At 48.7% G+C, this 46,900-nt stretch carries 45 protein-coding genes and 1 tRNA gene (1 of these 46 only partly in view); 23 read left to right on the forward strand and 23 right to left on the reverse strand.

What is annotated here, in order from left to right; genetic code table 11:
• Nucleotides 1-683 carry the 3' portion of a LysR family transcriptional regulator gene (locus D9T21_RS10560; protein WP_206427260.1) on the forward strand. It extends 226 nt beyond the left edge of the window, so only the last 683 of its 909 coding nucleotides appear in the window; its start codon lies beyond the left edge, outside the window; the stop codon is at nt 681-683.
• 204 nt (nt 684-887) lie between these two features.
• Nucleotides 888-1,193, forward strand: a complete 306-nt coding sequence (locus D9T21_RS10565; RefSeq protein WP_276309501.1) for a helix-turn-helix domain-containing protein — start codon at nt 888-890, stop codon at nt 1,191-1,193.
• Between the two features lie 112 nt (nt 1,194-1,305).
• Here the strand turns inward: D9T21_RS10565 and D9T21_RS10570 are convergent, their stop codons facing one another.
• Together D9T21_RS10570 and D9T21_RS10575 are read right to left on the reverse strand one after the other, a co-directional pair.
• Nucleotides 1,306-1,734, reverse strand: a complete 429-nt coding sequence (locus D9T21_RS10570; RefSeq protein ID WP_105932952.1) for a DUF3010 family protein — start codon at nt 1,732-1,734, stop codon at nt 1,306-1,308.
• A 160-nt stretch (nt 1,735-1,894) separates the two neighbouring features.
• Nucleotides 1,895-3,589 (reverse strand): class I SAM-dependent methyltransferase, encoded by a 1,695-nt coding sequence (locus D9T21_RS10575; RefSeq protein ID WP_123324901.1) that lies wholly within the window; start codon nt 3,587-3,589, stop codon nt 1,895-1,897.
• A 290-nt stretch (nt 3,590-3,879) separates the two neighbouring features.
• On the opposite strand from D9T21_RS10575, the gene dcm reads away from it, so the two are divergent.
• From dcm to D9T21_RS10590, 3 genes are read left to right on the forward strand one after another with little or no spacing between them, the layout of a single operon-like run.
• The gene (gene dcm / locus D9T21_RS10580) at nt 3,880-5,238 is read left to right on the forward strand and encodes a DNA (cytosine-5-)-methyltransferase (RefSeq protein ID WP_123324902.1); all 1,359 of its coding nucleotides are present in this window, start codon (nt 3,880-3,882) and stop codon (nt 5,236-5,238) included.
• A gap of 3 nt (nt 5,239-5,241) precedes the next feature.
• A complete protein-coding gene (locus D9T21_RS10585; protein ID WP_123324903.1) occupies nt 5,242-5,760 on the forward strand; it encodes a very short patch repair endonuclease in 519 nt (172 codons plus the stop codon).
• On the forward strand, nt 5,699-6,955 hold the full coding sequence (locus D9T21_RS10590; protein ID WP_123324904.1) for a type II restriction endonuclease: 1,257 nt from the start codon (nt 5,699-5,701) through the stop codon (nt 6,953-6,955). Before D9T21_RS10585 ends, D9T21_RS10590 begins: the two co-directional genes overlap by 62 nt.
• 163 nt (nt 6,956-7,118) lie before the next feature.
• Here D9T21_RS10590 and D9T21_RS10595 read toward each other — a convergent pair whose 3' ends face one another.
• Together D9T21_RS10595 and D9T21_RS10600 are read right to left on the reverse strand one after the other, a co-directional pair.
• The gene (locus D9T21_RS10595) at nt 7,119-8,432 is read right to left on the reverse strand and encodes an STAS-like domain-containing protein (protein WP_123324905.1); all 1,314 of its coding nucleotides are present in this window, start codon (nt 8,430-8,432) and stop codon (nt 7,119-7,121) included.
• A 296-nt stretch (nt 8,433-8,728) separates the two neighbouring features.
• A tRNA-Arg gene (locus tag D9T21_RS10600) sits at nt 8,729-8,805 on the reverse strand.
• Nucleotides 8,806-8,982: 177 nt separating this feature from the next.
• Between D9T21_RS10600 and D9T21_RS10605 the strand changes: the two genes are divergently transcribed.
• The 3 genes from D9T21_RS10605 to D9T21_RS10615 all read left to right on the forward strand — a co-directional run bounded on the left by D9T21_RS10605 (nt 8,983) and on the right by D9T21_RS10615 (nt 13,649).
• Nucleotides 8,983-10,314, forward strand: a complete 1,332-nt coding sequence (locus tag D9T21_RS10605; RefSeq protein ID WP_123324906.1) for a hypothetical protein — start codon at nt 8,983-8,985, stop codon at nt 10,312-10,314.
• A gap of 165 nt (nt 10,315-10,479) precedes the next feature.
• On the forward strand, nt 10,480-10,872 hold the full coding sequence (locus D9T21_RS10610) for a c-type cytochrome (RefSeq protein ID WP_105934857.1): 393 nt from the start codon (nt 10,480-10,482) through the stop codon (nt 10,870-10,872).
• Nucleotides 10,873-11,039: 167 nt separating this feature from the next.
• Nucleotides 11,040-13,649: a sensor domain-containing diguanylate cyclase gene (locus D9T21_RS10615; protein WP_123324907.1), complete on the forward strand. Its 2,610-nt coding sequence runs from the start codon at nt 11,040-11,042 to the stop codon at nt 13,647-13,649.
• Here D9T21_RS10615 and rep read toward each other — a convergent pair.
• Complete coding sequence (gene rep / locus D9T21_RS10620) at nt 13,646-15,661, reverse strand: DNA helicase Rep (protein WP_123324908.1); 2,016 nt, start codon at nt 15,659-15,661, stop codon at nt 13,646-13,648. The genes D9T21_RS10615 and rep overlap by 4 nt on opposite strands.
• 153 nt (nt 15,662-15,814) lie before the next feature.
• Between rep and ubiK the strand changes: the two genes are divergently transcribed.
• The gene (gene ubiK, locus D9T21_RS10625) at nt 15,815-16,069 is read left to right on the forward strand and encodes a ubiquinone biosynthesis accessory factor UbiK (RefSeq protein WP_123324909.1); all 255 of its coding nucleotides are present in this window, start codon (nt 15,815-15,817) and stop codon (nt 16,067-16,069) included.
• Here ubiK and ubiA read toward each other — a convergent pair.
• Nucleotides 16,066-16,941, reverse strand: a complete 876-nt coding sequence (gene ubiA, locus D9T21_RS10630; RefSeq protein WP_123324910.1) for a 4-hydroxybenzoate octaprenyltransferase — start codon at nt 16,939-16,941, stop codon at nt 16,066-16,068. The two genes, ubiK and ubiA, sit on opposite strands and share 4 nt — an antisense overlap.
• Before the next feature lie 154 nt (nt 16,942-17,095).
• Here ubiA and D9T21_RS10635 point away from each other — a divergent pair, with 154 nt between their 5' ends.
• Complete coding sequence (locus D9T21_RS10635; protein ID WP_123324911.1) at nt 17,096-17,500, forward strand: flagellar basal body-associated protein FliL; 405 nt, start codon at nt 17,096-17,098, stop codon at nt 17,498-17,500.
• Between the two features lie 8 nt (nt 17,501-17,508).
• On the opposite strand, the gene glpG is transcribed toward D9T21_RS10635, so the two are convergent.
• The 8 genes from glpG to D9T21_RS10675 all read right to left on the reverse strand — a co-directional run bounded on the left by glpG (nt 17,509) and on the right by D9T21_RS10675 (nt 26,346).
• A complete protein-coding gene (gene glpG, locus D9T21_RS10640; protein WP_123324912.1) occupies nt 17,509-18,372 on the reverse strand; it encodes a rhomboid family intramembrane serine protease GlpG in 864 nt (287 codons plus the stop codon).
• Nucleotides 18,373-18,374: 2 nt separating this feature from the next.
• Complete coding sequence (gene glpE / locus D9T21_RS10645; RefSeq protein ID WP_123324913.1) at nt 18,375-18,686, reverse strand: thiosulfate sulfurtransferase GlpE; 312 nt, start codon at nt 18,684-18,686, stop codon at nt 18,375-18,377.
• A gap of 7 nt (nt 18,687-18,693) precedes the next feature.
• The gene (gene tdh / locus D9T21_RS10650) at nt 18,694-19,719 is read right to left on the reverse strand and encodes an L-threonine 3-dehydrogenase (protein ID WP_123324914.1); all 1,026 of its coding nucleotides are present in this window, start codon (nt 19,717-19,719) and stop codon (nt 18,694-18,696) included.
• Nucleotides 19,716-20,912 carry a glycine C-acetyltransferase gene (locus D9T21_RS10655; protein ID WP_123324915.1) on the reverse strand — a complete coding sequence of 399 codons (1,197 nt, stop codon included), beginning with the start codon at nt 20,910-20,912 and terminating at the stop codon, nt 19,716-19,718. The genes tdh and D9T21_RS10655 overlap by 4 nt, the downstream gene beginning before the upstream one ends.
• 157 nt (nt 20,913-21,069) lie before the next feature.
• Nucleotides 21,070-23,520, reverse strand: coding sequence for a putative bifunctional diguanylate cyclase/phosphodiesterase (locus D9T21_RS10660; RefSeq protein WP_123324916.1), 2,451 nt, complete (start codon nt 23,518-23,520; stop codon nt 21,070-21,072).
• Between the two features lie 4 nt (nt 23,521-23,524).
• A complete protein-coding gene (locus D9T21_RS10665; RefSeq protein ID WP_123324917.1) occupies nt 23,525-24,712 on the reverse strand; it encodes a hypothetical protein in 1,188 nt (395 codons plus the stop codon).
• Nucleotides 24,709-25,176, reverse strand: coding sequence for a substrate-binding domain-containing protein (locus tag D9T21_RS10670; RefSeq protein WP_123324918.1), 468 nt, complete (start codon nt 25,174-25,176; stop codon nt 24,709-24,711). Before D9T21_RS10670 ends, D9T21_RS10665 begins: the two co-directional genes overlap by 4 nt.
• A gap of 156 nt (nt 25,177-25,332) precedes the next feature.
• Nucleotides 25,333-26,346: a glycosyltransferase family 9 protein gene (locus D9T21_RS10675; RefSeq protein WP_241155687.1), complete on the reverse strand. Its 1,014-nt coding sequence runs from the start codon at nt 26,344-26,346 to the stop codon at nt 25,333-25,335.
• A 136-nt stretch (nt 26,347-26,482) separates the two neighbouring features.
• On the opposite strand from D9T21_RS10675, the gene D9T21_RS10680 reads away from it, so the two are divergent.
• Nucleotides 26,483-27,205: a 3-deoxy-D-manno-octulosonic acid kinase gene (locus D9T21_RS10680; RefSeq protein WP_123324919.1), complete on the forward strand. Its 723-nt coding sequence runs from the start codon at nt 26,483-26,485 to the stop codon at nt 27,203-27,205.
• Nucleotides 27,206-27,274: 69 nt separating this feature from the next.
• A complete protein-coding gene (gene coaD / locus D9T21_RS10685; protein WP_123324920.1) occupies nt 27,275-27,757 on the forward strand; it encodes a pantetheine-phosphate adenylyltransferase in 483 nt (160 codons plus the stop codon).
• A 10-nt stretch (nt 27,758-27,767) separates the two neighbouring features.
• Here the strand turns inward: coaD and mutM are convergent, their stop codons facing one another.
• From mutM to radC, 9 genes are all read right to left on the reverse strand, one after another.
• Nucleotides 27,768-28,583: a bifunctional DNA-formamidopyrimidine glycosylase/DNA-(apurinic or apyrimidinic site) lyase gene (gene mutM / locus D9T21_RS10690; RefSeq protein WP_123324921.1), complete on the reverse strand. Its 816-nt coding sequence runs from the start codon at nt 28,581-28,583 to the stop codon at nt 27,768-27,770.
• Entirely contained in the window at nt 28,583-29,059 is a 477-nt protein-coding gene (locus tag D9T21_RS10695) for a hypothetical protein (RefSeq protein WP_123324922.1), read from the reverse strand. The genes mutM and D9T21_RS10695 overlap by 1 nt, the downstream gene beginning before the upstream one ends.
• A gap of 89 nt (nt 29,060-29,148) precedes the next feature.
• Entirely contained in the window at nt 29,149-29,304 is a 156-nt protein-coding gene (rpmG, locus tag D9T21_RS10700; protein WP_012516577.1) for a 50S ribosomal protein L33, read from the reverse strand.
• Between the two features lie 12 nt (nt 29,305-29,316).
• Complete coding sequence (gene rpmB / locus D9T21_RS10705) at nt 29,317-29,553, reverse strand: 50S ribosomal protein L28 (protein ID WP_105933571.1); 237 nt, start codon at nt 29,551-29,553, stop codon at nt 29,317-29,319.
• Between the two features lie 215 nt (nt 29,554-29,768).
• The gene (locus D9T21_RS10710; protein WP_377908156.1) at nt 29,769-31,886 is read right to left on the reverse strand and encodes a YjbH domain-containing protein; all 2,118 of its coding nucleotides are present in this window, start codon (nt 31,884-31,886) and stop codon (nt 29,769-29,771) included.
• Between the two features lie 2 nt (nt 31,887-31,888).
• Nucleotides 31,889-32,617 (reverse strand): capsule biosynthesis GfcC family protein, encoded by a 729-nt coding sequence (locus D9T21_RS10715; RefSeq protein WP_123324923.1) that lies wholly within the window; start codon nt 32,615-32,617, stop codon nt 31,889-31,891.
• Complete coding sequence (locus D9T21_RS10720) at nt 32,617-33,312, reverse strand: YjbF family lipoprotein (protein ID WP_123324924.1); 696 nt, start codon at nt 33,310-33,312, stop codon at nt 32,617-32,619. Before D9T21_RS10720 ends, D9T21_RS10715 begins: the two co-directional genes overlap by 1 nt.
• A gap of 81 nt (nt 33,313-33,393) precedes the next feature.
• On the reverse strand, nt 33,394-33,771 hold the full coding sequence (locus D9T21_RS10725; protein ID WP_123324925.1) for a hypothetical protein: 378 nt from the start codon (nt 33,769-33,771) through the stop codon (nt 33,394-33,396).
• 172 nt (nt 33,772-33,943) lie between these two features.
• The gene (gene radC, locus D9T21_RS10730) at nt 33,944-34,618 is read right to left on the reverse strand and encodes a RadC family protein (protein WP_123324959.1); all 675 of its coding nucleotides are present in this window, start codon (nt 34,616-34,618) and stop codon (nt 33,944-33,946) included.
• A gap of 153 nt (nt 34,619-34,771) precedes the next feature.
• On the opposite strand from radC, the gene coaBC reads away from it, so the two are divergent.
• The 11 genes from coaBC to D9T21_RS10785 all read left to right on the forward strand — a co-directional run bounded on the left by coaBC (nt 34,772) and on the right by D9T21_RS10785 (nt 46,074).
• Complete coding sequence (coaBC, locus tag D9T21_RS10735) at nt 34,772-35,989, forward strand: bifunctional phosphopantothenoylcysteine decarboxylase/phosphopantothenate--cysteine ligase CoaBC (protein ID WP_123324926.1); 1,218 nt, start codon at nt 34,772-34,774, stop codon at nt 35,987-35,989.
• Between the two features lie 59 nt (nt 35,990-36,048).
• A complete protein-coding gene (gene slmA / locus D9T21_RS10740; protein ID WP_123324927.1) occupies nt 36,049-36,639 on the forward strand; it encodes a nucleoid occlusion factor SlmA in 591 nt (196 codons plus the stop codon).
• Nucleotides 36,640-36,733: 94 nt separating this feature from the next.
• Entirely contained in the window at nt 36,734-37,303 is a 570-nt protein-coding gene (locus tag D9T21_RS10745) for a TetR/AcrR family transcriptional regulator (protein WP_123324928.1), read from the forward strand.
• A gap of 94 nt (nt 37,304-37,397) precedes the next feature.
• A complete protein-coding gene (locus D9T21_RS10750) occupies nt 37,398-37,724 on the forward strand; it encodes a DUF1820 family protein (protein ID WP_123324929.1) in 327 nt (108 codons plus the stop codon).
• 37 nt (nt 37,725-37,761) lie between these two features.
• On the forward strand, nt 37,762-38,253 hold the full coding sequence (locus D9T21_RS10755; RefSeq protein ID WP_164464648.1) for a hypothetical protein: 492 nt from the start codon (nt 37,762-37,764) through the stop codon (nt 38,251-38,253).
• Nucleotides 38,254-38,330: 77 nt separating this feature from the next.
• On the forward strand, nt 38,331-39,029 hold the full coding sequence (locus tag D9T21_RS10760) for a hypothetical protein (RefSeq protein WP_123324931.1): 699 nt from the start codon (nt 38,331-38,333) through the stop codon (nt 39,027-39,029).
• A gap of 4 nt (nt 39,030-39,033) precedes the next feature.
• Entirely contained in the window at nt 39,034-40,437 is a 1,404-nt protein-coding gene (locus tag D9T21_RS10765) for a Y-family DNA polymerase (RefSeq protein ID WP_123324932.1), read from the forward strand.
• A 2-nt stretch (nt 40,438-40,439) separates the two neighbouring features.
• The gene (locus D9T21_RS10770; protein WP_206427261.1) at nt 40,440-43,499 is read left to right on the forward strand and encodes an error-prone DNA polymerase; all 3,060 of its coding nucleotides are present in this window, start codon (nt 40,440-40,442) and stop codon (nt 43,497-43,499) included.
• Between the two features lie 113 nt (nt 43,500-43,612).
• Nucleotides 43,613-44,407 (forward strand): type 2 periplasmic-binding domain-containing protein, encoded by a 795-nt coding sequence (locus D9T21_RS10775; RefSeq protein WP_123324934.1) that lies wholly within the window; start codon nt 43,613-43,615, stop codon nt 44,405-44,407.
• A gap of 136 nt (nt 44,408-44,543) precedes the next feature.
• The gene (locus D9T21_RS10780; protein ID WP_123324935.1) at nt 44,544-45,089 is read left to right on the forward strand and encodes an acyloxyacyl hydrolase; all 546 of its coding nucleotides are present in this window, start codon (nt 44,544-44,546) and stop codon (nt 45,087-45,089) included.
• Between the two features lie 187 nt (nt 45,090-45,276).
• Complete coding sequence (locus tag D9T21_RS10785; RefSeq protein WP_123324936.1) at nt 45,277-46,074, forward strand: type 2 periplasmic-binding domain-containing protein; 798 nt, start codon at nt 45,277-45,279, stop codon at nt 46,072-46,074.
• Nucleotides 46,075-46,900 lie beyond the last annotated feature (826 nt).

The raw sequence follows: 46,900 nt of genomic DNA on the forward strand, positions 1-46,900 counted from the left end.
ACCAGGCGCTGATGCAATGGAGCCACACCAAAGCCACGGTAGTCAGCGGCGAGCTGAGAGTGCTGTGTCAGAGCAATGAGGTAGTAACGGAAACCCTGGTGCCCTGGATGGCCGAATTTACTGCCCAATACCCAGAGCTCACCCTGTCGCTGGATGTGAAAGAATCACTCATCAATATTCGCGATGACGACTATGACGTGTTCTGGTCGGTAGGTGATTACCTGGGCGACAGATACCCGGGATTAAAACGCCGCTCCATCTGGAAAACCCGATACGGGGTATTTGCCTCGCCAGCCTATCTGAAAGCTAATGGTACGCCCAACCACCCGGACCAATTGGCAGAGCATAAGGTAATCGGTTATCTGTATAACCAACCAAGCAACGTATTGGTGCTGCAAGACAGTAACGGCGAGCACATTTACGCCACACCGCACTGCCAGATAAAAACCGTTGCAGGCATGGTTGAACTGGCCGAAGCAGGCCTTGGGCTCATAAACGCACCGGTGGAATCCGGCCACATTCAGCGCTTGTTACAACAAGACAAACTCGCCCCGGTGCTGCAGGATTATTGGTGGCAGGATGCCGAGGTTTACGCCTACTACCACCCATCAACTCCTACACAGGCAAAAGTACGGGTATTCCTGGGTTTCTTTTTGGCTAAGCGGGAAGAGTGGCAGTTTTAAGTAGGCCATACTCAAACGGCATTAGGGAATATTTAACGCATTTGCCTTAAGCGTCGGTGATCTATTGAGTATTAGGGTTAAATGACTTTATCTTCTAGTTGATTCTCGTATACAAGAGCCTGCATAAGTGAACTTTATTCAATATTTTGTATATTTTAAATTTATACATGTTTTTGAATAAAATTAATTTATACGTATTTCCGTATAAATCAATTTGTACAACAGAGCGCGAAAAAGATGATTGTGAAGGTTAACACCGCGAAAGATTTAAGTGCCGTTATCAGAGACAGCAGAAAGTCCAGAGGCTGGACGCAAGCTAACTTAGCTAAACGTATCGGCGTCTATCAAAGGGATATTTCTAACTATGAAACAAAACCTGAAAAAGTCTCTGTCGATATGCTCATCAAACTCTGTGCAGCACTAGACTTAAAATTGACTGTCGACGACCAGCCTAACAATGAAGTGTCTGCAACGACTGCGCCTATCGATAAGAAATCACTGAGGTTCTAATGGTACCAGAATCATATACACGAACAGTTTTTAAACTCATGAAAGAATATGCGGTAGGTCAGCCCCATTAAAAGTGGACGCATAAGCTTTATTGCTCCCCGGATTGATAGAGTTACAGATGCTGACTCATATAAGCCAGTGCGGTTTCAAACGCGGATTTCTGAAAACCTTTTAAACCGGTCTCGCTGAATTCTATAAACACGCGACTTTCTTTTAACGCCGTTTTAATCTCGGTGGGCGGCATTACGATAACCTGCACCCCGTTTAGCAACTCCAGCGCCGCCTCTAATTTAAAGCCAATAGCGCCACCAGCAAACTTGCCCTTCATCGGGCGCTGGCGGATAACGATGGTCTCAATCTTATAGTCCTGCACCAGTTGCGCGAAGGATTTCTGAAAATACTTAAGCTCATGAGCAGTAGCGGCTTTTTGTAAACTCAATTTACGGGTACGGCAGTCAGGAAGCTGAATCAGGCCATTTTCCAGATTCATCAGGGCAATGTTGGCATCATTTCCGGCCAGTTCTACACCACATACACGCATTACAAAACTCCACTTTAAATATCAGCCTGGAGTATATCGGATTTAGCGGTGCTGCGGGCTGGTATTTCTGATCATACGCACTTTGCTGTTGGGGATATTATAGAAAATTTCGAGGAAATTAATGGCGATGATTAAATTATATATACAGGCGTTAGTAACGCTACCACTCTTCGAGTTGCTGGAAGTCTTTGATTCGGTCCCGCTGTAGCGTGAGCGCTTCAAAGACGTCCTCAAAACTACGGTTGCTATCAGGCAGATTTGGCAACGCGAGATTAGCCTGGATAAAAAACTCGTCCGCAAAATCAGACCAGCCTTGTTGCCACCACTCTGTAATGATTCGTCTGTTTTGCTGCAAACGGGCGGAGCTGGGCAATTTGTCTGATTTTCTGGCGTTGATGTGCATCTTAGCAGGAAGCAGATTCCATAAATCGTTATTCGGCCATCGGGAAAATGGCATAGCGTGATCGATTGCATAACCCTCCGCCACGAGTTTTTTCCCCGACCAGCAACAGTTTACTTTTTCACTCTCAAGCAAAGCGTTTACCCGGCTTCTTACCCGCGCGGTGGTTCTGCGTGGATCTTCCCAGGTTAACGCTTTAAGCAAATCAGATTGAGAGAACGCCATCGCCTGTTTTGCCGTGTAGGTTTGCATTAATGCCGCCCACTCATTTACCAGCGAGGGCTCAATCCACACACTGAATCTGGCCAGCGAATCCCAGATACTTACCGGAATATAAAAACGCCCGAAGGATTTCATAAAGTCAGCATCAAGAACAACGCCACCAGAAGGTTTACTGGTGCGTTTACTCTCGACATGAAATATACCCTGCTCTGTGCCAGGCAGAGTAATGTATCGCACAGGCATATCCCGTATGGTGAACGTTACATCTTTCAGCGTTTGATATACCGCACGAGCAATATCGACATTCAGATAAGTGGCGCCGATATAAAAATCGTTAGCCGTAAAAGAGCGCAGTTCCTGCCATCCGCCCTTTTTAACAAACCCCAGTCCTTTATTCCGGTTGCTACTTTGGGGAATCTCAAAGTGATCGATCAGCGGTTTAAATAGCTTTATCCAGTAAAGAGCAACCAGTCCTACAGGTAATACCACATGCTCTTTGGTGCGTTCAAGAACCGCACCGGGATGACCCTCGGCAATTCTCAGCAAGGTACGCAACAAAGCAACTTTGTACGTCGAAGACTTATTATCGTTAACAATAATGTTGCGCAGCAGGGGGAATGCCCCCGAACCGTCATCAGGTAAGGTAAGTATTACCGTTTGCCAGTGAACATCATCCCGCCCCAACTCATCGGCATTGACCTGTTCGCTAAGCAACCGAAATGACAGACCAAACTTGCGGGCAAACCCCGAAAGCTCATCTGCTGACACCGGGTACATAGTGCGTTCGTCATGGTTCGCGCCATGACGCAACGAAATAATGATTTTTCCGTTAGCTTTTAGCAGGGAGCTAAGCTTACGAATACATCGCTCACGCTCAGAAGGCGCAATATGCATCCAGACAGCACTGATTAAAATCAGATCAAACTTTGTTTGCAGGCTGAACACCTGATTAAGCTCAGGCAGTTTGTCATTCAACCAGTGAATCGGCTGATTAACCACATATTGCTGGGCGCGTTCACGAATGCCATCAGCAGGTTCAACAGCAACAACACTCAATCCTTTATCAGCAAGAAAACGGGCATCGCGCCCTGACCCTGCGCCAATATCCAGCACAAAGCCTTTTTCAGGTATTTCAGAAAGCCAGTCGCCATGTACTTTTTCAAACGCTACGCTGTTATATTGATTAGCGAGTCTTTCAGCGTGAGTTGAATAGTATTTAATGTTTTCGGACAAAGGCTTGCTTCCTTGCTAGTTTGTTCAAAACAATCCAGTTAAATTTATATATTCAGCACAATACGAACAATGCAGTAAAAATGCAAAGTAAGTTCGATGTAGCCGCTACTCATCTAAACGCACCAAGCATAGAATCGAAATTTTTAATTATTTATGCATAAAACCTCCTGAAGTCCAGTTCCATCTTTATACAACATGTTAAACACTAAACTTGTATATTTGATCAGTAGTATGGATAATTGGACTAACAGTGTGATCGTTGATCACTCATTTGACCCAGAGTAAAGAAAATGACGAATAAATCAGATTTAGAGCTTATACAGCAGCTTCTGGAAATTTATGACCAAAAGGCGGTTGCAGAGTTTTTAAATGAAGTATCTCCTGACCGCTGGTGCAGAGAAACCCTGAACCGTTGGGTAAAAGGAAAAGCTTCACCAAAACTAACTCACAGCGAGTACCTTACATTAAAGGAACTTATACCCAGCCCTAAAGTTACAAAAGAAAACTGTGAGTTTAGATTCATCGATTTATTTGCCGGTATTGGCGGGATTAGGAAAGGTTTTGAGGATGCTGGCGGCTTATGCGTTCTGACCAGCGAGTGGAACAAATACGCAGTCAAAACTTATAAAGCCAACCACGGTAGTGACGAGAGTATTCATAAATTTAACGAAGATATTCGTCAGATCACCCTGTCTGAAGATGAAAGTATTTCAGAGGCAGAAGCATATGAGCATATAGAAAAAGAAATTCCGGAATATGACGTGCTTCTGGCAGGCTTTCCATGCCAGCCTTTCTCAATTGCCGGAGTATCCAAGAAAAACGCTATGGGTCGCGAGCATGGTTTTGAATGTAAGACTCAGGGAACACTGTTTTTTGATGTTGCGCGAATTATTGCCGCTACTAAACCTAAAGCCTTCGTGCTGGAAAATGTGAAGAACCTGAAAAGCCATGATAAAGGTAAAACTTTTCGAGTCATTATGGAGACTTTGAAAGAACTTGGTTACGAAGTGGCTGACGAACGGTATGAAGGAACGCAGGACCCTAAAATTATTGATGGCAAGCACTTTCTTCCTCAACACAGAGAACGTATTGTACTTGTTGGGTTCCGCAAGGATCTTAATGTCCATGACGACTTTTCATTGAAAGGTGTACTACAACAGAAACCCGAACAACCTGTGTCTCTCGGGCAAATACTCGACAAAGAAGTAGATGAGAAGTACATACTTACACCGAAGCTCTGGAAATACCTTTACGATTATGCCGCCAAGCATAAAGAAAAGGGGAATGGCTTTGGTTTCGGGTTGGTAAAAGAGAATTCTGTTGCAAGGACATTGTCGGCGAGATATTACAAGGATGGTTCCGAGATCCTTGTAGACAGAGGATGGGACTTTGAGAAAGGATTCGATGACGCGGAGAACCTTGAAAACAGACCCAGACGTCTTACTCCTTTGGAGTGTTCACGTTTAATGGGATTTAGCGCGCCCGGCTCAAGTGACTTTAAAATCCCGGTTTCAGACACCCAGGCTTACAAGCAATTCGGTAACTCGGTTGTAGTACCTGTCTTTGCAGCTGTAGCAAAGTTAATGAAACCCCGGATACTCCAGGCAATCATTAATGATAACCAGAAGAAAGTGGATGATGCTGCCTAGCAGATGACTGACGTTCACTCACCTAAAGTCCGTTCTAAAAATATGCGCGCTATTAAGGCGCGCAACACCAAACCTGAAATAAAAGTAAGAAAAGGCCTTCACAGGCTGGGCTTCAGATACACTTGCAATAAAACAAACCTTCCTGGTAAACCCGACCTGTATTTTAAAAAGTACAAATCGGTGATTCTCATAAACGGCTGCTTCTGGCATGGCCATAACTGCGACTTGTTTCACTGGCCTTCTGCAAAAAGAGAATTCTGGGTAAAAAAAATAACTGATACTCAAGAAAGAGATATGAGGAAGATCAATGAACTACTGGATCGAAACATCAAAGTCCTGTTAATTTGGGAGTGTTCATTGAAGCGCAAGGAACAGTTGGCTAATGCTATAGAAATGTCTGCTAACTGGCTTAAAAATCAGAACAATATATTTTCAGTGATTGATAAGGAAGGACTCCACAATGTACGAGAAATTGACAGATATTTTCGACGCAGTCGCAGTAAAGTACCTGACGGCAGTTGATGTAAAGCGTAATAACAGTAAATCTTCAGGTTCAAATCAGCATGAATTGGGGGGGCTTGTAAGCGCAGGTATAGGAAAGTATCTGGATCTGACACAAAACCACAACCACCTGAAATATAAAGCTACGATGGTCTATATAGGGTCACAAGATGAAGAGCCTATTGTTTGCAGAGACACGGTTACTTGGTATGACACCAGATATATGGCTCACGGCAGGGGTCCTGAATTCAGGCTTTACTATAAAACCAATGAAGTTTCTGAGTTATTTGAAGAGTCTGACTTTCTTCTTATAGCTGTCACCAAAGACAAGGAAATACTGCTGGTATTCACCCCCAAAGAATCAACCGTTGAAACTCAGTTAAGAACAATCTTCGGAGCCGGAAATATATCCGCTAATAATTCATTCAAAGAAGTGAAGATCCATCAGTCAGAATTAGCATTGCCGATTCAGACAATGCTGAGCCAGCTCGGCATTGAATTATATACCGAAGCAGATGAATCAAAAGAACTGCTGAAATCAATATTAGAAACTTTCGGGGAAAGATTTCCGAAAACCAGAGAGTTTTCAGATTTCACTCGCACTCATTTTTCTGAGTCGAATCCTATTGATGCCCCGGATGAAAGCCTTTTACAGTGGATGACCGGTGAAGAAACGCTGTTTCGAATTCTTGAACGTCATATCGTTGCCGAGCGATTAAAAAAGGGCTTTGGAGAGCATGGTGATGACGTCGATGAGTTCATTGGCTTCTCACTAAGCGTGCAAAATCGCAGAAAGTCCCGCGTGGGACATGCTTTTGAAAATCACATTGAAGAGATCTTATTGCAAAATTCCGTTTCCTTTGACCGTGGCAAGAAAACAGAGGGGAAGCAAACCCCGGATTTTTTATTTCCGGGCCAAAAACAATACCTCTCACCAGGTTTTGACTCTTCCCTGTTAAGAATGTTAGGGGCAAAAACCACTTGTAAAGAGCGTTGGAGACAAGTCTTAGCTGAAGCTAAAAGAATAGAACTAAAACACCTCATCACTCTGGAACCAGCAATTTCAGAAGATCAAACAAATCAAATGAGTGAAATGAATCTACAACTTGTTGTACCAGAAAATATTCAGCAAACGTATTCAAATCTTCAAAGACAAGACCTTATGTCTTTTAAAGAATTTATTGAAGAAGTGAAGCACACCCAATCCGCCTTATAATCTGTACTTGTAATAGCTCAGGTCTGAGCTAGTACAGCTCAGGCCCTCCTTTATAGTATTGAAATACCATTTTATTCAACAATAATCACAAATTCGGCGCACTTGGCGGTGACTACACATTGAAAAAGTCAACTCACTGTACAGAATTAAAGAGGGGCATGACTCAATCTGTATTTTCGTCCATGATAAAATCCACTGTTTCGCGAATATCCGGGGTAGCGTTTATAATTTTAATTGCTTTATAAGCCTTCATCCCTAATGATTTTATTGGTGAGGCTAACAAGGCACTTAAAAAACTGTGTGGGGAACTTTCAATTCCGGCAAAATCTAGCCTTATCTTCTTTTTTTGCTCAAGGGCAGGAAAGATTCTTTCATTTCTAAACCGTATCGCAGCTTCTTTGTCTTCAGCATAAAACCCAAAGTAGTTTGCTATATGAACATTGTAGTATTCATTTTTTTCGCTACCATCAGCTGCTTTTTGTTCTCGGAGCGCCTCTTCACGGAAGTTTTGTAGCATTTCATCTAATTTTTCCCCATGCTCCTCTCTACCAACCTTTATTGTTACAAGAACCAACGTGCCGGGCCAATAACTTTTAAGTTTCCGGTTGGTGATATCCCTTGGGGATATATGAACAATTCCATTTCCAGAAACTATATGCATTTCAGCATTCAGCCTTCGAACAATATTAGTTGACAAAAACAATCCTATTCCTGCGTTATTCTTATCTTTATATGGATCATTCCTACCAAAAGTGCCTGAAACTTTGGGCCTCATGGCATTCATTATTGCATCTTCATGACTCTCTTGCCCAGGAAATGCTTGCTCTAGATGCTCTTTGATTCCTATTCCGGAATCAGCAATTATGAATGATACCTCTCTCTTGTTTTTAAACCACGAAAATTGGCAGAGCGAAGGAATTCTGTAAGATTTTTTAGCATATTCATAATGGCTCTGGCCATGTTCTAATGTGTTATATAACAACTCAGAGAGCACATACCGAAGAGTTTTGGTAAACTCAACGTTAAAATCTTCGGTATATGACTCTGCGGCCTCAATCACCTTCTTGAAGTCAGCAGAGTTTCTAATTGCAAATAGTGGCTTATATTGATTGCCAATGAAGTTCTGATGCTCATGAGTCAATACAGTAAACGTCCCTCTAGCACCAAGTCGCCTAAACATCTCACTAGCACCGTTGATAGAGTCTGACTCCTCAAACTTCACCCTACAACCTTGTGATTTTAGTTTCCAAGCGTACAAGACGAGCAAAGATAGCGCTTGGTAATTTGCATTATTACATCTTGTAAGATCTATCGTGACATGTTTATTTTTATGACTCCAATCAAAGAAGCTTATTAAACTGTCGAAGTCATATGCACCTTGTTCCTTAAAACTGAAGCCATTGGGTACAGCTATTACTTCACTATTAGCAACGTACATCTGCTTCTTCAATCCTTTGAGAACGTCATTTGAATCCATTTTAAAGCACCCTTTTACTACTTTTATAAAATAGTACCCCGAAAAAGAACGTGACTACAAATGAGTGAATTGAAACTAAATCTGTCGAAAGGGAATCTTAAGAAGAAGAGAATCGGGCTGCAGCCGTTTAAAAATGGCGCACCCGATAGGATTACTCGGCGCGTCCTGCGCCTCGCCCTGCGGGCCGCGCTAAAGCGCGTTCAAAATTGCTCCCGGCAATTTTGTCGAACGAAGTTTCTCATCCACGGAATACTGCAGATACAAAAAAACCAGCACGAGGCTGGTTCTTTTGTATCTGGCGCACCCGATAGGATTCGAACCTATGACCTTTGCCTCCGGAGGGCAACGCTCTATCCAGCTGAGCTACGGGTGCATTCTGTTTAAACGGCTAGGAACCGTCTAGAGTGGCGCATTATAGGAGTTCATCTGGTTAATTTACAGTAAAAAATGAAAATGCCGGTGCTGATGTTTAAAAATCAGGCAAATTTGGCTTTTGCTTCGCGTTCTGAATTGGCTTAGTCTGGTTTTAACAATAAAGGATGTTAAGTGTATGTCTCGAATCTGGCAGGTTATTTTGTGTGTTTTTTTGGGTGCGCTGGTTTCACTCTCTGCCCTGGCTGATGAGCAAAGCGGTTTGGATTTTTACAACAATGTGTTCAGTGCCCCTCCATTGTTACCCAAGCAATACGCGTCTGATTGCCGCGCGCCGGACTGCATTGCGAACATCATGCCAGGCGCGACTATGCGCAGCCGCAAGCCAAACCCGGATTATATTACTGTTGAACAGTCTGGCACTGCTACCGGTTGGGAAGAACGGGTAGCCAGTGACTGGAACTACTTTAATATACCTGCCTCACTGGGCAAAATTACCGCTATCGATTTTGGCCCTACGCCCGATGGTACAGGCTATCGTTATCTGGCGAACGCCAATACCCAGGATGTACTTTATGAGCCATGGAGCTCCTCTAAAATTATGGCCTTTGCCGGGGCGCTGGCGACGATTGGCCGGGAAGTGAGTGCTTCTACTCTGGTGGGTGATGTAAAGCTGGGCGATCTTATCACCAGTGTTAACAGTTATGCGCCGTCGGGTAAGGCAGATGGCAACTCCAATGCCATTGCCACCTACTTTGCCAACATTGCCGGGCGGGAATTTTTAACCGGCTTATTTCATGATAAATGGCTTAACATGAACAATCCGGCTATTCGCTTTCGGGGGGCTTATGGGCCTACTGCGTTTGATCCTGGCGCTGCGGAGTGGCAGTTCGATTTACATAATAAGCTTGCGGTGAAGCCGTTTGCAGAGGCCAGCGACGATCCTTTCTATCAGTCTTACCGCTGCGATGGGTGTGGTTTAACCGGCAATAAGCCCATGACAACGCTAGCCCAGGCTGAGTTTTTAAAGCGCATGGTTACCCATAATTCAGAGCCACAAACCCGCTTACCGGGCTTTAGGACTTCTCACCTTGATATGCTCTTATATGGTAATGGCCATAGTAATTCGGTGGTCGATGCCGGCGGCATGCAGGCGGGTATCGGCGTACTGTTGGCCCGGGCGATTGCTGATGCGCTGGCGCCTGGTTCTGATACTCCGGCAAAAGAGGTATTGGATGAATTAACTGGCGGCAGATGGCGTATTTTTCAGAAAATTGGTGCCGGGCCCAGTGAAACCCGCAACCAAAGCGAAACGGTTTTACTGGCGCATGTGATCTTGCAGCTAAATGGAAAGCTCATACGGGAGTTTACGCTGGCCGTGCAAACCGAGGTGCCTGGAGCCAGTGAAGCCGGTGTTGGCCGGGCTGGCAAAAAAATGCAACAGTTGCTGAATATTGCCATGGCCCAATTGCTTGGCGAAAAGTCATCTAAAATGGCTGCCCGACAGTAAAAAATAGTTGCCCGTAAGCGACACTGCGGCAAAAAAACCGATTTTTATTGGCTTTTTGTCGGATAAGGACTAATCAATTAGTCTCAAACAGTTGTCGCGGCTGGATTAACCTTTATAATCATGCGGATTATTTATTTTTCAGACCAAAATTGCCTGGAGACGATTGTGAAATTAAAAACGTGGTTAGGTATGGGCGCTGTAGTACTGGCAGCTTTTGCGGTAAACGCTCAGGAAATGTCAGACGAGGCGATCAAAGAGCGTATTAAGCCAGTTGGCTCTGTGCACGTTGCAGGCGCTGCGGCTGCTGCACCAGCTGGTGCAATGTCGGGTGAAGACGTATTTAACAAAGCTTGTGTTGCTTGTCACGCTGCCGGTGTACTGGGTGCACCTCGTGTAAACAACGCGGCTGACTGGGCACCTCGCCTGGAAAAAGGTTTCGACGCAGTATTAGCCAATGCGATTAACGGCTTTAATGCAATGCCTCCTCGTGGTACCTGTGCCAGCTGTAGCGATGACGACATCAAAGCAGCCATTGAGTACATGACCGAAGAGCTATAACGCTCGGTAACACTGACAACCTGCATGTTTTGCGCATATTCGGCGCATTTCGATACCAAAACTGCAGGTTGTTGGTGAGTACATTCCCTCCAAAGCTCTGGCAAAATTATCCACAATAGAGTAAGTTATTCGTTTTACTCTAGCGGATTGCCGGCTGCTGTTTTTTTATGTCATCTGAGCCAACAAAATACGAGTTGTCAGAAGCGGAATTAAGAGAGCTTATCCCGCAGCTGCAGCAGTTAACTGATAAATACAAACGTGCTGAACGAGTTCAGACAGCACTGTTTAACATATCAGAGCTGGCCAGTTCCGTTAGCAATCTGTCTCGCCTCTATCCTGCTATTCATGAAATCATCGCTGACTTTATGGATGCGGAGAACTTTTTTGTTGCCTTTTACTCGCCTGATACCACCATGGTGGACATGGCCTACTTTGTTGATGAATTCGATGAACAGGTGGTTAAGCAACTGCCCGCCGAAGAACTAAAGAAAGGCCTTACCGGCTATATTCTTGAGTCGGGTAATCACGTTTTCTACCGCAATGAAAACCAGGACGAGTTTGATAAAGACCATAAAGTTGAGCTGATTGGCAGTCAGCCCCACCAGCTTTTAGGCGTACCGTTAAAACGTGGCAGCCAGGTCATTGGTGCCATGGTGGTACAAACCTACGACGATAACGTGAGCTACACCCAGGAAGATCTGGAAGTATTACTGTTTGTTTCCCAGCACATTGTCACCACCGTCGACCGGGTAAAAAACCGCGAGCTCACCGAGCGAACTATTCGTGAGCGTACCCGTCAGTTACGCCAGATCAACGACGACCTGCAGGAAGAAATCCTCGAGCGCCAGAAAGTTGAGGCGCTGCAGCAGGCCCTGTTTGAGATCTCTGAGCTGTCGGCCAACGCCAGCCGCAACATGGACTCTTTCTACTCTAGCTTGCATGAAATTATTGCCCGGCTGATAAGCGCGCCTAACTGCTATATTGCTATCCTCGATGAATCTAAGCAGTTCCTGAACTTCCCCTATTTCAGCGATACTCAGGATGATACGCCGGGAACCCGGCCCTTGGGCTTTGGCTTAACCGAGTTTGTTATTCGCCGTGGTCAGGCGGAGCTGATTGATCCGTCGCGTATTTTATCGCTCACCGAAGACGGCGAGATCGACGTTACCGTGGCTCAGCGTATTTTAAAGCAGGCCAACTCCTGGCTGGGCTCCCCGCTAATTATTGATGGCGAGGTGTATGGGGTGATTGCCGTACAAACCTATGGTAAATCAGCCAAGTACACCCCGCGCGATTTAGAGTTAATGCGCTTTGTGTCGCACCATATTGCCGTTGCGTTGGAGCGTAAATTCCGCGCAGAGGCTATGCATGCTTACAGCGAACAGCTGGAAGAGCGGGTTAAAGAGCGCACTACCGAGCTTAACCGGGCCAATGATGTGCTGCGCCAGCAAATTGAAGAGCGTAAGGAAATAGAGCGCAAGCTTATCCACGACGCCCATCACGATACCCTTACCGACCTGCCTAACCGCTCGATGTTTGCCAGCCGACTGGAGCTGGCCATTGCCTATAAACAGCGCTATCCGGAAAACCTGTTTGCGGTACTGTTTATCGATTTAGACCGGTTTAAAATTATTAACGATACCCTTGGCCACCATGCCGGCGATGAATTCTTAATTGAGGTATCCAAGCGGATTACCAAGTGTATCCGGGGCCACGATTTACTGGCCCGACACGGCGGCGACGAATTTGTGCTGCTGCTGGATAACTTTGAATATACCTCCGACGTGGAAGAAATCTCCGCGCGCATTATCGACTCGATTTCGGAGCCGTTTATTCTGGACGACAAAGAGATGTATTCCGGCGCCAGTATTGGTATTGCCCATGTAGAAACCTATTACCGCAGCGCCGATGAAGTGATCCGCGACGCCGACGCCGCCATGTATCAGGCCAAATCGCTGGGCCGTGGCCGTTTGGTGATATTCGATAAGAGTATGCGCGAGCGTCTGCTGGAAGAGCTGGAGCTGGAAAACGAATTTCGCCGTTCACTGCGCGACCGGGAGTTTGAATGCTACCTGCAGCCGGTTATTAATCTCAACACCAGGCAGCCGCTGTATCACGAGATTTATGTGCGCTGGGTGCATCCGTCGCTGGGTAAAATCTCCCGCGAGCAGTTCCGTCAGGTAGCTGAGCAAAGTGGCTTAATTCTGGAGCTGGATCTGTATCAGTTGCGGGCTGCCTGCGAATTACTGAAAACCTGGCCGGACGCCGAACGGGCAGGTTACGAGCCAAAGATTGCGGTGAATGTATCCATTAACCACTTATTGCAGAGCTCACTGGTACAAAAAATTCTTAACGTCATCAGCGAAGCCGGAGTATCGCCCGCGGCATTGGTATTTGAGTTCGACGAAAACGATCTGAACCGCCGGTCACAATACATTTTACCGGCGATTAAGAAGCTCAAACGCGCCGGTGTTACGCTGGTGCTGGATAACTTTGGTAGCGGCCTGGCCTCGCTGAGCTATTTATTCTCTTACCCGTTTGATTACATCAAGATTGATCACCGCTTTATTAAATCACTGCCGCGTTCGCTGCGTAATTTAAAGCTGATCCAGTCGGTTATGCTGATTTCCGGGCACCTCAAGTTCGACGTAATTGCCGAAGGTATCAACAGCTACTCCCAGCTTGAGGCGTTAACCGAAATTGAATGTATTTATGGCCAGGGCAAGTACCTGGAAAGCTCGCAGTTACTGCCGGCGCTGAACCAGTCGAGCGCCTAAGACTTACCCAGCATCTCGCGGATATTGGCAATGCTGGCCTGGCCTTTTTGCTGGCGCTCCTCGGCGGTGACCTTGCGTTTTTTCTCTTCCCATTCCAGATCGTCGGTTGGCAGCTCGTATAAGAAACGGCTGGGCTCCGGCTGAATAACTTCGCCAAACTGACGGCGCTCTTTCGACAAGGTAAAAATCAGCTCGCGCTGGGCACGGGTGATCCCCACGTAAGCCAGGCGGCGCTCTTCTTCTACGTTATCCTCATCAATACTGCTCTGATGTGGCAGCAGGCCTTCTTCCATGCCTACCAGAAACACAATGGGAAACTCCAGACCTTTGGAGGCATGTAAGGTCATAAGCTGCACCTGGTCAGCCTCGGCTTCTTCTTCGCCGCGCTCCATCATGTCCCTTAAGATTAAGCGGTTAACCACTTCCGGTAAGGTCATGGGTGCGTTAAGCTCATCACCCTCGAGCATATCGGTTACCCAGCCAAACAACGTACTCACATTGGCCATGGCCATTTCGGCGGCCTTGGGGCTGGTGCTGTGCTCATAGAGCCACTCTTCGTAGCTCATGGCGCGGATCATGTTGCGAAGTACCGCTGCGGTATCGCCGCGCATCGCTTCGTCGGAAAGCGACACAATCCAGCGCGCAAAGTTATGCACGGCCAGATAGCCTTTGCCGCTCAGTACTGAATTAAGGTTGTCGTGGCAGGCAGCCTCAAACATCGACACACCCAGTTCATTCGCAAAGTTACCCAGCTTTTCCAGCGTGGCGCGGCCAATCCCCCGGCTGGGCGTATTAATCACGCGCAGCAGCGCGTTGTCGTCATCCTGATTCACCAGCAAGCGCAGGTAAGCCATGATGTCTTTTACTTCGGTACGGCCAAAGAACGACATCCCGCCGCTGATTTTGTAAGGAATACGGTTACTCATCAGCAGCTTTTCAAACAGCCGGCTCTGGTGGTTACCGCGATACAAAATCGCGTAATCCTTAAATTTGGTGCGATTAGTAAATTTATGCGCCAGCAGTTCGGCTACCACCCGCTCGGCTTCATGTTCTTCGTTTTTGGCCATTAGCACCCGTAGCGGCACACCGTAGTCCAGAGCCGAGAACAGGGTTTTGTCGAACATGTGCGGGTTGTTCTGAATAAGAATGTTAGCGCAGTGCAGAATACGCCCTGAAGAACGGTAGTTTTGCTCCAGCTTGATCACTCTTAAGCGGGGAAAGTCTTGCTGCAACAAATTCAGGTTTTGCGGCCGCGCACCACGCCAGGAGTAAATCGACTGGTCATCGTCGCCCACCACGGTAAACCGGGCCCGTTCGCCCACCAGCAGTTTTACCAGTTCGTACTGACTGGTGTTGGTATCCTGATACTCATCCACCAGCAGATAGCGGATTTTGCTTTGCCATTTGGTGCGGGCTTTTTCATCCACTTTGAGCAGCAGCGTGGGCAGCATGATCAAATCATCAAAATCCAGCGCATTGTAGGCGCGCAGATGGTTCTGATACTGCTGATAATACTCAGCAAACTCTTTTTCGCCCTGACTCACCGCCTGCTTTAGCAGTATTTCCGGGGTTAACAGATCGTTTTTCCAGTTGGAGATGCAGCTTTGCAGTAATTTGAGCTGATCTTTATCGCCGTCGAGTGAGTGGGCGGTGAGGTCGTCCAGCAGCGCCATGCTGTCTTTATCGTCAAACAGTGAGAAACCGGCCTTTAGGCCGAGCGCTTTCACTTCTGACTTAATAATATTTAAGCCCAGGGTGTGAAACGTAGAGACTTTCAGGCCTCTGGCTTCTACTTTACCCAGGGTCTGCCCTACCCGCTCTTTCATCTCCCGCGCCGCTTTGTTGGTAAAGGTAACCGCGGCGATATAGCGGGCCGGCATGTCGCACTGGCGCACCAGATGAGCAATTTTGTTGGTGATCACCCGGGTTTTACCACTGCCGGCACCGGCGAGTACCAGGCATGGGCCGGATACAAAGGTAACAGCGGATTCTTGGGCGGGATTAAGCTTCATTAACGGGTATTCTCAACAACAAAGGGAAATGGCAACGGTAAAAGCGGTATTGTAATCGACCCATGCCCAGAATCCGAGTACTGATTGTATTGCATCGCTGTGGAAGTGTTTTAGAATAACCCGGCCAATTTATGTATTTGCCAAGGAAACGCCATGTTAGATCCTAAAAAACTTGAAGATATTGCACGCCAGATTGCCGACTCGGTACCGCCAGGCGTTAAAAACATGGCCGAAGAAGCCGAAGGTAAAATTAAACAGGTGCTGCAGTCACAATTATCCAAACTGGATCTGGTGACCCGCGAAGAGTTTGATATTCAAACCCAGGTGTTAATTAAAACCCGGGAAAAGCTGGAAGCGATGGAAGTGCGCCTGGCCGCTTTGGAAGCCGAGCAAGCTGCCGACGACTAAGCCTGCCCCAGCACAATTAAATCCATAATCAGCCCCAGCGCAATCACCAGCCCCACGTAGTGATTATCTAAAAAGGCCTTAAAACAGGCCTCGCGCTGGCGGTGACGAATATTGTAGTGCTGATGAATAAACAGCGCAGCGGCTCCCACCAGGCCAGCATAAGCGAACACGCCAAGGTTATTGAGCATAAAAACCGCCGCCAGTAACAACAGGGTGATAACTTCCAGCAGCGCCACAATCAGTTTGTCCATGCGGCCAAACAAAATGGCACTCGACTTGATACCGATAATCACATCATCGTCGCGGTCGACCATGGCGTACATGGTGTCGTAAGCGATTGTCCACAGTAAATTCGCCACAAACAGTAGCCAGCCCCAGGCCGGAATGTCGCCTCTTACCGCCATCACCGCCATGGGAATAGCCCAGCCATAGGCAGCACCTAATACTGCCTGTGGCAAGTAGGTATAGCGCTTCATAAACGGATAGGCCGAGGCCAGCAGCAGTGCTACGCAGGAGAGCAAAATGGTTGCCCAGCTCAGTTGCAGCACAATCAGAAAGGCAATCAGGATGAGGGCACCAAACAGTTGTAAGGCTTCACGCTCGGTGACGTGCCCGGCCACCAGCGGGCGCTCATTGGTGCGTTTTACCGCGCCATCTACGTGGCGGTCGGCGTAATCGTTAATTACGCAGCCTGCCGAACGCATTACTACCACACCGAGGGTAAATAGGATCAGCTCTTTCAGCGGCGGCATACCGCCAGCAGCCAGCATTAATGCCCACAGGGTTGGCCACAGCAACAAATAGATACCAATCGGCTTATCGAGCCGCATGAGTTTGGCGTAGTGAGGAAAGTTTTGCAGGGTCAGCGTCATGTTTTGGCATACCAGCGCGCAGTGAAGACGCCGGAAGTTTAACATTGCCAGCAACGCCGAGACAATCCACCATCCGCCTTTAGTCTAAAGTTAGGTTGTGCGCTGTGGTTGTCTCAACTAGAATTTAGCTAATTGAATTTTATGGATAACCTTAATGAAGCAGTTTCTTCGGCTGATTGTGTTACTTGGCATGCTCGCGCCTTTTTCTAATGCCTCAGCACAGGATCAACCGTCTTATGCCTACATTGGTATTGAACCTGAGATTGTCACCAATTATCTGGGTCCTAGTGCCACTAAGCTGGGCTATGTACGGGTAATGATCGAAATTATGGTTTCGGATGTCGACCAGCTCGAACTGGTAGAACACCATATGCCGCTGCTGCGTGCTACCGCCATTGAGATTTTTGGTCGTCAGCCGGAAGAGAAGGTTAAATCACTTACCGGCCGTGAAGACATTCGCCGTGCCGTGCTGGCCGCACTGCAGGATCACATGCTGCAGGAAACTGGCGCCAAGGTAATTAAAGACATTATCTTTACCAAGTACCTGCATCAAAAATAGCGTTACAGCTACCGGGCAGTTGGTTTACCGCTGCCCAGCGTTAGCAGCCAGGCCATCACACACCCTGAGATCAAGCCGGCCGTATGCGCCGCGTTAGCCATATTGACCCACAGTACATCAGCAAAACCCAATAACAGCCATACCAGCATAAAGCCAACAATGGCTTTGGGCAGATAAAGCCCCCATTGTGGCCGCAACCAGCCGGTGATCCACACAAAGCCCACCAGGCCGTACACCACACCAGAGAGCCCACCAAAATTCGGCCCTGATACAATCAGCTGGGCCAGGTTACTCACCAGCGCAGTCACCACAAACAAAATGATAATAAAACTGCTGCCAAACTTGCGCTCTACCTGGGAGCCAAGCATGCTCCACCACAGCAGGTTAAAAATAAAATGCAGTACACTGAAATGAATAAAGGCCGGCCCTAACAGGCGCCACCATTCATGGTTTTGCAGCAGATTACCGAGCGGCATTATCATCAGCGCGGCGGCAATAGGCTGGAACAGGCCCACCAGTGACGCGCCGAATATCAGGGTACAAAGGATAAGAATAACACCGGTGACCGGCGCGCGGCGCAGGGAAACGAGCCAACGGCGCATGCTGCTGCCCTGGGCCTGCTCTACCGGCACATCGGTTCGCTCAGAGTGCTGCCAGGCCGCCTGCTGATACTTTGGATCATTAGGGGCCTGAATAAACGCCTGGCAAATTTCCATGGCACGTGCGTGGTCGTTATCGTTGCCGAGCACCAGCACGTACTGGTCTTCTTCCGGCACATGATGAACCTGCACCGGGATCTGTTGGGATTTCAGGTAACTGGCCAGTGAGTCAGCATAACGCAGCTGACTGATTGCAATCAGTGGTTTTGCCACAATTAGTCGCTAACCACCGGTTGACCTAAACGCCAGCCTTCAAAGCCGCCATCCATACTGTACACCTTTTCGTAGCCCTGACCGGCCAGAAACTGCGCGGCCTGCTGGCTGCTTACGCCGTGGTAGCACACCACCACTACCGGTGCAGTTTTTGGGGTGGCTTCCATAAACGCGGCCAGATTATCGTTCGACAGGTTAATGGCGCCTTCCATATGCGCAGACTGAAACGAACCGGCATCGCGGATATCGGCTATAACCAGATCGTCCTTTTGTTCAGCGACGTCGGCGATAGAGATGTGTTGGAATGGTTGCATAATACTTTTATTGCCAGTTAAGAATGACTTTTCCTGACTCTCCGGAACCCATTACATCAAAGCCTTGCTGAAAGTCGTCAATGGCAAACTGATGCGTAATAATGGGGGAAATGTCCAGGCCACTTTGCAGTAAGCTCGCCATCTTGTACCAGGTTTCAAACATTTCCCGGCCGTAGATACCTTTAATCACCAGGCCTTTAAAAATCACCTGATTCCAGTCGATGGCGACGTCCTGCGGCGGAATACCAAGCATGGCAACTTTACCGCCGTTGTTCATGTTATTGAGCATATCGCGAAAGGCCGCCGGGACTCCAGACATTTCTAGGCCGATATCAAAGCCCTCGGTCATGCCCAGCGACTGCATAACGTCTTGCAGCGATTCTTCGGCTACGTTTACAGCGCGGCTTACGCCCATTTTTTCGGCCAGTTTCAGACGATACGGGTTTACATCGGTGATCACCACATGGCGGGCACCCACGTGGCGGGCTACCGCAGCAGCCATAATGCCGATTGGGCCCGCGCCGGTAATCAATACATCCTCGCCCACCAGGTCAAACGACAGCGCGGTGTGCACAGCGTTGCCAAAGGGGTCGAAAATAGAGGCCAGGTCGTCGCTGATGTTATCCGGAATTTTAAACGCGTTAAACGCAGGGATTACCAGGTATTCTGCAAAAGCACCGGCACGGTTCACGCCCACCCCTTCGGTATTGCGGCACAGGTGACGGCGGCCAGCACGGCAGTTACGGCAGTGGCCACAGGTGATATGGCCTTCGCCAGACACCCGATCGCCCACTTTGAAGCCCTGCACTTCCTGACCCATGTCAACCACTTCGCCCACATATTCGTGGCCCACTACCATGGGCACCGGAATGGTTTTCTGCGCCCAGTCGTCCCACTGGTAAATATGCATGTCGGTACCGCAAATGGCGGTTTTACGAATTTTGATCAGCAGGTCGTTATGACCCATTACCGGCTTATCGGTATCAAGCATCCAGATACCGCGGGTTGGCTGCTGTTTTACCAACGATTTCATACAATTACTCCCAGCTCACGACCCACTTCAATAAATGCATCTACTGCTTTGTCTACGTGCTCCAGAGTATGGGCGGCAGACATCTGAGTACGAATACGGGCCTGCCCTTTAGGCACCACAGGATAAGAGAAGCCAATCACATAAATGCCTTTCTCCAGCAGTTTTTCGGCCATCTGGTTAGCCAGCTTGGCATCACCAAGCATCACCGGAATAATCGCGTGATCTTCGCCTGCCAGCGTAAAGCCGGCCTCTGTCATGCGGTTGCGGAAGTGTTCGGCATTGCGCCACAGCTGGGCACGCAGATCGTGGCCGTCGGCCATCATGTCGAACACTTTTAATGAGGCTGCCACAATTGGCGGCGCTACAGAGTTTGAAAACAGGTATGGGCGCGAACGCTGGCGAAGCCATTCAATGGCAGCCTTGCTGCCTGAGGTGTAGCCGCCGGAAGCGCCGCCTAAGGCCTTACCTAAGGTGCCGGTGATCAAATCCACCCGCCCCAGCACGTCACAGTATTCGTGGCTGCCGCGGCCGTTTTCGCCTAAAAAGCCGGTAGCATGGCAATCGTCTACCATCACCATGGCGTCGTACTTATCGGCCAGATCGCATACGCCTTTCAGGTTGGCAATGATTCCGTCCATCGAAAACACACCGTCGGTTGCAATAAGGATAAACCGGGCGCCATCTTCGCGCGCCTGCTTTAACTGTTCCTCCAGCGCCTGCATGTCGTTGTTAGCATAGCGGTAGCGCTTAGCTTTACTAAGGCGCACGCCGTCGATGATGCTCGCGTGATTAAGCGCGTCAGACACGATGGCATCTTCCGGCCCAAGCAGGGTTTCAAACAAACCGCCATTGGCGTCGAAACAGGACGGGTACAAAATAGTGTCTTCGGTACCCAGGAAGTCGCTGATTTTGGCTTCCAGCGCTTTGTGAATGTCCTGGGTACCGCAAATAAAGCGTACAGAGGCCATGCCGAAGCCATGAGTGTCCAGACCACTCTTAGCCGCTTCTATCAGTGCCGGATGATTTGCCAGGCCAAGATAGTTGTTGGCACAAAAGTTAATAACGTGATCACCGCTCTGAGTGGCTATGTCGGCTTGTTGCTGGGTGGTGATCACCCGCTCTACTTTGTACAACCCATCCTCACGGGTGGCGTTAAGCTGTTGTTCGAGATGAGAAATAAAAGAAGCTGACATGCAAGCACTCCTGGCCGACAGGGTTGGATAAAAGAGGCGTATTGTACCGAAGAGCCGGTGATGCTGCCTATGCCACCAAGCATGGCAGCAGGTTTCTGCACGCACAAAGTGTAAACTTTTAAAGACGCTCGGTAACTGCTAACAGAGCAATGACAGGTTAGAGCTGCCAGCGCCCCATATAAACCTTGGTTTGCAGCACTTCCCACAGGACATCTTCCTTGATGGGTTTACTAATGTAGTAGCCCTGCCCGTACTGGCAGCTCATGTTGGCCAGCTGATATAGCTGCTCGGGTTGTTCAATTCCTTCGGCGATAATTTCCTGCCCCATGCTGCGCACCATACTGATGGTGGAGCTAACGATATTGCGATCGCTTTCGGTCTCGAGCATGCCAGCTATAAAAGAACGGTCAATCTTAATAATATCGCTGGGGATGGTTTTCAGATAACTCAATGACGAATAGCCGGTACCAAAGTCGTCTACGGCAATTTTACAGCCCAGCGCGCGGATCTGCTGGATCACTTCCACTGCGCGCTCAATATCGGCCACCAGCACGGTTTCGGTGAGTTCCAATTCGATGTTGCGCGCGTCCACCTTATGCAGCTCAATAAGCTCCATCAGGTAGGGTAGCAACGCGCTGTTAGCAAACTGCGCCGCCGACAAATTAATGGCCATTTTTACGTTACGGTAGCCATTACTTGCCAGTCGCGAGAGTAGCTCGATAGCCTTTTCCATCACCCAAAAATCAAGCTCAGACATCATTGCCGTATTTTCGAGCATGGGCAGAAAATCGCCCGGCGGCACCAGGCCTCGCTGCGGGTGATTCCAGCGCAACAACGCTTCAAACCCGGTTAATCGCTTACTGGCCAGTTCAATTTGCGGTTGCAGGGCAAGGAAGAATTGTTGTTCTTTTAAAGCAATACGGGCTTCATTCTCAAGCTCCACCTGCTTAACGATTTTCTGGTTCATCGACGAATTAAAGAAGCGGAAGCTGGAGCCTCGCTCCAGCTTGGCTTCGTACATGGCGGTGTCGGCCTGACGCATCAGCTCCAGCGCCCGTGTTTTTGAGTTGGAAGTGTAAGCCACGCCAATACTGATGCTGATATAGAAAGTTTGTTCGCTGATGCGCATAGGCTCAACAAACTCTTCGATCAGCTTGTCGGCAACAATATTTACCTGCTCGACCTTATCGAGCCCGGTTACCAGGATCACGAATTCATCGCCACCAAACCGGGCGATCAGATCATTTTCCCGGATCACTCTGGAAAGTCTTTCACCGGCAAGTTTTACCACCTCGTCGCCAAAGTGATGGCCGTGACTGTCGTTAACTTTTTTAAAGTTGTCCAGGTCAATGAACAATAAGGCCATACCCGCTTGCTGGCGGTGCAGTGCGGCCAGTTGTTTGTTGATCTGAAAGGTCATCATATTGCGATTAGGCAGGCCGGTCAGGCTGTCGAACATGGCCATTTTTTCCAACTTGGCGGTGTTCACTGTCATTTGCTGATCCAAAGATTCCAGCTTATCCGACAGTTCAACAGCGGCCTCGCCCAGAGTGTCGAGCTCATCGAGCAGCCATTTTTTACGAGTGAAGCTGCGTTTTTGCTGTAACTTAAACTCCTCAAAACGCTTTTGCGCCAGTAACGGCAACATATTCGCCAGTACAGAAAGTTTTTGTGCATAGCGCCGCAATAGCACAAACATACACAGCACAAAGGTTAGCACCAGGCCTACACCACCAAAAAAGATAATGCGGTTCTGGCTCTTATAGGCTTGCTTGCGCTCATGGATGTCATGGGTAAACATCAGGTAGTGCCCGTTAGGCTTGTGCTGATAAAGCGGCAGTAACGTGATCAGATAGGCACGCCCATTTACGTTTACTTCGTGGCCGTTGGTAATTAACCTGGTTTTACTGGCCGACGGCGGGATCGCGCCCAGGATATCGCGCATAAAGCGCTCCTGCTTTTCACTGACCATACTGTTAATAAAGTATCTGTCAGATTGAGTACTACTGCCTTTTGCGTGCTTCACCAGTACCAGATCGGACTGACTCGCTCCCTGGGTGGCCTCACTGAGTAAGGCCAGCAACTCCTGCAGTGAGGTACTCATTACCACCACATTGGTGGTTTGCCGGTTGATCATCACCGGAATACTGACAATCTGTTCGCATATCACATGGCAATGCACACTGGCAATCGGCCGGGCCTCTACTAATGTCTGTTCTACCATAGCCAGTATATCATCCGGCAAATACTCACCTTGCTGATAAACCAGTTGTTGCTGGTTGTTGATGACCCACAAATTACTCACATCCCATTGCAGCAGCAGAAAATCCTCAGCTCGCCGGAAGGTATCTACCAGCTCGGTAGTGTTTCGCGGAGGGGTGTCGCTGATGTACTTAAGACCTTCAACCCAGACTGATAAACGGTCATTGAGCAGAGTAGACAGCTGGTGATAGCGGGTAACGTCCCGCGATAAAATCGCCTGGTTGAGTTGTTGTTCCTGATTGGCCGCCTGGTACAACAGTAAGCTCACCACTAGCGAACAAACAAGCATGATTACCAGCAACATAATAGCCAGCACTTTATAACTGAGTGAGACAGTTTTCTGCATTGGCTCAGAACCAGTACATCAGTTGTAAAGACCACGCATTCCAGTAGGGCCTGGCGTAAACCAGCGCATCAGGAAATACCACGGCCGTCAGGCGGCCGGCACCGTGGGTACGGGAGAACTCACCGCTAAGCCTTAGATTTGCCTGAATATTCCAGCTCAGGCCCAGGGTCAGTGTATCCATATACCCATAATGTTCAGGAATGGCACCAAAGGGGTTGAATGCCAGCTGATCGCCGTGGCGGTCTTTACGATCCACATCGTAGGTATCAAATCGCACCAGCCCGGTGAGGTTGTTTTGCAAAAAATAGCGCCATTGGAGGTAGCCGCCTTCGCCGGTTTTATCCACATCCAGCCTGATCCCCTGAGTAAAATCTCCCTCGTACATCAGGCGGTCACGCAGCAACTCCATGGTGAGTTCCCAGTTTTCGCTGTCGTAACGAGCGGCCAGAGTGAGCCGGTCGATACCGGACTTACCATTAAGCAGGATATCCATTGCGGCAGGGTCATAAGTAAACTCAGACTGCAACAAACTAAAGCCAAGCTGCCAGTGCATTGAGTCTGGTTGCCAGTAGGTGCTGAACTGATGGGTAAAATCCTGTTTTACCCGCCCCTGTGCCTGCGGGCTCAGCAGCTTTTCGGTATCTTCTCTGGCCAATGGTGAGCGCCCGTAGCTCCAGCGCACTTCCCAGGTACCACTGCTGCTTGTTTTAGTACTTTGCAGAGCGATACCGTCGCTACTGAGGGCGAGATCGCGGTTACCGTCATAGTAGATAGACTGAGGCAATGAAATGGAGGGGCGGGTTTGCGGTACATCCTGGGTGGCCGAATACCACCAGTGACGATTTTTATAACGTCCCAGGTGCAGGTTTACCTGCCAGTCAAACAAACGTGTTAAGCGCCAGTCTAAGAATAGATAGTCAAGCCGTGCGCCCCGGCGAAAACGATTGCCGCCGTCGAGGTAAACTAACTGGCCGGACACGCTCAGAGAAGGATTAATCACATAGGAGCCGTTAATCCCTATTTCGGTTAGTTCGGTGGTTATTTCATTGCCCGTGGTGATGTAGTCGCTGTCGGTAGAGCTGGTAAGCCCCTGGGCAACAAAGCCGTGCCATGAGAAATTGTCGTGATTAGCCTCGCTAAAAGGAGTAAAAAGCAGTAACAGACCCCCTACACTCAACGTAAAACGCTTCATAACGGCTCTCCTACTGTGATCATCCTGATATCTTTCTTTATCTGCCCGGGCGCTTGCAGGTAGCCAATGGCACCGGGCGTTTGTCCGATTATGTCTTGCATAGCCTGGGCGGTGTCGATGGATTTAGGGGCCTCGCCCTGGCCGGAATACACCACCCGCTGCCAGATCCGTTCGAGCTGGTAGGGATAAATATTGAGTAACTGACGGCAAAAATACTGATGTGTATCACTTTCGGGCGGCAGTACAAATACCCTGATCCGACTTCCGTCAGGCCAGAACTGGGTACGCCCGGCAAAGATCATCCGAAGTTGTGCGGGTGTTAGCGTAGTAATATCAACGGATTGATTAACCACCACAGCAATAGACTGTGTTGGTGTCTCGGCCCGAGCAGTTGCTGTCCAGAGTGCTCCTATCCATAACAATAGGGCGCCGAAGCAGAACGCTTTTAAAATCCAAATTTTCAAATGTACGCCTTAACTAATATGGTAGTCATTTGCGTAGGTCCCTTCCTGCCGCCAAGTGCCTTCCCTGAGTTGGAAAAGCCCAACTACAAGTTTAGAAAAGAATTGGATTTTTTAAAGTGTTTATTACTATAACTTTAGTGCAATAAGCGCAGGACGTTAAACGCTTTCAAACCGGTTAAGCAGAGTATCGATAGCGGTATTAACCTGCTCAGTGGTGATCATGCTCATCAGGTCTTCACCTTTGGCCCGACGTCCCCAGGGCAATGCTTGCCAGGGTTTACCAGCCTGCTGTTCAATGCACTGGTCGTAAACCGAAACCACATCGGCCAGGTTGTTATAGGGGCCAGTGCGGCGGGGGTTAGAGTGTGCGTACAGGCCAATGACCGGCGTATTCACTGCCGTTGCCATATGGGCAGGGCCTGTGTCGGGGGCGATAACCAAACTCGCCTCAGCGAGCACACCAGCCAGCTCTTTGAGAGTGGTTTTACCAATCAGATCGTCTTTAATGGGGGCGCCGGCTGCCAGGATAGCATCACCGATGGTTCTGTCGAGCGGCCCAGGACCGCCGCAAAGGAGTACCGGTATGTTTTTATCCGCAAGATGCTTAGCTGCCGCGGCATAGCCCTCTGCAGTCCAGTTACGTTCTGCCTTAGACGCAGCCGGGCAGATAACGCCATAGCGGCCATATTGCTGCTTTAAGGTAATGCCCTTAGCCAAGTCAGACTCGCTCAAAGGCAACTGCCAGGCAGGCTTTTCCACCGGCTCAATGCCCATGGCATCCGCAAACGCCATAAAACCTTCCAGCACGTGAGGATGCTGCTGCCGGGCAATGCGTTTATTAATAAACAGGCTATGGCCTTCTTTGCTGCGAGACTTATCAAAGCCTAAACGCACTTTAGCCCTGATAGCGCGGGAAAGCAGATTAGCGCGCAGTGCTATCTGCATTACACAAAGCACATCGAAACGCTGTGCTTTAAATTGCTGGCGTATAGCCTGCATCCCTTTACGGCCGGTTTTCTTGTCATAGATAACAAACTCCACGCCGTCTATGCCGTTGAGCAACTGGTACTCTATCTTACCGATAATCCAGGTTATACGGATGTCAGGTCTGGCACGCCTGATACGATTAACCATGGCCGCGGCGTGACACACATCGCCAATGGCTGACAATCTAAGAATACATATTCTTGCGTTTTGAGGGAGTTTTATTACGCCTGACAAAGAATCTTCCAACTAGCACTGATAAACCCCGCTAATTTGATTACAATCAGCATGATTTAACAAGTCTTAATACTGAGAATTATCGTTGCAAGCCATAGAAACCTACACATCAGGCCGTGATACCCTGTTACTTTGCGCCGACCAGTGCGAAGCCTTTGGTATTCCTGTTCCTCCTCCTGAATGGTTACAGCAGTCGCACTGGCAGCAGTCTGCCACGGCTAACAGCGGGCGCGGTCAGGCGGTGCTGATTGATGAGCCGGCGCAAATGGTGCTGAGGGATTATTGCCGGGGCGGTCTGGTAAGGCACGTGTCTGAAAGACGGTTTATTTTCGGCGGGTTAACCTCTACCCGCCCTTATCGTGAACTCAACCTGCTCAATAAGATGCACCAGGCAGGATTGCCAGTGCCCAGAGGGCTGGCCGGACGGGTTAGCCGCTATGGTATCAGCTACGAAGCCAGTATCTTGATGGAACGAATTCCACACAGTTGTGAAGTGCATGAACACCTGCTGACAAAGCCACTTTCTGCCCAACAATGGCAACAAATAGGGCGCTTGATCAGGCAGTTACACGACAACCAGATCTACCATCACGACCTCAATATTCACAATATCATGATCGATCGGGACGATAAGTTCTGGCTGATTGATTTTGATAAATGCGCCGAAAAAGCCGGTGACCAGTGGAAAGCCGGTAATCTGAGTCGATTAAACCGTTCCTTACTCAAAGAACAAGGCAAGTATACCGGATATCATTTTACGCCAGATGACTGGCAACACCTGCAAACCGGTTACAACCGCAGCGAGTGACCTGCTGGCAATTGCATCCGCCGCCAATTCTGGTTACTGTTTTGATAACACCAACGACATTTAAACATTATGCACACACGAGCTATCTACCCCGGGACCTTTGATCCTATCACCAACGGCCACGCCGACCTCATCGAACGGGCTTCACGCATGTTTGATGAAGTGATTGTGGGGATTGCCGCCAATCCCAGTAAAAAGCCGTTATTCAGCCTGGAAGAGCGCGTGTCGCTGATTTCTACGGTGACCAGTGAACTGGACAATGTCACCGTGATCGGTTTTTCCGGTTTGCTGGCGGAGTTTGCCCGTACCGAGAACGCCACTATTCTGATCAGAGGCCTGCGTGCGGTGGCCGATTTTGAATATGAGTTTCAGCTGGCCAATATGAACCGGCGGTTAAATCCGGACCTGGAAAGTGTTTTCCTTACCCCTTCGGAAGAGAACTCGTTTATTTCCTCAACGCTGGTGAAAGAAGTGGCCCTGCATCATGGCGATGTGGGTCAGTTTTGTCATCCGGCAGTTAAAGCGGCGCTGGAAAAGCGCTTACACGGTTAATCAGCTGCGCTTAGCGCTGGCACTGCGGACAGTAAAAGGTATTACGCTGACCAATAGTCAGGCTTTTAATGGGCGTTTCACAGATTAAGCATGGCTCACCAGAGCGCCCGTAAACGTTGAGAGACTGTTTAAAGTAGCCCGGGTTACCGTCGGTCTGGGTAAAGTCTTTAAGTGTGGTACCGCCCTGCTGAATGGCTTTTGCCAGTACTTCTTTTATTGCGATGGTCAGCAATGCGTAGCGTTTTGCGCTGACCTTGCCCGCTTTTCGGCGGGGATCGATACCGGCCATAAACAACGCTTCGTTGGCGTAGATATTACCTACTCCCACCACAACCGCGTTATCCATAATAAAGTTCTTAATGGCCACCTGTTTATTGCGAGACAACGTCACCAGACGCTCCGCATCAAAATCGGTTGTCAGCGGTTCCGGGCCCAGGTGGGCCAATAGCTGCGGAACGGGTTCCCCGGGGGCTTGCCAGAGGCAGGCACCAAAGCGTCTGGGATCGTTAAGCCGCAGGCACTTGCCGTTATCCAGCACAATGTCGATATGGTCATGTTTGACCGGAGCTACGTTCGCATCGAGAACCCGCAGTTTGCCAGACATCCCCAGGTGCAGAATTATCCGCCCGCCACCTGCCAGCTCAATAAGCAGGTATTTGGCCCGGCGGTTAACGGCCGTAACCTGTTGACCAATCGCATCAGCGAGTGATTCTGGCACCGGCCAGCGCAAACGGCGATCGCGAACAATAATATTGCGGATTACCTGCCCTTCAAGAAAAGGGGCAACGCCAAGGCGACTGACTTCTACTTCTGGTAACTCAGGCATTACATTTCCTGCTCATCGGCCAGCCAGGGTAGCAGTTGTGACAAACGCACCTCATCGAGGGTATACCACTGCTGATCAAACTGTACCCAGAGGTTCTGATCCTTAGCCACAAAGGCATAAACCAGCCCCTGCGAGGCACCGGCTACCCAGACAACGGCTATCAATGGTTCGGTTTGAGTGATTTCCCGCGGCGGCTTGGCGGGTTGCATTACGGCGTTACGCCACTGGCTGATTTGCGCTTCAGGCGTGCTGCTGAGGGTTTTATTGACGCCGTTCCAGCGCCACTGCTGACCAACCCGTTCGAGTTTAAAGCCGCTTTGCTCAATTTTGAGCACATGGGCGTTTTCCGGCAACAGCGGTAAGCTGACAGGCTGCTTACTTTCCGGCACAAAACGGTCCAGATTAAACAGGAATATCATGCCTAACATGGCGAATATCACCACATTATTGAATCCTCGTTTGGACAGTCTTGCCATAGTTTAGTTACCTGTTGAGATATACTGCAGACATTCACGCAAAAAACCCGGCAACGGCCGGGTTTTCGTGGAGACAAAAGCAAGTTTTATTACTTGATTTTGGCCTCTTTAAACATAACGTGCTTACGAACAACGGGATCATACTTTTTGATCTCCATTTTGCCCGGCATGTTACGCTTGTTTTTGTCAGTGGTGTAGAAGAAACCAGTACCAGCTGAAGAAACTAATTTAATTTTATCACGCATGATTTGGCTTCCTTAGATCTTTTCGCCACGGGCACGGATATCTGTTAATACAGCATCAATGCCTTTTTTATCGATAATACGCATGCCTTTAGCAGACAGACGCAGTTTAACGAAGCGGTTTTCGCTCTCAACCCAAAAACGGTGAGATTGAAGGTTTGGTAAAAAGCGACGGCGAGTCGCGTTTCTAGCGTGAGAGCGGTTGTTACCTACCGCAGGACGCTTACCTGTTACTTGACATACTCTTGACATTATTTGTCTCCAGAACAACGAATTTTGTCTCGCCAATCGGTCCCACCAGCAATTTGGGTGTCGGGTCTGATGACGTCTTAACCTTTAAATAAGAGGGCGCATTTTATACAGCAAATCTGCGCCGAATTCAACACTAATGCAGAAAAACCTGCGATCCTGAGCAAAAAACCGCCAACCGGATCCTTCAGATCGGCATTTATACCCTGTTTCAGCGCCTAATCCAAGAATGGCGATCGCATTTCTGTTGTGCCGATCAGCTGCACCGGACGGTTCAGCATCTGGCCGCCATCCCGGGCAATAGGTACCCATGGGAACTGGCCGCGCCCCGTAGCTGGCTGCAGAATAAACAGATCCAGCGGCACCGATACATAAAAGCCTTTAGTAAAGCTGCCTTCACCGTATTCTTCCGACGACACATTGGTAAATGAGGCAAATGCGCCTACCACAATGCCACTGTCGAAGCGTTTGGCGAAGTCGATATTGATACCGCGATCCTTAGCAAGGAACTGCCCTACGCTGGCTCTGATACGGGTATCCGGTAGAAAATCAGGCTGATAATAAGCCGAAGCAAAACCGGTGACCGCCGAATAATCCATAAAGGCCGTTGTGCTATCCGGGTCGCGCTGTTTCACGTAGTTGATATCCACACCGAAGGCAAAGTTACTGTCGATGGGGCGATACATAATTTCGCCGCCTACACCGCCGAACATGGTTTCCAGATAGCCGCCATAGCCCTGGTAATACCAATTATCCGCCAGTCTGTCGGACCACTGCATAAACACCGTATCAAGGGTTATCATTGGCCCGGTAACATACTCACGAACCCGGGTTCTTACCCGCGGCAAAAAGGCTTCTTCGGCATCTACGGTAAAGTTAAATTTATCGAAGTTATCCAGCAACGTGGTACGGATCCCACCATAGATCCCCAGATGCTCATTAAACTTATAGCCCACACTGCTCAGCAGCCCGATTTGGTATAAGTAAAAATCTTCCGGGTTACCGAAGGTCTGCGTCCAGAAAAACTTGGTGGAGAAAAAGGCACCGGTAGCGCGATGTGGCTCGTAGGCATCAACCTGTTGCTGGGTGGGTGAAACCCGCCGATAGGTATCTTCTACATTACTTTCTGGCACGCTGTACGTAGCATGTTCACGGAACGTATCCGCATCAATAACGGTATCCACCATCGGGACATTATTGCTCTGTTCAACCAGGTGATATTGCTTAATTGATTCCGGCAGCTCAGAGGCCAGAATGCGGCCAACCCGTTCAACGCCCTCATTGCGGTCGCGATATCTCGTTTGCAGGCCATAAAAAGTGGCCTGGTCATCGTCGATTTCAAGGTCGGTGATCACATAGCCCCCGTGACGGCGCAGATCGTTATAAAGCTTCTGGCGATTCACTGCGGCAGCGTTTTCTGGCGGTTTAATGCCTTGAATTTCACGCGGTGGATTATCAATTTTGACCTGACTAACAGTATGCATATTCAGCTTATAGCTGACGCCAAAGCCGATAGTATTGCCGCGCTGATAATTAAGTGAAAAATCAAAGTTATTCCAGCGGTAGACAGCACCAAAGTTCCAGCGGGAGTCCTGCTCCAGGGCACCGGCGCGGTCCTGCTGGTAATTATTCCCCTCAAACTCTGCTTTGAAACTCAGGCCTTCCAGCGGAGTCTGATACTCTACCCCGCCAAATACCGCCATGGGTCCTTTGAAGAAGTTCTGGTAATCAACCTTACCCCCGCGGCCAGAAAAGCCGTCCGGGCGCTCACAGAAGCTGTCTCTGAGCTCACAAAAAGGGTTAGTGATATCGTTCTGATAACCTAAGTGACCCCAGCCTAAGCCAAGGTGAAAATCGAATGGCCCCACCGCTTTACTGGCATTGACAAACTCGCTTTCAAAAAAGCCGGTGCCGCCGAAATCTCTGAAACCCACCGAGATATCGGGTAAATAATAGCTTTCTTCCCACAGGCGGAATTTTACGTCGAGGCCTTTGTCTTTAAGGGTTTGATCGCCACTGAAATCTGCTACGTTGCTGTATAATCGGGTGCGCACATCGGTATACCGGGCGGTAGCTTCCATCCAGGGGAACAGCTGCAGACTGACCGACATAAAGCGGTATTCCTGGTTGTCGGTGTAACTCATCGACAGGGCGCCTTCCGGCATCATCCGGGCGGTTGGCGTTTGCCAGAGTCCTACACCACCCTGCACCATCTGACTGGGGGTTACTGAGTAAGTCGTTGGCTGATCTGATTCGTCAGCCCGGGTCTGAGGCACGGCTGCCATGCAGGCCAGCGCCAGAGTCGACAAAGAGAAAGAAAAACGCGGAGCAGCCAAGGTTACATCCTATGCATCATAAGTTGGGCGATTTTGTCGTTGAGCGGACCGATACGGTCGAAAAACAGCTCATCCTGAAGCGGTATAAAAATTTCACTGCCGGGCATCGGCTTAACAAACTGGCGATTCCAGTAGGCGATACCAAGCTTTTTCACATCACCATCGGGTTCGAGCAAATAGGCGATATCCCGATGGGCATTGGCCGCCAAATCAACGCTATCGATATAATCAGTAACGGTAAGCCCGGTTTTAAACGGTAATGCCGTGGCCTGTTGCACCATGCCAGTGAGTCGAACCACCTGTGAGCGTTGTTTAAAACGTATATAGTACTCACCGGTATTGAACTGCGGGTTAAGGGCAGGATTAAGCCGTGCCTGATCATAATCAACAATCAATTTGAGACGGCGCATTAACTGCCAGCTGCCTATTTCCTGATACAACGCAGAAAGCTGGCGATATTCCGCACTGCCCTTAGACTGCTCACGGATCAGCGCTGCCAGTTGCTGGAGAATATCTGCCCGTTGCTGCTCTATTTCAGGCGCATTTAACTGGTAAACCGCCGCATTAGCCCAGTACTGCGTAGGCTTTTGTTCAACGATAGACAATACCGTGGCCAGGCGCACCGGGCGGTCGAAGGTATAAATCTGGCCCGCTACATTGAAGGTCACTGCGATGTCTGCAGTGGCTGAATAAGAAAGCAAACCGAGCATCATACAAAGTACACGCAACATCAGTTTGCCTCCCTGGCGTTAATTAACCGGGCTATACGGCTCACAAATGTCATTTTCATCAGATCGGAATTTGGTGTGGCTTTCTGTTCGCTATAAATAATCTGCCCGCTGGTCTGTTCCAGCCAGTAGACGTTCTGCCAGGTGGTCTCATAGGTCCAGTAGGGTTCATTAATATCGATGGAAACCGTTTCGGTGACCGGAATAACGGTGAATGCTTTATCGTAAAACGTGACCTGCTGCGGGGCGCCTCGTTGCCACTGAGAATCCACAGGCAGGTCATAGTGGTGTTCTTCCACATCGATATGGTATTTCCAGCTGGCATCCGTTAGCTGCGAGGTGGCTCTGAGCGGATTGCCCTGGAGATTATCGGTATACTGCAGGTCGATATCCAGACCGGAGATACGGATAATTTTATCCTGATCCATGGCCACCACCACGTGGTCGGCCGACACCCATTTATTCTGCCCGTCTTCAATATAGGCCAGTGCCATATACACGGGTAAACGCTCACCATGTAGTACTTTAAGGAAATCAACTTTACTTTCTCTGACCTGTTGCAGAGATAACGAAGGGCCGTCTTCAAAAAATGCCAGACGCAGGGTTTCCAGGTATAACCTGTTAACATTAGAACAACCAGCCAACAGAACGCTGACGGCTACCATGATGAAAAATCGAAGAAGTGTTGCAACAGACATGAAAGACTCGGTTCAGCCTAATGTAATTCCATAACCAATAAAAAAGCCGCCCAACAGGCGGCTTTCTAAAACTGTTTTCGCTTACTGAGGAACAGTAGGCAAATAAGTAGTTGTTACTGGTACAGTGATAGTAGTAGTTACACCGTTAGTAACAGTAGTAGTCAGGGTATTTGTTACGTTGTAGCAAATGCCGTCTACCAGGTCGTCACCAGCAGAACACTCTGGATCTGGATCAACTGGGCCGGGGCCCGGAACTTCAGGGGTGGTATTAGTATCGTTACTAGCGATAACTGAGCCAACTACTGCAGCGGCGATTACACCACCAGCAATACCAGCAGCACCTAAGCCGCCTAAGCCAGCACCAGCGCCACCAGCACCTGCTGCACCGCCCTCTTGTTGTGCATTCGCAGACATTGCCATAGCGGCAGTGATCAGCGTAATAAGCAATGATTTTTTCATGTTTAGTCCTTTCTATGGGATATCCGCCAAGTGATCATACTAAAGCATTTTTACCGGCAGATCACTAGGGTTGGCGTAAAAAAGTACAACTTAAGATAAAATATACCGGTATAAAAAAACAAACTAAAGTATAAATTTTCAAACCTTTATACCACATCGGCGGCTCAGTTGATCACATTAAGCCCTGTTGGGCCAGAGAACACACCTGATTATCGGCCACAATAAAGTGGTCGAGCACCTCTACATCCACCAGCGCCATGGCGTGTTTAATATCCCGGGTTAAGCGAATATCCGCCTCGCTGGGAGTGGGATTACCTGAAGGGTGATTGTGCACCAGAATAATCGCTGCAGCATGGTCGGCAATTACCTGCCTGACAATTTCCCGGGGATAAACAGCCGCCGCATTAATAGTACCGGAAAACAGCTTTCTGAACATAATAAGCTGATGCTGGCTATCGAGCATCAACACGCCAAACACTTCCTGTTTTAAGTCGCGCAGCTCAGCCCGCAGGTAAAATTTAGCATCTTCGGCGCAATGAAATACCGAGCGTTTATATAATGGCTCAGCCAGTTGGCGGCGGCAGATTTCCATGGCCGCCTGAAGCTCGCAATAGCGGGCTTTACCAATGCCTGGCAGCGCACAAAGTTCATGACTGGAAGCGGAGATCACCCCGCGCAAACTGCTAAAATGCGCTAGTAACGCTCCCGCCAACTCCAGTACGGTAAGCCCGCGGGTGCCGCTGCGCAGAATAATCGCCAGCAGTTCGGTGTCTGATAATTGCTGTGGCCCATACTTAAGCAGTCTCTCGCGGGGTCGTTCCTGTAGTGGCCAGTGATGGAGTGTCAGCGTCATAACATCTCTCGGTAATGTAACGTTGGTAACCTCAACAGACTAAGAGAAAAGTTGCCGGCCAACTACTGCACCTGAGCCGGGTTTTCGCTACACACCAGGTGCGGTGCATGCTAATCTTTCCCTGTTTAGCTGGTCGGACATATACACATGACGTTACAAGGTAAAAAAATAGTACTGGGAATTAGCGGCGGCATAGCGGCTTATAAAACCCCGGATTTAGTGCGTAAATTAACCGCTCAGGGCGCGCGGGTTCGCGTGATCCTCAACCAGTCAGGCGGGCACTTTGTCAGCGAGTTGTCGCTGCAGGCAGTGTCGGGTTTTCCAGTGAGCACTGATTTGCTGGACCCCAGCGCAGAAGCCGCGATGGGCCATATTGAGCTGGCCAAATGGGCAGATATTCTGCTGATAGCGCCGGCTACCGCCAACACCATGGCTAAACTTGCCCATGGCATTGCCGACGACTTACTGACCACCGTATACCTGGCCACCTCGGCAACCGTGTGTATTGCTCCTGCCATGAATCAACAAATGTGGAAAGCTAAACCGACACAGCACAACCTGCGATTATTGCGTAGCTACGAGACGCACATTCTCGGCCCGGAGGACGGCGCCCAGGCCTGTGGTGACATTGGCCCTGGCCGGATGCTTGAACCAGAAAAAATCGTTGAGTGTTTAATGACATTACTCAACAGGCCGCTGCCGCTACGGGGCAAGCACCTGTTGATTACCGCCGGCCCAACCCGGGAAAGTCTGGACCCGGTGCGTTTTCTGTCTAACCACAGCTCGGGCAAAATGGGTTTTGCCATTGCCGAACAGGCCCGAAACCTTGGCGCCGAGGTAACTCTGGTAGCCGGCCCGGTAGCTTTGCCCACGCCAGACGGGGTAACGCGAATTAATGTAGAGAGTGCCGGGCAGATGCTCGAGGCCGTAATGGCCAAGGTTAACAGTCAGGATATTTTTATCGCAACGGCTGCTGTTGCCGATTACCGGGCAGAAAATGTAGCGGATAATAAGATCAAGAAAAATGCCGATGAGTTAACACTTACTTTTGTAAAAAACCCTGATATCCTAAAAACAGTAGCAGGCTTGCCTAAGCCACCATTTTGCGTTGGTTTTGCTGCAGAGAGTCAGGATGTTGAAGCTTATGCAAAACGGAAACTGGCCGATAAGAAACTCGATATGATTGCGGCGAATGATATTACTGTTGCCGGTTTAGGGTTTAACAGTGACGCCAATGCGTTACAGGTGTTCTGGCCGGATGGGCGCTGTGATTTACCTGCCCAGCCCAAAACTGAACTCGCGCTGGCGTTGTTGAACGTAGTCATTGAACGATATCAAGAAAAAAACGACACACTGTCATTATAATTCACAATAAAGTGGAAACTGTTGTCACTCAATAATATGGTGGAGGAAGCACTTTTATTATGCCTGCTGCAAAACGAACTAACCGTAGAGCGCAAATTCTACAGGCGCTCGCCGGAATGCTGGAAACCAGCCCCGGTCAGCGTATAACCACGGCGAAGCTTGCTGAAAAAGTAGGCGTATCTGAAGCCGCGCTGTATCGTCACTTTCCCAGCAAAGCCCGGATGTTTGAAGGCTTAATTGAGTTTATTGAGGAAACCCTGTTTTCGCGCATCAATAAAATAATCAATGAAGAGAAAGATGCGGCAGCCCGTTGTCAGCTCATTCTGCACCTTATTCTTGGTTTTGCCGAAAAGAACCCCGGCATTACCCGTATCCTGAACGGTGATGCACTGATGGGTGAACAGGAACGTTTGCGTCTACGCATTGCCAAACTGTTCGAACGTCTGGAAACTCAGTTAAAGCAGGTTTTACGGGAGCGCAGATTGCGTGAAGGTAAAGAGCTTGCCGCCGATGAAGGCCTCATAGCAAACACGCTTATCTGTTTTACCGACGGCCGCATCAACCAGTTTATCCGCAGTGGTTTTCAGCGCAAACCTACCGAGTATTTCAATGAACACTGGGCCTGCTTTAAGCAGTCTTTTTTCATTTAACATACGCTGACAAATGCAGACTGAGAGCAACCGTTTATTTGCATTTCATGCGAGGCAAACTACAGTTAACTTAGATTAAAACGCTGACTTTATTATGCCTCGCACATCGCTTTACAACCTGAATGATATTCTCTGCGAAGCGGAAGATATATTTATTGAACACAGTTACAACGGCGCCGTAATGGATGAAATTATCGCCCGTACTGAGTTTAATCGCAGGGGGTTTTATCTTGAGTTTGGCAGTAAGCTTAAGTTTCTTTACGCCGCCCTGGAGTATTACGATACCCACAAACTATCACCCATTCTTGCACACCTTGAGGATCATCAGGGGCTGGCGTCTATTGAGCGTTTCTTTGCCACTTACATAGAACATATTTATGGTCGCGGCTGCCTGTTGATTAACATGGTAACCGAGTTAGGCAGCGAAGATGATCATATCCGCTCACTGGGCCGCCACTATCTCGACAAACTGCAGCTGGCGTTTATCGGCTGCCTGGAGCAAGCGCAACGCCAGCAAACCGTACAAACCAATATCAACGTTGAGGCGGTAGCCTTACAGCTCACCAGTTTCGTGCAGGGATTTGCCATCAACAGCATTCTGGCGGAAAGTAAAGAAGAGTTACATATCGCCACCCGCGCCCTTCTGCAGCCCATTTCGCAATAACAATTGTGCTTTCTCCTCTTGGAGTGGCCACCCTTCTCCCCTTATAATCGGCGTTAGTTTTATACCTTTTTCAGCAGTAATAAAGAGAACATCAATGGCCGACAATACAAAGCTCTACCGGGTACAGTTTGTGAGTAATGGTGAACATTATGAGCTATATGTGCGGGAGGTCTCCCAGGGCGGATTATTTGGGTTTGTAGAAATTGGCGATTTTGTCTGGGATAACCACAGTCACATTGTGGTGGATCCCTCCCATGAAAAACTCAAAACCGAGTTTGCCGATGTCACCAGCACTTTTATTCCAATGCATAATGTGCTTAGAATCGACCAGGTAAAAAAACAAGGTAGTGCCAAAATCACTGAGTTATCGGATAAGGTAACGGCGTTCCCCGGACCGATTTATACCCCAAAGAAAGATTAACCCTGCGAGCCTGTACTGACACATGGATTATTCTGATATGCTGATATTTGCAAGCTTTGCTGCGCTGGTTCTGTTATTGATTTTTTTTGGTCTGAAAGTTCAGAACTTACAAAAGCAACTGCAACTGTGCCAGAACAGCCTGAAAGCCACTTCAAGACGGATGAGCGATGCTAACGGCAGCATGGTGGTGCTCGCCCAACAAATTCAGAGCTTTCTGGCCGAACGGCTCGACGCCTCACACAAACGTGGTTTAGTGAACGCTAAGCACTATGAAACACTGCAACCGATGTTTGAGAAAATCAGCGCAGTGGCAGTGTATTGCATGGATAAAGATATGTCGGTTGAAGAAGCTCTCAATGCCGCTTTACAGGATGGAGAAGTGACCCTGGAGCAACTTCGTGAAGTGATTAAAATACAGCCCAGCGATATCCGCATGGCCTGGAGTAAAAATACCCTCGATGGCTTTATTATCGCCTGCCGCGGTCTTAGCTTTCCGCCAACCAAAACTGAAAGCAGTAAAGCGGAATAATTAAACAAATCCCACGCGCCTCTTGCAGAGGCGTTTTTTTTGACTAAAATACTGTATAAATAAACAGTATTTTTATTATGTCAGCATCTATCAGTTCGCTTGTTAAACATCCCCTGGTTTTTAGGGGCCGGGACCACCGTCACAGTGCCGATGGTAACGAAGTGCGGCTGCCTTTCGGCCAGGCTAGTCTGGATAAAGCCTGTGCAGGCGGTGTGCCTGCGGCTGGCGCAATGAGTATCAGAGCACTTGCCGGGCAAGGCGAACTGCAACTGCTGAATAATGTACTGTTGCAAAAAGCCGGTACCCAAAAGCGCATTATCTGGTTGCCCAACCGGTTGCACTTAAACCCAAACTGGCTGTCTCAAACGCCTTACCAGCAACAATCCTGGGTAATCAACACCACTAACGAAGCGGATGCCCTATGGGCCTGTGAACAGGCAATTCGTAGTCAGGCCTGTTGTTGTGTAGTGATGTACCTTGCTCAGATAGAACCGAAGGCTGCCCGACGACTGCAGGTACTGGCGAGGCAATACGACTGCCTGGTAGTACTGGTTCATCCCGGTAACAGGATTCCGGGCGCGTTGCCGGTAAACATTGATATGGAGCTGAGCTGCGATGCGCGGCAATGGTTTGTTCATTTACATCGGGTCAGCGGTGCCTGGCCGCAACAGCATATTGCCATTGAACATCCGCTTCCGGCTTCTAACAGTGCCATTATTAACGCGTTCAGGCAGTACAGTAACAGCGCTGCAACTGCTATTCACGAAGTCAGTTAGTTTAATGCACTGGCTCTATCTGCATTTTCCACGCTTGCAGCTCGATTTATTTGAGCAGCTTCACCCTGAGCAAACCGGGCCAACAGTAGTGTTTGACGGAACCGACAATACCGTTTGTCAGTTATCAGCAGCGGCCATCAGTGCTGGCATTAAGCCGGGTATGGGCTTAGCAGAAGTAACCGCTATCCATGCGCAAACCGGGATTATTGAATATTCCGCCAATAGCGAAAGCAGTCAGCTGGAGCAGCTGGCTACCACTCTTTATGCAATTGCCTCTGATATCGTCTGTGTTGCCAGCAATGGTATCGCCATTAATCTGAGTCCGCTGATGCGTTATTATCAGGGACTGGATAATTTTATGGCGTTATGTGAACGAACGTTAACCGCACAGCGCGTGCACTTTCAGTTTGGCTCTGGTGCTACCATCGAAATAGCCCGGGTGCTGGCCCGCAGTTGCGTTAACCGGGTAGAGAAAACCCCTGACCCGGCCAATAACCATCTTAAAAACTGCTCGCTACAGGCTACTGAACTCCCCGCCAGAGAAATCGAGCAGTTAAACCGAATTGGAATTCGCACGCTGGGGCAACTTATTGCGTTACCGCTGGAAGAAATTGGTAAACGCTTTAATAACCAGATCATTACTTACCTGCTGGCTATAAAGGGCGTAAAGCAGCCGCCTTACAGTTTATTTCACCCGCGAAAGCTATTCAGCCAGTACCTTGAACTGCCTTATGCGGTTGAGTCTGCACCGGGATTAAGCCGCTATATTGCTGTCGTGCTAGCCAATAATTGTACATACCTGCAAAAGCGTAACCTGGCCACCGACACTCTGCAATTTGAACTACAGCAACGGGAGCACGATAACATGGTGTTTGTGGTTAATGCCGGTACCGCTCATCATCATTTAAGTGAATGGCAAATGCTCATCGACCTAAAGCTTGAGCAACTTAAGCTCGACTCTCCGGTCACCTCACTAACCCTTATATGTGACCAACTGGTTGAGTTTGATCCGGAAAACCTGTCGTTACTGCAAAGCACCTACTCAAGACACGCTGAAAACATGCTGTTGGGCAAACTGCTGGCCAGGCTCGGCAACGATAGCGTGAAAACGGTTGATCAGGTTAATGAGCACCGTCAGGATTATGCCGTACAACAGACATGCACACTTCATAATGCACCGGCCAGTTCAGAAGCTAACGGCCAGCAACCGGCCTGGCTGATGGTTCAGCCTCAACCGCTGACCGAGCAGACTCAAATTCTTTACGGGCCGGAGCGGATTCATACTGGCTGGTGGGATGATCACCCGGTAAAGCGGGACTATTTTTTAGCCGTAACCGGCAAAGGCCAGCGCCTGTGGGTGTATCGGGATGATCAACAGCACTGGTATGTACACGGGTACTTTGGCTGATTATGTTTGCTGAATTGGTTTGCCAGAGTAACTTCTCATTTTTAGAAGGAGCCTCTCATCCCGAAGAGCTGGTTAATACTGCCGCCTTTCTGGGCTATGAAGCCATTACCATCAGCGATGAATGTTCAGTAGCCGGGGTGGTCAGGGCCCACGCAGAAATCAAGGCGAATGGCTTACCCATAAAACTGATTGTTGGCAGCGTGTTTCGGTTGGCGCCGGATTTGAGAGTGTGCTTACTGTGCCCGGATAAAACCGCGTATGCCGAGCTCTGCCGTATTATTACCAATGCGCGGCGGCGTAGCGAAAAAGGGCATTACGCTTTATCAGAATGGGATCTCAAATCGGTTAAGTCGTGCCTGGCTATCTGGTTACCGGCGTATAACGACAATGACAGGCAATGGGCAGAATTTTTCGCTAAGTTTTTCAGTGAGCGCTGCTGGATTGGTGTATCGCGTTTATTAAACGGCAATGATAACACTCATTTCGCCACGGCAATGTCGCTTAGTGAAGAGTATTGTTTCCCTCTGTTAGCAACCAACCAGGCATTGTTTCATCACCCCGACCGCCAGCATACCCAACATGTTTTGCATGCCATACGCACACGCAGTACGGTGGCCGATTTAGGCCGCGATGGATTACCTAATCAGGAGCGCAGTCTTAAAACGCTTACCAAGCTCACCCGCTTATATCCTAAGGCATGGTTAAGCGAGAGTGTGAGCATTGCCAGCCTTTGTCAGTTTAATCTGGATGAGCTTAAGTATCAGTACCCCAGCGAGCTTGTACCCAACGGCTATACAGCAACCAGCTATCTTCGCCACTGCGTTGAAACAGGGATTAAGAAACGCTTTAAACAAGGTGTGCCTGAGGCTATCAGAGAGACGATTGAAAAAGAGCTGGCGCTTATCCATTCAGAGCAATTTGAATACTTCTTTCTGACCATTTACGACATTGTTCAATTTGCCAAAAGCCGGGGGATTTTGTATCAGGGCCGGGGCTCTGCGGCGAACTCCATTGTTTGTTATTGCCTTGAAATTACCGCCGTGGATCCGCGCCAGATTAACGTGTTGTTCGAGCGCTTTATTTCCAAAGAGCGTAACGAGCCGCCGGATATTGACGTGGACTTTGAACATGAACGTCGTGAAGAAGTTATCCAGTATATTTACGCCAAGTATGGCCGTGAGCGAACCGCGCTGGCGGCCAGTGTTTCGACTTTCCGATTTAAAAGTGCGTTTCGAGAAGTTGGCAAGGCATTAGGGCTGCCCGAATCACTCCTTAGTTATTGGCTGAAGCAGTTTAACCTTCGCGATAGAACCCTTGGCTGGCAAAGCCAGTTGCAGGAACTGGGCATCGATCAGGACGGCCGTACCGTTAAGCAGCTAATTAGCATAACGGAAGATATCATTGGCTTTCCCCGGCATTTGTCTCAGCATGTAGGCGGTTTTGTCATTTCTGCTGGTCCGCTATATGAGCTGGTACCGGTTGAAAATGCCGCCATGGCAGAGCGCAGTGTAATTCAGTGGGATAAGGACGATCTGGAGTCTTTGGGCCTGTTAAAGGTGGATGTGCTGGCGCTGGGCATGCTCACTGCAATACGTAAAGCCTTTTCATTGATCAAAGCCCGTTATCAACAGGATTTATCCATTCCCTTTATCTCTGCCCATGGTAGTGATCAGCAGGTATTTAATGCCATCTGCAAAGCCGATACCGTAGGTGTATTTCAGATTGAATCACGTGCACAAATGTCCATGCTGCCCCGATTAAAACCCGTTTCTTACTATGACCTGGTGGTGCAGATAGCGATTGTCAGGCCCGGTCCGATTCAGGGTGATATGGTGCATCCTTATTTATTAAGAAGGCACGGTAAGGAACCAGTTAGCTACCCTTCTGATGAAGTGAAATCGGTACTGAGCCGAACTATGGGGGTGCCAATTTTTCAGGAACAGGTGATCCAGTTAGCCATGGTTGCAGCAGGGTTTACCGGCGGCGAAGCAGATCAGCTCAGAAGAGCCATGGCCAGTTGGAAGAAAAACGGCAAGCTACGCCAGTTCAGAAGCAAACTGATCGACGGCATGACACAGAGAGGCTATAAGCCGCAATTTGCCGAGCAGCTCTTTGAGCAAATTTGTGGCTTTGGCGAGTACGGCTTTCCTGAGTCTCACTCCGCTTCTTTTGCGGTACTGGCTTATGCCTCAGCCTGGCTTAAGTATTATTACCCGGTGGAGTTTTATGTTGGTTTGCTTAACAGCTGGCCAATGGGCTTTTACTCACCCGCGCAGCTTATTCAGGATGCGTCCCGGCATCAGATTTATGCATTGCCGGTTGATATCAACAAAAGCAGTATTGATCACACTGTTGTTGATAATCATCACTTCAGACTGGGCCTGAGACAAGTAAATGGCTTATCAGACAAAGCCATGAACACACTGATATCACACCGCCCGGAAACAGGGTTTTCCAGCCTGACTGAGATTAAATCCCTTGGCCTAAGTCGCAGTGAGCTGTCTGCACTGGCCAGTGCCAACGTCTTAAAAACACTGGCTAAAGACCGTTTTAATACCCGCTGGCAGCTGATGGACTCTCAAATGACACTGCCTTTATTGAAAGATCAGAGTGACAGCAGGCCACAGATGTTGGCGCCAACAGCGGTTGAAGACCTGATTGAAGATTACGCGTCGCTTAACCTTTCTTTGTCTCAGCATCCTGTCAGGCTCCTTTTAGAGCAACATCCCCTTCCCCACCTGACACTGGCCAGTGAAGTCCTGAACAAAGCACATAAATCTCCCATACGAGTAGTAGGTTGCGTAGTTGGCCGACAAGCACCTGGCACGGCGGGCGGCGTAACTTTTATGACACTGGAGGATCACACCGGTAATCTGAATGTGGTGGTTTGGCAGAGTACCGCACGATTACAGAAAAAAGCCTTTATCAGCAGTAAGATCCTTGAAGTCCGGGGAATATTAGAACGCTCAGAAGAAGGTGTAACCCATATCATTGCAGGTAAACTTATCGATCACAGTGACAAATTTGAGCAGTTACTGATGCATTCCAGAGACTTTCATTAGTGATAGTACGCAATTTACATAAGAAAATACGTATATATCGACAAAAACGTATATAAAATACACAGGCTTTGCCGTAATCTAGTGTTATAGATGTCTCATAAACACGCTTTGTTATGTATAGCTTTAAGGGTATAGCTTTTGTTATAAGCCGCCTGGCACTATTGTTTTTTCTTATCGCGGGAAACTATAGCCGCGCCGACACCATTGTTATCGGTACACAGAATTTTCATTATTACCCTCATTACGACTTCACTTCAGAGGATGACAAAGGCCTTGCCTGGGCGATCTTCGAAGCTTTCAAAGCCACTACCAAACATGAGTTTGTGTATATTTCTATGCCGGTTCTCCGACTTCAAAAAGAACTCGCAAAGGGGAGTGTGGACTTTATCTATCCGGACAACCCTAAATGGTATAATCCGATTATGAGTAATACGTTCAAAACCTTTAGTCAGCCAGTAACAAGGGCACTGGGAGGGACGATTCTCCGCCCCGATAAAGTGGGTGCCGGCATTGCCGAAATTCGCCGGCTGGCAATGCCCTTAGGCTTTACACCAGTTAACTGGCAGGAAAGAGTGGATAAACAGCTTACACACCTTATCCGGGTTAACGATACCCTTAATGCGCTGGAACTCATAGCTAAGAACAAGGCTGACGCAGCCAACCTTGAATACCATGTCACTCAGCATATCGCTTCTCAACAGCCCTCTCTTGGCAAGTTTACACTGGACCCCGAATTACCCCATGACGGTGTAGCCTTTATGTTAGCAACAGTCAGCCACACCGAGCTGCTGGACGAATTTAACGCCTTTCTTGCTTCACACCAGGCATTAATTGAACAACTTCATAAGCAGTACCGAATCAAATCACCGGAGACTATTCTCAAAAACTTAAGTGACCAATACTACTGATTTTTATGTGTAATTTTTTCCTTAGCAACTAAAAACTTAACATCGCTTCAGTTTTCAACCCCTCAATAAGCACCAATTATCAATAGGTTACAACTGGCCAACTATTTGCTTCGTTGATTTCAAAGGAGTGAATATCATGCTTAAACCTTATTTTCTTTTTATTTTTCTGTTTTCTTTTTCCGGCTTTTCTATTGCTAACGATCAGGCTGTTTCTGTTGGTTATCTTAATGGATTCGATGATATCCAGGGCGTTCGGGTCGCCTGGCGTCCAACCACTCTGGATATTGATACCACCTGGCTGGGCGACGTAGACGTTTATCTGGAGGGTAGCGTTAATTTTTGGCGTTACTCGCAAAATGGTGACAGCGAAACCGATACCAATTTTACCGTGGCACTGACCCCGGTAATTATTAAGCGCCTTGGCACAATTAGCGACGAATATCCTGTCTATCTGGAAGCCGGTATTGGACTAAGTGTGGTTAGTGATCAGCACTTTGGAGGTAAGGATATCGGTTCACATTATCAGTTTGAAGATAAGCTTGGTCTTATCATTGACCTGGATGAAAGTGAAAAGCTAACTCAGCAGGTTGCTGTGAGATTTATTCACTATTCAAATGGTGGCCTGAATAATGATAACCCCGGTCTGGATTTTCTTAACCTTGCTTACATCGCTCATTTTTAACCGAATCGCACGCACTCTGCTGTTGCCTGACAGCAGAGTGTACCGCAGATATATATCCCTCCAGCCACCCGATAGAAACTGAACTTATAGATTGACGTTTCCCGGCGCTACGCGTTAATTGCAAATGTCTTTGGCATCTGTGTTTGTCCATGTACTATAGTTAATCTATTACTCATGGTATTAAGTAATGATGAAGCATTCTCTTATTCGCAAATATGCAGGTTCCATTGCTTTGCTGCTCTCATCGGCATTGTCATTTAGCTCTGCCTGCGCCGAAACCTATGTAGTAGCATCACAAAATATCGCCTATTACCCACATTATGAATTCTCAGCGGTTAAAGACAGAGGCTACGCCTGGGCACTGCTTGAAGCTTTTGCTGCTGACCGGGGTATTAAATTTGAATATGTGAGTATGCCAGTGCTGCGGCTGCAGATTGAACTGGAAAAAGGTAACGTAGACTTTGTTTACCCGGACCATCCAACCTGGACTAATCCGGTAAACGATAATGCCACCAAGCACTTTAGCGCCCCGTTAACAGAAAGCCTGGTTGGTACATTTGTAAAGCCAGAGCGATTTGGACAGGGCATCTCCTCCATCAGAAAAGTGTCCATTGTATTGGGCTTTTCCCCCTTGTATTGGCAAGAACGTATAGATAGCGGGCAAACGAAGCTTATATCGGTAGCAGACAATAAGTCAGCTATCTATATGGCGCAGTGGGATAGAGCTGACGCTTTTGATATGGACTATTACGTTGCTAAGTATCTGATGCAGAAACTTGATGATGTAGACGATTTTAAGCTCGATCCTGACCTGCCGGTAACTGTAGTCGAATTCTGTTTATCAACGGTCAAGAATCCAGAACTATTGTTGGAGCTTAATGAGTTTATAGCCAGCAACCCCGGGTTAGTCGCTATGCTTAAAGCCCGGTATAACATCGGTAACGCCCGTTACCGGCTTGAGTCTATTCAGGCAGGCTTGCAGTAGGGTTCTTCTTGGATGTTGAGTATGGTGCTCTTATTTACTCTACGCTTGTGAGAAGGAGATCCCGGATAAGTACTTCGTACTTTCCGGGATGACGGTCTTTGTTTTATTCGCGCTGTGTAAAGTGCGCTTTTTAACTCTACGGTTACACGACGGGGGTCCCGGTCTTCGCAGAGCGAAACCGGGAAGACGGTTCTTTTTTTATTGAATTAATAAAGCTCTCACATGGGGCTGCGCCGGTCACCGGTGAAGTCAGACCGTTATGCCAGTGGCATAACGCAGCTGGCTGAACCGGCAGCATGGATGCTGCCGTGGACATAGCACCAGGGAAGGGTTGTTACCTGTCTTTTATGCAGAGAGGAGATACTGAGAAGCCCCGATGGGTTAGGCTCTTCATAGGAGTGGCACGCCTGTGCCTTTCTAAGACAAAGGACTATCCATATGAGGTTGATAGCAGTGATGACGTTTTGCTAAACGCCAGATGCAAAAAAGGGCCATCCTTTCGGATAGCCCTTTTTCTTGGAATTGGGAGCCCCGTAGCCGGCGCGGGACGGTGTTCTACTCTCACATGGGGGTGAAGAACGGTGCTTCGTAGAAGCATGGCGAATGCCGGTGGCATTCGACAAGTGATGAACGCGAGGCATGGATGCCGAGCTGGATGCCCGCTACAGGGATGTATCACTATAGGACGCTGTTCAAAGAGTATTAATGGATATGACCCTCGATGGTTGGGTCTTCATAGGAGTGGTACGGCAGTACCAGTCCTAAAAGCAAAAAACCCAGCTTTCGCTGGGTTCTTTGTTTTTCGAATTAGGAGCCTGGCGGTGTT

Origin of the sequence: Marisediminitalea oceani, assembly GCF_003731635.1 — a bacterium.
GTDB classification, from domain to species: Bacteria; Pseudomonadota; Gammaproteobacteria; order Enterobacterales; family Alteromonadaceae; genus Alteromonas; species Alteromonas oceani.

Bases quoted from the DNA above. Each gene is read 5' to 3' on its own strand.
- slmA (WP_123324927.1), top strand. From the start codon at position 36,049: ATGCCTGCTGCAAAACGAACTAACCGTAGAGCGCAAATTCTACAGGCG.
- D9T21_RS10770 (WP_206427261.1), top strand. From the start codon at position 40,440: ATGTTTGCTGAATTGGTTTGCCAGAGTAACTTCTCATTTTTAGAAGGA.
- coaBC (WP_123324926.1), top strand. From the start codon at position 34,772: ATGACGTTACAAGGTAAAAAAATAGTACTGGGAATTAGCGGCGGCATA.
- ubiK (WP_123324909.1), top strand. From the start codon at position 15,815: ATGTTAGATCCTAAAAAACTTGAAGATATTGCACGCCAGATTGCCGAC.
- D9T21_RS10590 (WP_123324904.1), top strand. From the start codon at position 5,699: ATGTACGAGAAATTGACAGATATTTTCGACGCAGTCGCAGTAAAGTAC.
- D9T21_RS10750 (WP_123324929.1), top strand. From the start codon at position 37,398: ATGGCCGACAATACAAAGCTCTACCGGGTACAGTTTGTGAGTAATGGT.
- D9T21_RS10595 (WP_123324905.1), bottom strand. From the start codon at position 8,432: ATGGATTCAAATGACGTTCTCAAAGGATTGAAGAAGCAGATGTACGTT.
- D9T21_RS10760 (WP_123324931.1), top strand. From the start codon at position 38,331: ATGTCAGCATCTATCAGTTCGCTTGTTAAACATCCCCTGGTTTTTAGG.
- glpE (WP_123324913.1), bottom strand. From the start codon at position 18,686: ATGCAACCATTCCAACACATCTCTATCGCCGACGTCGCTGAACAAAAG.
- D9T21_RS10755 (WP_164464648.1), top strand. From the start codon at position 37,762: ATGCTGATATTTGCAAGCTTTGCTGCGCTGGTTCTGTTATTGATTTTT.
- mutM (WP_123324921.1), bottom strand. From the start codon at position 28,583: ATGCCTGAGTTACCAGAAGTAGAAGTCAGTCGCCTTGGCGTTGCCCCT.
- coaD (WP_123324920.1), top strand. From the start codon at position 27,275: ATGCACACACGAGCTATCTACCCCGGGACCTTTGATCCTATCACCAAC.
- ubiA (WP_123324910.1), bottom strand. From the start codon at position 16,941: ATGACGCTGACCCTGCAAAACTTTCCTCACTACGCCAAACTCATGCGG.
- D9T21_RS10725 (WP_123324925.1), bottom strand. From the start codon at position 33,771: ATGAAAAAATCATTGCTTATTACGCTGATCACTGCCGCTATGGCAATG.
- D9T21_RS10765 (WP_123324932.1), top strand. From the start codon at position 39,034: ATGCACTGGCTCTATCTGCATTTTCCACGCTTGCAGCTCGATTTATTT.
- D9T21_RS10775 (WP_123324934.1), top strand. From the start codon at position 43,613: ATGTATAGCTTTAAGGGTATAGCTTTTGTTATAAGCCGCCTGGCACTA.
- D9T21_RS10780 (WP_123324935.1), top strand. From the start codon at position 44,544: ATGCTTAAACCTTATTTTCTTTTTATTTTTCTGTTTTCTTTTTCCGGC.
- dcm (WP_123324902.1), top strand. From the start codon at position 3,880: ATGACGAATAAATCAGATTTAGAGCTTATACAGCAGCTTCTGGAAATT.
- D9T21_RS10570 (WP_105932952.1), bottom strand. From the start codon at position 1,734: ATGCGTGTATGTGGTGTAGAACTGGCCGGAAATGATGCCAACATTGCC.
- rpmB (WP_105933571.1), bottom strand. From the start codon at position 29,553: ATGTCAAGAGTATGTCAAGTAACAGGTAAGCGTCCTGCGGTAGGTAAC.
- D9T21_RS10695 (WP_123324922.1), bottom strand. From the start codon at position 29,059: ATGGCAAGACTGTCCAAACGAGGATTCAATAATGTGGTGATATTCGCC.
- D9T21_RS10585 (WP_123324903.1), top strand. From the start codon at position 5,242: ATGACTGACGTTCACTCACCTAAAGTCCGTTCTAAAAATATGCGCGCT.
- rpmG (WP_012516577.1), bottom strand. From the start codon at position 29,304: ATGCGTGATAAAATTAAATTAGTTTCTTCAGCTGGTACTGGTTTCTTC.
- D9T21_RS10665 (WP_123324917.1), bottom strand. From the start codon at position 24,712: ATGAAGCGTTTTACGTTGAGTGTAGGGGGTCTGTTACTGCTTTTTACT.
- D9T21_RS10655 (WP_123324915.1), bottom strand. From the start codon at position 20,912: ATGTCAGCTTCTTTTATTTCTCATCTCGAACAACAGCTTAACGCCACC.
- rep (WP_123324908.1), bottom strand. From the start codon at position 15,661: ATGAAGCTTAATCCCGCCCAAGAATCCGCTGTTACCTTTGTATCCGGC.
- tdh (WP_123324914.1), bottom strand. From the start codon at position 19,719: ATGAAATCGTTGGTAAAACAGCAGCCAACCCGCGGTATCTGGATGCTT.
- D9T21_RS10715 (WP_123324923.1), bottom strand. From the start codon at position 32,617: ATGTTGCGTGTACTTTGTATGATGCTCGGTTTGCTTTCTTATTCAGCC.
- D9T21_RS10720 (WP_123324924.1), bottom strand. From the start codon at position 33,312: ATGTCTGTTGCAACACTTCTTCGATTTTTCATCATGGTAGCCGTCAGC.
- D9T21_RS10605 (WP_123324906.1), top strand. From the start codon at position 8,983: ATGTCTCGAATCTGGCAGGTTATTTTGTGTGTTTTTTTGGGTGCGCTG.
- D9T21_RS10660 (WP_123324916.1), bottom strand. From the start codon at position 23,520: ATGCAGAAAACTGTCTCACTCAGTTATAAAGTGCTGGCTATTATGTTG.
- D9T21_RS10745 (WP_123324928.1), top strand. From the start codon at position 36,734: ATGCCTCGCACATCGCTTTACAACCTGAATGATATTCTCTGCGAAGCG.
- D9T21_RS10785 (WP_123324936.1), top strand. From the start codon at position 45,277: ATGATGAAGCATTCTCTTATTCGCAAATATGCAGGTTCCATTGCTTTG.
- D9T21_RS10615 (WP_123324907.1), top strand. From the start codon at position 11,040: ATGTCATCTGAGCCAACAAAATACGAGTTGTCAGAAGCGGAATTAAGA.
- D9T21_RS10635 (WP_123324911.1), top strand. From the start codon at position 17,096: ATGAAGCAGTTTCTTCGGCTGATTGTGTTACTTGGCATGCTCGCGCCT.